Here is a 57,671-nt window from a genome sequence, read left to right as displayed (position 1 = left end):
CCGTACGCGGGGACCTCCATCTCCTGCACGCCGAGCGAGCCGAGGAGCAGCTTGAAGTTGTTGGAGATGGTGAACGTCAGGTTGGCCTCGATCGTCACCGGCAGCACCGCCGGGTCGACCGGCTGGCCGGCGTCGAGCTGCGTGACGGCGCCGATGAGCGGCACGTCGACGTCGACGGTCACGTTCTGCGGGCCGGCCGAGGTGGTGCAGGAGTAGACGTTGCTGCCGGGGGCAGCGTTCGCGGTGGTGGCGGTCGTGGTGACCAGTGCGCCGGCCGCGAGGGCCGACACGGCGCCGGCCGCGAGGACGCGGCGGGCAGGGGTGGTGAACTTCATGGGTGCTCCCTCCGAGCAGCAGGACACCAGGCCGTGCCTAGGTGTCGACGACCGTCCCTCCCTGGGCGGTCGCGGGGATGTTACCTGCTGGAAACATGCAGCGGGAGCACTTCGCGTCCTCAATTCGTCAACAACCCGGGCCGCGTCATCATGGACCCGTGACCGACCCCGCCTGGTACGCCCCCGACACCGTCCGGTTCCTGCTCGACCAGCCCGTCTGGGCCGTGGTCGGGCTGTCGGGCAACCCCGACCGGACGGCCTACCGGATCGCCGAGCTGCTGCAGCGGCGTGGCAAGCGGATCGTGCCGGTCCACCCCGCCGCGCCGACCGTCCTCGGCGAGCAGGGCTACGCCTCGCTGGCGGACATCCCGTTCCCGGTCGACGTGGTCGACGTCTTCCGCCGGTCCGAGGCGGCCGGCGAGTTCGCCGACCAGGCGGTGGCGACCGGCGCCGCCGGCGTGTGGTTCCAGCTCGGCGTCGTCGACGAGGCCGCGTTCCGGCGTACGACGCGCGCGGGTGTCGCGATGGTCATGGACACCTGCCCGGCGATCGAGTGGAGCCGGCTCGGTGCCTGACCTGCGGGTGCCGCCCGGGCCGGGCCTGCCCGAGGGCCTGCTGATCCCGGCCGCCGAGCTCCTCGAGCGGTTCAGCCGGTCCTCCGGCCCCGGCGGGCAGCACGCCAACACGACCGACACCCGGGTCGAGCTCGTCTTCGACGGGACCAGCTCCTCCGTGCTCACCGAGCGGGAGCGGGTCCGGGTCGGCCTGGTGACCGTGGTCGCCTCGGAGCACCGCTCCCAGCACCGCAACCGGGCCGCCGCCCGCGAGCGGCTCGCCGCGGCCGTCCGCGAGGCCCTGGCTCCCCCGCCGCCCCCGCGGGTGCCGACGAAGCCGTCCAAGGCCTCCCGCCGGCGCCGCATGGAGGCCAAGAAGCGGCGCGGACAGACCAAGGCGTTGCGCGGACGGGTGCGGGACTGACGCTGCGGTAGTCCGGTCGATATGTGTCGGGATCAGCCCGAGTACGAGCACACATCAACCGGACTACCGCTCCACGAGCACGAGTCCCGGCGGGTCACTCGGCGGTGTAGAGCAAGGTCGTCGGGCCGCGGCTGAGGCGGAGCTGGTCGCCGTCGACGGTCCACATCGCCGACCGGTGCATGAGCACGTCGACCTGGGGAGCCTCGAGGCGCGCGCCGTCGCCGAGGCAGCCGACGAGCGTGATCGCGACCTGGCCGAACCGCAGCCGGTCGACCCCGACCGTCACCGGGCCGCCGCCGGAGTTGCACCCGGTGTCGAACCGGACGTCGCCGTCCTCGATCCGCAGCCACGCGCGGGTCCGCCGGGGCACGGCCGTCATGCCGACCGCGTCGCCGTCGCGCTCCTCGACGCCGGTCAGCCGCCATCGGGTGCCCTCGAGCGGAGCGTCGTCGACCGCGGGCGAGGCGTCGGGCGGGAGGAACTGCACCGTCGTGTCCCCCGACCTCAGCGAGAAGCCGGCATCGAGGGTCTCCAGCACCGGTCGGGAGGTGAGGAAGTCGACCAGCCAGTCGTCCTGCTCGAACCCGTTCCCGGGGCAGCCCATCTCGGTCCCGCCGACCGAGTCGACGGTGAGCACGCCCTCGGCGTCCAGCTCGACGTCGCCGGAGAGCGTGTTGCAGGTCCCCCGGACCGTCAGCTGCGTCCCGTCGAGCGTCAGTTGGACCTCGTCTCCCAGGGCGAACGGGGTGGGGAGCACGGTCGCGACGTAGTCCCCGGAAGGGAGGCCGGCCGAGGGCGGGAAGTCGTCGGGCGGCTGCTCGCTGCCGCAGCCCGCGAGCAGCAGCACCAGTGCGGGGAGCAGCAGCCTCATGGTCGTCGGACGGGTGCCGGCTCCTGACGGTTCCGGGCCTCTCGACGGCGCAGCAGGCGCGTCGGCAGGCCGGCGACGAGCTCCAGCGGCCCGCGCCAGCGGAAGCCGGCGAAGAAGGCCCCCACCAGCGCGAGCGTGAGGACGTGGTTGCGGAAGGCGTCGGGACTGTCGGAGGGCCACACGTCGGCGCGCAGCAGCGCGTGGAGGGTGTAGAGCGTGAGCGTCATCGTGCCGGCACCGAAGACGATCGCGACCGCCCGCTCCGCGAAGGGCGGGAGCAGGCCCACCACGAGCAGGCACCCGCCGATGACGGCGAGGGCGCTGCCGATCGTGACCGCCAGGTCGAACGGCGTGGCGGAGTGGGGCGCGTCGAGCAGCAGCCGGTCCCAGCGGTCGGTGGGGGTGGTCCCGGGATAGCCGAGCGCCGCCTCGTCGAGCTCCCGCTCCGGGAAGCGCGAGGACACCAGGAGCCCCGAGAGCGCCGCCGTGCCCAGGGCCAGCGCGGCGCCTCCGACCAGCCAGGCCACCTGGAGCGACCGCCGCGTGAGGTCGGACCGGCCGATCGCCATCCCGGCGAGCAGGCAGGCCAGCCACGGCACGGCCGGGTAGTAGCCCGTGAACAGCAGCTCGGAGAGCAGCCGCACCGGCTCGGCCAGCTGGTCGAACGCGGGTGAGGAGAAGCCCCGCTCGGGCAGCTCGGGCCGCAGCAGGTGGGACAGCACCGGGACCACGAGGGCCCAGCCCGCCGCGAGCAGCGCCAGCGCCCGAGCGCGCAGCCCGACAAAGGCGAGCCCGAGCACGAACAGCACCGCGTAGTAGGTCAGGATGATCGCCAGCCCGGTCTCGTAGCCGCCGAGCCAGAGCCCCACGAGTCCGATGACCACCGCCCGCCCGACGACGCCGAGCGAGGCCAGCCAGCGGTCGCGGCCGCGCAGCGGCGTACGGCCACCGGTCAGGAAGGCGAGGGTGACCCCGGCCAGCACCGCGAAGAGGGCGGAGGCGCGGCCGCCGGCGAGGTCGTGGGGCCAGGTCTGCTCGCCGTCGGGACCGATCTCGAGGAGCAGGTGGGTGGCCACCATGCCGAGCAGGGCGAGGGCGCGCGCGACGTCGAGCCCGACGAGGCGCGCCCGGGTGGCCACGCCCTCAGAAGCCGACGCGGCGCTGCTCGCCGCGGACCACGGCCCCCTTGACCCGGGCCGACTCCCTCAGCTCGGCCTGGAAGTCGACCATGCGCTGCTGCAGCGCCGGGTCGGTCGCAGCGAGGATGCGGACGGCGAGCAGCCCGGCGTTGCGGGCGTTGCCGACCGCGACCGTGGCGACCGGGACGCCCGCCGGCATCTGCACGATCGAGAGCAGCGAGTCCATCCCGTCGAGGTGCTTGAGCGGGACCGGAACCCCGATGACGGGGAGCGGCGTGACGGCCGCCAGCATCCCGGGCAGGTGGGCCGCTCCCCCGGCGCCGGCGATGATCACCGAGATCCCCCGCCCGGCGGCCTCCCGGCCGTAGGCGAGCATCTCGTCGGGCATCCGGTGCGCCGAGACGACGTCGGCCTCGTGGGCGACGTCGAACTCCCCGAGCGCGGTCGCGGCGGCCTCCATCACGGGCCAGTCGGAGTCGGAACCCATCACGATCCCGACACGTGGGCTGTCAGTCATGACCATCACTCGCTCTCGTTGCCGAGGTCGCCCCGGAACCACGCGGCCGCGTGACGGGCGCGCTCGAGGCAGTCGTCCAGGTCGTCGCCGTAGGCGTTCACGTGACCGACCTTGCGGCCCGGCCGCAGGTCCTTGCCGTAGAGGTGGACGCGCAGCCGCGGGTCCCGCGCCAGCGCGTGGGGATAGCCGTCGTAGAGGTGGCCCACGGTGGGGTCGTCGCCACCGAGGATGTTGACCATCACGGTCCAGCGCTCACGCGGGGCCGGAGAGCCCAGCGGCAGGTCGAGGACCGCCCGCAGGTGGTTCTCGAACTGCGACGTGACCGCGCCGTCCTGGGTCCAGTGGCCGGTGTTGTGGGGCCGCATCGCGAGCTCGTTGACGAGCACCCGGCCGTCCTTCGTCTCCATCAGCTCGACGGCGAGCACGCCGGTCACGTCGAGCTCCTTGGCCACGGTCAGCGCGATGCGCTGGGCCTCGAGCGCGAGCGCCTCGTCGAGGTCGGGCGCCGGGGCGACCACCTCGTGGCAGATGCCGTCCTTCTGGGTCGAGGCCACGACGGGGTAGGCCGCGGCCTGCCCGCTCGGGGAACGGGCGACGAGCGCCGACAGCTCACGACGGAAGTCGACGAGCTCCTCCGCGAGCAGCCGTACGCCGGACGCCGCGGCCGCGGCGAAGGCCGGTTCGCACTCCTCGGCGGAGCCGACGAACCACACCCCCTTGCCGTCGTAGCCACCGCGCGTCGTCTTGAGGACGCAGGGGAAGCCGAACTCCTCGACCTCGGCGACCGAGGTGACCACGGCGTTGCGGGGGCACGGGAGGCCGAGCGCACCGAGCCGCTCCCGCATCACCGCCTTGTCCTGGGCGTGGACCAGCGCGTGGGGCCCGGGGTGGACGGCCAGCCCGTCGTCCTCGAGCGCGTGGAGGTGGTCGGTCGGGACGTGCTCGTGGTCGAAGGTGACCACCGCACAGCCGTCGGTGACCTTCCGGAGGGTGTCGAGGTCGCGGTAGTCGCCGACGAGCTGGTCGGGCACCACCTGGGCGGCGGAGACCCCCTCGGCCTCGGCAAGCAGCCGGAGCGGGAGGCCCATCGCGGCGGCGGGCTCGGCCATCATCCGGGCCAGCTGTCCACCACCGATGACGGCGAGACGGGGCGCTGCTTCGGGCACGCCCCGAACCCTATCCGCGCAGCCCTCGCTGAGGGTCGCGGGTCTCGAAGCGCAGGCCACGGCCACGCACGGTCGTGATCAGGCGCGGCCGGCGGCTGTCGTCACCGAGCTTGCGGCGTACCCACCCGAGGTGGACGTCGATCGTCTTCGAGGACGTCCAGAAGGTCGTCTCCCACACGTCGCGCATCAGGTCGTCGCGGGAGACGAGCTCGCCGGCGCGCCGCATCAGCGCGTGGAGCAGGTCGAACTCCTTGCGCGACAGCTCGACCTCGTCGTTGCTCACCCAGACCCGTCGGTCGTCGGGGTCGAGTCGCACGTCCTGCACCGTCAGCACGGATCGCAGGGTAGGGAGCCGGAGCGGTCCAGACCGGCGGAACCGGAGGAAGTTCATCCGATCGGACACCCGGGTGCCACCCGAGCGGGTCAGTGGCGGCGGACGGTGAGCGGTTCGACCAGCCCGAAGCCCCGGACGGGACGGGCCGGGAGGCGGCGGGTCTCGAACTGGTCGCCCGGGAGCCGGTCGGCCGTCTCCTGGTCGACGATGATCCGGTTGCGACGTGCCACGGCGGTCAGCCGGGACGCCATGTTGACCGGCGGCCCGAAGACGTCGCCCATCCGCATCACCACTGCGCCGCTGGCGAGGCCGACCCTCACCTCCGGCATCCGGGGGTCGCGACCGATGACGTGGATGATCCCCGCGGCGATCTCGTAGGCCGCGATCGGGTCGTCGTGGACGAACAGGACGGAGTCGCCGATGCTCTTGATCACGCGGCCCCGCTGGGCCGCCACGACGTCGGAGCACCGCGACTCGAAGACCTCCACGAGCTCGCCGATGCGCTCGCGCGACACCTCGTTGGACAACGCGGTGAAGGAGACGATGTCGGCGAAGCCCACCGTCAGCTGGGTGGTGCGGAGGTCGTCCTCGCTGGCCCCGAGCGCCTCGAGCCGGGCCACCGCCGCGGCGAGGTGGCGACGCCAGGCGTAGGCGAGCAGCTCCTCGAAGGGCGGGTTGAGGTCCTCGACGAGCCGCATCGCGGTCTCGGTGCGCGACCCGGTCGACGCCTCGCTGCGCTCGAGGTCCTGGACGCGGTGGAGCAGCGTCCCGACCTCCCAGTCGGCGAGCCGCGCCATCGTCTGGCCCATCGCGCGCGTCAGCATCACCGCGGTGTCGACGTCGATGACTCCCGAGGACACCAGCCGGTTGAGCGTCGAGACCGCGTCGACGTCGTGGGGGGTGAAGGCGACCTCGGTGCCGTGCTCGGGGAAGCCGAGGGCGCGCCAGAGGCGACGCAGCTCCTCCAGGGTCACGCCGGTCTCGTCCGCGACCTCCTGGGCGGTGTGGACCGGCGGGCCCCCGAGGATCGCCTGCTCGAGCGAGCGCTCCGTGCCTCCGGTCGCCTCGTCAGGCACCGTCGTCGGCCCGGTCGGGTGCCGGGCTGCCGTGGCCGGCGTGGCGGTCGAGCTCGGCAGCGACCATCTTCTGGACCTCCTCCACGCGCGGGATGTCGTGGAGCAGGACGTGGCCGTGCTCGCTGGCATCGGTCACGACGAGCGTGCCGCAGCCGAACACGCGGTCGATGATGCCGATCTCGAAGTCGACGCCGCTGATCCGGTTGAGCGGGATCGTCCGACCCTCCTTGGCGATGAAGCCGGAGCGCTTCATGAAGCGGCGGTTGGTGAAGGTGTAGGTCGTGGTCGCCCAGGCGACGAACGGGCGCACCGCCCACCAGAGGATGCCGACCCCGACGAGGACCCAGACGACGATGTGGAGCACCGCGCCCGCGGACCCGGACCCCACCTGCTGGAGGAACGCGCCGACGGCGAGCAGGACGACCGTCACGAGGAGGGGCAGCAGCAGCGCCTTCGGGTGCGTGCGCGAGGAGACGACGACGTGCTCGCCGTCGTTCAGCAGCTTCGGGTTGATGGCCACGGACCGATCATGACACCGATCACGGTGGAGGTCAGGCGCCGGTAGGGCGCACGTGCACCACATCGCCGGCCGCCACCGCCCGGCCGGCCACGACCAGCCTTCCCGCGCCGTCCACGTCCTCCGCCACGCCGACGAGCTCCTCGCCCCCGGGCAGGAGCACCCGCACCTGACGGCCGACCGTCACGCACGCGTCGAGGTACGCCGCGCGCAGGGCCGGGCCGCCGCCGGACTGCCAGGCGGCGTACTCCTCGTGGAGGCGGGTGACCAGCGAGGCGAGCAGCCCGGTGCGGTCGGGTGCCGTCCCCGTGGCCAGCGTGACCGACGTGGCGGTGGCCACCGGCAGCTCCTCCCGGGTCTGGTCGACGTTGAGGCCGATGCCGAGCACCGCGGCCGGCCCGGTCGGGGTCTCGACCCTCTCGGCGAGGATGCCGGCGAGCTTGTGGTCGCCGACCATCACGTCGTTCGGCCACTTCAGGCCGGCGTCGACACCGTGCTCGCGGAGGGCACGGACCGCGGCGACGCCCGCCACCAGCGGCAGCCACGGCCACTCGGCCCCGGGCCGCGTCGGCCGCCACAGCACCGAGAAGGTCAGCGCGGCCCGGTCGGGGGTCTCCCAGGTCCGGTCGAGCCGGCCGCGGCCGGCGACCTGGTGCTCGGTCGCGACGACCAGCCCGGCGTGCGCGCCCTCGCGGGCGCGGTCGGCGACCAGCGCGTTGGTGGACCCGGTCTGCGCCACGACCTCGACGCCGAGGGGTGTGAGCCGGGCAACGTCGAGGGGAGGTCGCACGGGGTCTAGCCTGTCACGGGTGAGCGCGCAGACGACGCCCGGTGAGGGCACCGACGTTCCCGACGACATCGACACGCACACCACTGCGGGCAAGCTCGCGGACCTCGAGCGGCGGCTCGACGAGGCGGTGCACGCGGGCTCGGCGAAGGCAGTCGAGAAGCAGCACGCGAAGGGCCGCAAGACCGCCCGCGAGCGGATCGAGATGCTCTTCGACGAGGGCTCCTTCGTCGAGCTCGACGAGCTGGCCCGCCACCGCTCCACGGCGTTCGGGCTGGAGAAGAACCGGCCCTACGGCGACGGCGTGGTGACCGGCTACGGCACCGTCGACGGCCGTCAGGTCTGCGTCTTCAGCCAGGACTTCACCGTCTTCGGCGGGTCCCTCGGCGAGGTCTACGGCGAGAAGATCACCAAGGTGATGGACCTCGCCATCAAGACCGGCTGCCCGATCATCGGCATCAACGAGGGCGCCGGGGCGCGGATCCAGGAGGGCGTGGTCAGCCTCGGCCTCTACGGCGAGATCTTCCGCCGCAACGTGCACGCCTCCGGCGTCATCCCCCAGATCTCGATGATCATGGGCAACTGCGCCGGCGGCCACGTCTACTCCCCCGCCGTCACCGACTTCACCGTGATGGTCGACCAGACCTCGGCGATGTTCATCACCGGCCCCGACGTCATCAAGACCGTCACCGGCGAGGACGTCTCGATGGAGGACCTCGGTGGCGCGCGTACCCACAACACCAAGTCGGGCAACGCCCACTACATGGGCTCCGACGAGGAGGACGCGATCGAGTACGTCAAGACGCTGCTCTCCTTCCTCCCCCAGAACAACCTCGACCCCGCACCGACCTTCGACGAGCCGGCCGACGCCGACGTCACCGACCTCGACCGCACGCTCGACACGCTGATCCCCGACGGCGCCAACCAGCCCTACGACATGCACGACGTCATCACCGCGGTGCTCGATGACGAGGACTTCCTCGAGGTGCAGTCGATGTTCGCGCCGAACATCCTCGTCGGCTTCGGCCGCGTCGAGGGCCAGTCGGTCGGCGTCGTCGCCAACCAGCCGCTCCAGCTCGCCGGCACCCTCGACATCGACGCCTCCGAGAAGGCGGCGCGCTTCGTGCGGTTCTGCGACGCCTTCAACATCCCGGTGCTGACGTTCGTCGACGTCCCCGGCTTCCTGCCCGGCACCGACCAGGAGTGGGACGGCATCATCCGGCGCGGCGCCAAGCTGATCTACGCCTACGCCGAGGCGACCGTCCCGCTGGTCACCGTCATCACCCGCAAGGCCTACGGCGGTGCCTACGACGTCATGGGCTCCAAGCACCTCGGCGCCGACATCAACGTCGCCTGGCCCACCGCCCAGATCGCCGTCATGGGCGCCCAGGGCGCGGTCAACATCCTCCACCGCAAGACGATCGCGGCCGCCCAGGAGGCCGGGGAGGACGTCGAGGCCAAGCGAGCCGAGCTGATCGACGACTACGAGCAGACCCTCGCCAACCCCTACATCGCGGCCGAGCGCGGCTACGTCGACGCCGTCATCAGCCCCCACGAGACCCGGCTCGAGGTCGTCAAGGCGCTGCGGCTGCTGCGCACCAAGCGCGAGACGCTCCCGCCCAAGAAGCACGGGAACATCCCGCTGTGATGGCCACCGAGAGCGACACCCCGGAGCAGCCGCTGCTGCGGATCGTCACGCCCGACACCACGCCGGAGGAGGTGGCGGCGATCGTCGCCGTCCTCGCGGCGGTCGCGTCCTCGGGCGAGGCGCCCGCGCCGCGGCGTACGCCGGAGTGGAACCGGCCCGCGCGGCTGACCCGCGAGACCCACCGCCACGGCCCCGGCGCCTGGCGCTCCTCCGGCCTTCCCCGCTGAGCCGTCGTACCCGACCTGAGCGTCGTCATCCTCGCGGATGACGACCGTGGTGCCGGGTACGACGACGTCGGTGATCAGGGCAGCTGCGGTGCGGGGACGGTGAGGCCCGTCGGGACCTGCATCGTGAACGGCGACGGCGCCTCGCGGACGACGACGTCCGGGTAGACCATCTTCTGGTAGCGCAGCGTGAGGGAGAACTTCTTCACGTCGTACCAGTTGCGGTTGGCGGTGCCGAGGCCCCAGATGATCACCGGTCGCCCGTTGTCCACCACGATGAACGGCTTGGCCGAGGTCTTGCGGCCGGCGTGCGTGCCGAGGCTGCTGCCCATCGTCTTAGCCTTGGCCCAGGAGCCGTCCTTCCAGTACTGGAGGATCGCCTTGCTGCCGCGTCGCTTCTCGGCGTTCCCACCCCAGGTCCTGATCTGCATGGAGCCGTAGAACCAGCCGCGCTGACGGTCCTTGAACGCCTCGGGCACGTAGACCCCGTGGACGGTCGAGACGACGCTCGGCACGCCGGTCCGGCCGCAGCGGGTGTTGGCGTAGTAGCCCAGCGAGCCGGCCCAGCCGCGGACCCTGCCCTTGAGGGTCGAGCAGCGGCGCACGTCCTTGCCGATCATCGACGGCTTCGCCTTGATCCAGCCGCGTGCGGTGCGGTCGACCAGGCGACCCTCGTCGAGGGAGATCGAGCGCGAGTCGGTCGCCGAGGTGTTGCCGGCCTCGTCGACGGCCGTCATCTCGAGCACGTAGTCACCGCCGGGGAGCGTGCCGCCGACGAAGTCGCCGCCGTCCCACTCCCAGCCGATGGTCGCGCCGCTCTCCACATCGGTGGAGGTCCTCTCGGCGACGGAGGTCCCCACGCCGTCGCGGATCACCACGTGGACGTCGAGCATGGTGTCGACGGCGTCGGAGGCCGTGTAGACGACGAGCGCGGTGTCCCGGTAGCCGTCGACGGCCGGGTAGAGCTTCGACGGCGCGCTGTCGATGGTGATCGCAGGGACGGTGTCGTCGGGCGGCGGCTCGGCAGAGGCCGGGCTGAGGGTGGAGGCCGCCAGGCCGAGGGCGAGGGCGGCGGGCAGGGCAAGACTGGGCAGGCGCGTCACGCGCATGGTGCTCCCCCGTGTGTCGTGAAAGCCGGTCGCCGGTCGACCGGGCCGGCGCAACCTAGCACCGCACGGACGCCCACGGATGCGGAACCATGGAGTCGTGAGCAACTCGATCACCGACGTCCCGGGCATCCGGGTGGGACAGGCCGAGCGCACCGGCGAGGGCTGGCTGACCGGGGTCACCGTCGTGCTCGCCCCGGAGGGTGGCGCGGTCGGCGGCGTCGACGTGCGCGGCGGCGGACCGGGCACCCGCGAGACCGACCTCCTCGATCCCCGCAACGCCGTCGAGCGGGTCGACGCCGTCGTGCTCACCGGCGGTTCTGCGCCCGGGCTCGCCGCGGTCGACGGCGTCGTCCAGCGACTGCTGTCGGCCGGGATCGGCTATCCGGTCGGGGGGCCGGGCGAGGTGGTGCCGATCGTCCCGGCCGCCGTCGTCTTCGACCTCGGCCGCGGTGGTGTCTTCGGCCACCACCCCGACGCGACCCTCGGCTCCGAGGCGTACGACGCCGCGCTGGCCGGTCCGCGGGTGGCCGAGGGCAGCCGCGGGGCCGGCACGGGCTGCCGCGTCGGCGGGCTCAAGGGCGGGGTGGGCACCGCCTCGACCGTGCTGCCCGACGGCACCGTCGTCGGCGCGCTGGCGGTCGTCAACGCCGTCGGATCGGCGGTCGACCCAGCGACGGGCGAGCTCTACGCCGCCCGCCACTGCGAGCCCCGGGACCTGGCCGGGCTCCGGCGACCCGACCCCGCCGACGTGGCCGCTGCGCGCGACCGGGCGGCAGCCCAGCCCCCACCGCAACCACCGCTGGCGACGACCCTCGTGGTCCTCGCCACCGACGCCACCCTCACCAAGGCCCAGTGCCAGAAGATCAGCGGCATCGGCCACGACGGGCTGGCCCGTGCGATCGACCCGGTCCACACGATGTTCGACGGCGACACCGTCTTCACCCTCGCGACCGGTCGTCGGCCTGCCCCGGACCGGGTCGGGTTCCACGCGCTGCTCGTCGCCGCGGCGACCACCGTCACCCGGGCCGTCGCGCGCGGGGTCCTCACCGCGGACTCGGCGGGAGGGATGCGCGGATATCGGGACGCCTTCCCGACCGCCTCCGCACTAGGGTCGTCCGGGTGACAGCCGTTTCGAGCGACCGCCGGGTCGACGTCATCGCTGACCGCTTCGTCGAGGACTACGCCGCCCTCGCCCCGATCACCGCCACCTTCATCGGCATCGACGGTCACGATGACCGGCTGACCGACTGGTCCCCCGACGGCTTCGGGGCCCGGGAGGAGCTGACCCGTCGCGCGCTCGCGGACATGCGCGCGACCACCCCCGTCGACGAGCGGGAGGAGGTCGCCCGCGACGCCTTCCTCGAGCGGATCGGCCTCGACGTCGAGATCACCGAGGCCGGCCTCGGCCGCTCGGAGCTCAACGTCCTCGCGAGCCCGCTCCACGGCACCCGCCAGGTCTTCGACCTGATGCCGACCGAGACCGAGGACGACTGGGCGGACGTCGCAGCGCGGCTCGCGGCCTTCCCGGGAGCCCTGGCCGGCTATCGCGCGACGCTGGCGGAGGAGACCGCCGCCGGCCGGGTCAGCGCCGCCCGGCAGTATCGCGAGGTGGCGGCCCAGATCCGCACCTGGACCGGGCGGACCGGCGAGGGCGGCGACATCTTCGGCCAGCTCGCCGCGCGCTGCGACGTACCCGCGCTCCGTGACGACCTCGCCCGCCACGCGGCGGCCGCCAACGAGTCGCTGGAGGAGATGGCCCGGTTCCTCGCGTCCGAGGTCCTCCCCCACGCCCGGGAGCGGGACGCCGTGGGGCGCGACCACTACGCGCTGCTGTCCCGCAAGTTCCTCGGGGCGACGGTCGACCTCGAGGAGACCTACGCGTGGGGCTGGGAGGAGCTCAAGCGGCTCGCCGACGACATGGCGGCGACGGCCGACCGGATCCTCCCCGGCGCCGGCGCGCGGGAGGCCATCGACCACCTCGAGGCCGACGAGTCCCGCAAGGTCCACGGCCGCGAGGCGTTCCGGGCGTGGATGCAGGACCTCGCCGACCGCACCATCGACGCGATGGCCGGGGTCCACTTCGACATCCCCGAGCCGATCCGCCGCATCGAGTGCAGGCTCGCGCCGACCAACGACGGGGGCATCTACTACACCGGCCCCTCGGAGGACTTCAGCCGACCCGGCCGCATGTGGTGGTCGGTCCCCGACGGCATCGATGACTTCTCGCCGTGGCGCGAGGTCACCACCGTCTTCCACGAGGGCGTGCCGGGCCACCACCTGCAGGTCGCCCAGACCGCCTACCGCAGCGAGCTGCTGAACCGGTGGCAGCGGCTGATGTGCTGGGTCAGCGGCCACGGCGAGGGCTGGGCGCTCTACGCGGAGCGGCTGATGGACGACCTCGGCCACCTCGACGACCCCGCCGACCGGATGGGGATGCTCGACGCCCAGAGCCTCCGCGCGGCGCGCGTGATCGTCGACATCGGGATGCACCTCGAGCTCGAGATCCCCCGCGACAACCCGTTCGGGTTCCGCCCCGGCGAGACGTGGAACGGCGCCCTCGGGCTCGAGTTCATGCTCCAGCACAGCGCGATGGAGGAGGCGTTCCTGCGGTTCGAGGTCAACCGCTACCTCGGCTGGCCTGGCCAGGCGCCGTCCTACAAGGTCGGCGAGCGGATCTGGCTCGAGGCGCGCGAGCAGGCGCGGGCCCGCGCCGGTGATGCGTTCGACCTCAAGACGTTCCACCGGCAGGCGCTCGACCTTGGCTCGATCGGCCTCGAGCCGCTGCAGCGGGCGCTGGGGCGCCTGTGAAGCTCGTCCTCGCCTCCCAGTCCCCTGCCCGGCTCTCGGTGCTGCGCTCGGCCGGGATCGAGCCGGTCGTCATCGTCTCCGGTGTCGACGAGTCCCGGCTCGACGGCCTCCCGCCCGACGAGCTCGCGCTCCAGCTCGCCGAGCTCAAGTGCGCCGCCGTGGCCGGCCGCGACGACGTCCCGGAGGGTGCGTTGGTCGTCGGCTGCGACTCGGTCCTCGACCTCGGGGGCGAGGCCCTCGGCAAGCCCGAGGACGCCGCCGACGCCGTACGCCGGTGGCAGGCGATGCGCGGCCGGTCGGGCGTCCTCCACACCGGCCACTGCCTGCGCGACACCGCCACCGGCCACGTCGCGGCCGCCGTCGGCTCGACGACGGTCCACTTCGCCGACGTCACCGACGAGGAGATCGCGGCCTACGTCGCGACCGGTGAGCCGCTCCACGTGGCCGGCGCCTTCACCGTCGACGGACTCGGGGCTGCGTTCATCACCGGCATCGAGGGCGACCACCACAACGTCGTCGGCCTCAGCCTGCCCCTCCTCCGCGACCTCGTCGCCGAGCTCGGCCACGCCTGGCCCGACCTCTGGTCAGGTCGAGTCGCGGACGTGTGACCGTCGAGTCGCGGATTCGGGACCGTCGCGATGCCCCATCCTCGCGACTCGCACGTCACCAACCCACGACTCGACCTCGGGCCGCGTCAGCGGTGGTACTTCCGGTAGCGGGTACGGCGGAAGAGCGCGCCGCCGAGGGGGCCGAGCCAGCGCAGGACCGGCCGCAGGTAGCGGATGTCGATCATCTCGATCAGGTTGCCGTCGGGGTCGGCGCAGAAGAAGAACGAGTGACCCAGCGGCGAGGTCTGCGGCGGTGAGACGATCTCGACACCCTGCTCCACCAGGTAGGCGTGCCACTTCTCCGTGTCCTTGCAGTTGAAGGAGATGTGGGTCGGCCCGGGGCGGTTCCACACGACCGGCTCGCCGGAGACCGACGGGGTGAACTCGAAGATCTCGAGCGTCGCTCCGCCGGGGACGCGCACCCACCCGATCTTCAGCTCGGGGTCGTCGGAGTCGACGCCGAAGAAGGTGCGCAGCCGGTCCTGCTCGTGGTTGCAGTTGACGCCGACCAGCGCGCAGCCGAAGACGTCGGCGTAGAACTTCACGCTGCGGTTGAAGTCGCCGACGGTGAGCGCGACGTGGCTGAACGAGCGGACCTTCACGGGGTGTGGCCTCCTGGGGCGGGGTCGTCGGGGTGCCACCCGAAGCGGGTGGCGAGGTGGTCGGCGACGCGCAGCGCCTGCGCGATGACGGTCAGCCCGGGGTTGACCGCCGCCGAGGACGGGAAGAACGACGCGTCGACGACGTAGAGGTTATCGACGTCGTGGGTGCGGCAGAGCGGGTCGAGGACCGAGCTGCGCGGGTCGTCGCCGAAGACGGCGGTCCCGCACTGGTGGGTCGTGTTCTCGTTGCGGAACTCGTGGGTGACCACGCCGGCGTAGCCGGCCCGCCGCAGCATCCGCCTCGCCTCCTTGACCAGCAGGCCGTGCACCGGCGACGAGCCGGTCGTGTAGCTCAGCTGGACGCGCCCGGACGAGGTCAGGGTGACCCGGTTCTCGGGCGACGGCAGGTCCTCCGACATCGCGAGCAGCTCCATCCCGCGCCGCGTCCACGCGCGTACGGCGGGGGTCGGGAGGAAAGGCACCACCGACTTCACCTGGGCGGGGTGGACCCGGCCCTGCGACTGGATGTTGCCCAGCGGGAAGGGGTGGCGCTCGGACGGGCGGTAGAAGTCGTTGATCGCCAGCGTCTTCTGGAAGACGGTGTCGTGGGCCCGCAGCGGGTGGACCGCCTCCATCATCGTCGCCCGGTGGGCCATGTAGCGCCGGCCCACGAGGCCCGAGGAGTTCGCGAGGCCGTCGGGGTGGCGGTCGTTGGCGCTGCCGAGCAGCAGGGCGGCCGAATTGACCGCCCCGGCCGCGAGCACGACGACGGTGCCGCGGACCTGGTGGATCCGCCCGTGTCGCTCGACGGTCACCTGCGTGACCCGGTCGCCGGACGCCGAGGTCTCGAGGCTGCGCACGCGCGCACCGGTCCACAGCGTCACGTCGCCGTCGAGGGCCGGGACGACCCCGCAGGTGTCGGCGTCGGCCTTGCGCCGGATCAGGCAGGGGAAGGAGTTGCAGGTGGCGCAGAGGATGCAGCCCCCCTGGGCACCCGGGTCGAGCAGGCCCAGCGGCAGTGGCGCGGGGTGGTGGCCGTTTGCGCGCAGCCGCTCCGCCAGCGCCTCGACCTCGGGCTCGTGGGGCACCGGCGCGTGGGGGAACGGCTTGCGCTCCGGGTCGGTCGGGTCGGCGCCGAGCTCGCCGTGGACGGCGTACATCTCCTCGGCACGGTCGTACCAGGGCGCGAGGTCGGCATAGCTGATCGGCCACGCGTCGGAGACCCCGTCGGCGTGGCGGACCTCGTCGAAGTCCTCCTCGCGGAGCCGGTAGAGGACGGAGCCCCACATCTTCGTGTTGCCGCCGACGAGGTAGTGCATGAACGGCTGGAACGGCTTGCCGCGGCGGTCGAGCCACAGCTCGCCCGAGCGGTAGCGGTCCTTGCCCCAGACCTCGACCGGGTCCCAGTTCTGCCGCTCCTGCGGCATCCAGTCGCCCCGCTCGAGCAGCAGCACCCGCGCGTTCGTGCGCGAGAGCGCCCGGGCGACGGTGCCGCCGCCGGCGCCGGAGCCGATGACCACCGCGTCGTACTCGTGGACCTCACCCACCGTGATCACCCCGCCGCACCATCTCCATCAACACGTGGTCCTCGCGGGCCCGCTCGACGCTCATCGACGGCTGCCGGCCCTCGCGGACCGCGGCCACGAAGTCGGCGTACATCGCCTTGTAGCCGCGTACGTCGCGCAGCTCGGCCGGACCGGGGACGTGGACGCGAGGTCGCCCGCGGCCGCGGGCGACGGCTCCGGCACCGTTGGACTCGAAGGTGATGACGCCCTCGCGCCCGTAGAGCTTGGAGGTGCGGATGCCGCGCAGGAGCGACGGCACCTCGCGCGAGTAGAGCAGCGCGCCGGTCGCACCCGAGTCGTAGGTGAGCCCGACGACCATGCTGCGCGAGCGCCGGTCACCGGCGGGGTCGGGCGCGGCCGTCGGGCGCAGCCCGGTGGCCGCGACGAGACGCGGACCGAGCTCGCCGGCGACGTGGAGCCAGTGGATGCCCTCCTCGAAGAAGGCGTCGCCCCCGGCCATCGTCTCGTCGTTGCGCCAGTCGCCGGCCGCCTTGGGCTTGTCGGCCACGGTCACCAGGCTGACCATCACCATGTCGCCGATGACCCCGGACCCGAGCATCGAGCGCAGCGTCACCAGCTGGGGCTTGTAGTGGTCGTTCTCGCCGACGATCACCGCGACGCCGGCGGCGTCGCGCTCCGCGATGACCGCGTCGTAGTCCTCGAGCGTGAGGAACGCCGGCTTCTCGACCAGCACGTGCTTGCCGGCCGCGATCGCTCGGGAGGTCAGCTCCCGGTGGTGGACCGGCGGCACGGAGACCACGACCGCATCGACGTCGGGGTCGGCGAGCGCCTCGTCGTAGGAGCCGTAGGCCCGCTCCCCGTCCCGGCGGGCACGCAGCGCCTCCGCCCTCGCGAGGTCACGGCTGGCGAAGCTGACCCGGACGTCGTCGGAGGGCTTGAGGTGGCGGGCGTGGACGCCTGCGATGTGGCCGGCGCCGAGGAAGGCGACGTGCAGCCTGTGACCCCCTGGCATGCGGGCGAACCTATCAACCGCGCCACGCGCCCGTCGGGCAACCCGGCCGGTGGTGCCCTGCCCGTTAGGCTCTGACCGTGATCTGGCTCGCCGTGCTGCTGGCACTCGCGAGCGCGCTCACCGTCGGCCTCTCGACCTCCCTGCAGCACCGCGCGGCCCACGAGGCGCCCGCCGAGATCGGCAGCGTCGGACTCATCGCCCACCTGCTCCAGCGGCCGTGGTGGTGGGTCGGCCAGGCTCTCGGCTTCCTGGCGCTGATCTTCCATGCCACCGCGCTGGCGTTCGGCCCGCTCGCCCTGGTCCAGCCGATCGCGATCATGGGCATGGTGTTCGCGCCGCCGATCCGCGCCGCCATGTCGCGTCGCTGGTTGCCCCGCGACGAGGCGGTCGCGGTGGTGGCGACCTTCGCCGGCCTGATCGCCTTCCTCATCGCCACCGCGCCAGAGGAGAGCGTCGTCGAGCCGGGGGCGGGCATCACGACCATCGTCGCCGCACTGGTCGTGCTCTCGGCCGTGCTCGTCGGCGTCGCCGGCCGGGTCGCCGACTCCGGCCTGCGCGGCACGCTGCTCGGCTGCGCCGCCGGCCTGCTCTTCGGGTCGGTCGCCGTGTGCCTGAAGATCGTGACCTCGGGCCTGTCCTCCGACGGGCTCGGTGCCGTGCTCGCCACCGCGACGCCGTACGCCGTCGTCGCGATGGGCCTCGCCGGGATCGGCATCAACCAGCTCGCCTACCGCTCCGCGCGGCTCTCGGCGTCGATGCCGGCGCTCAACATCGTCAACGTGCTGGTCGCGCTCGTGATCGGCTACCTCGTCTTCGAGGAGGCGCCGCGCCACACCCCCGCAGCCCTCCTGGTCGAGGTCGCGGCCGCGGTCGTGATCGGGTGGGGCCTGGTGCGGCTGGCCCGCCTCGAGGAGGCCGCCGAGTCGGAGGCCGAGGACGTCAGCGTCGGCTGAGGCCCTCCCGGCGGCTCACCCCGGCGGCTCACCCCCGGCTCACTCCACGGGGAGGCCGAGGCCGCGGGCGATGAGCATCCGCTGGACCTCGCTGGTGCCCTCACCGATCTCGAGCACCTTCGCGTCGCGGTAGAACCGGACGACGGGGTACTCCTCCATGAAGCCGTAGCCGCCGAAGACCTGGGTGGCGATCCGGGTCGCGGTGACGGCCGACTCGGTCGCGTAGAGCTTGGCGACGGCCGCCGCCTGCTTGAAGTCCTTCATGCTCACCGACGCGCCGGCGTCCATGGCGTCCTTCATCGCGGCCGCCTTGTAGGTCAACAGCCGGGAGGCGTCGAGCATCACCTGCAGGTCGGCGACCTGGAAGGCCACGCCCTGCTTGCGGCCGATCGGACCCCCGAAGGTCTGCCGCTCCCCCGCGTACTGCAGGGAGGCGTCGAGGCACGCCTGGATGCAGCCGACCGCGAGCGCGGCGATCGCGACCCGGCCGTCGTCGAGCGTGGCGAGGAACTGGGCGTAGCCGCGGCCGCGGTCGCCGAGCAGGTTGGCCTCGGGGACCCGGCAGTCGTCGAAGGAGAGCGGGTGGGTGTCGGAGGCGTGCCAGCCGAGCTTGTCGTAGGCCTTCTCGGCCGTGAAGCCGGCGGTGCCGGACGGGACGATGATCGCGGAGATCTCCGGCCGGCCGTCCTCCCGCTCACCGGTCTTCGCCGTCACCGTGACGCAGGAGGTGATGTCCGAGCCGGAGTTGGTGATGAACTGCTTGGCCCCGTTGACGACCCACTCGCCGTTCTCGAGCACGGCCTTCGTACGGGTGGCACCGGCGTCGGACCCGGCGCCCGGCTCGGTGAGACCGAAGCCGGCGAGCCGCTCACCGCTCACGAGGTCGGGGAGCCACTGCTGCTTCTGCTCGTCGCTGCCGTAGGTGAGGATCGGGTTGATGCCGAGGCCGACCGCGGCCTCGAGCGTGATGCCCATCGACTGGTCGACGCGGCCGACCTCCTCGATCGCGAGGCAGAGGCTGGTGAAGCCACCGTCCTCGCCGGAGAGCCCGGCGCCGCCGTACTCCTCCGGGGCGGTCAGGCCCATCAGCCCGAGCTGGCCCATCTTCTGCACGACGTCGACCGGGAAGTGGTGGTCGCGGTCCCACTGGGCGGCGTGGGGCGCGATCTCCTTCTCCGCGAAGTCGCGGACGGTGCGCCGGAACTGCTCGTGCTCGGGGGACAGCTCGAAGGTCATGCGGGGGATCGTAGCGCGGTTGGTTAGCGATCGTTAACCCACCGTGCGGGACCGGTCACACCGAATGGCCGCTGCGAGGGCACCCCCAGTAAGGTGAGGCTGCCCTCACCCGCTTCCCCGAAGGACTCCTGTGAAGAAGCGCGCCCTCGCCGTCGCCGTGGCGGTCGCCGCCCTGGCCCCGGTCGTCAGCTCGTGCAGCATCATCAACCCGCCCGACCTGGTGATCTACAACGCCCAGCACGAAGAGCTGATGAACGAGATCGTGCCGATCTTCGAGGAGCAGACGGGCCTCGACGTCGAGCTGCGCAACGGCAAGGACCTCGAGCTGGCCAACCAGATCGTCGCCGAGGGTGACGACTCCCCCGCCGACGTCTTCCTCACCGAGAACTCCCCGGCGATGAGCATCGTCGACAACGCCGGGCTCTTCACGCCGGTGTCGGAGGAGGCCACCGCGCCGATCCCGGACGACTACGTCCCGAGCTCCGGCAACTGGACCGGCATCCTGGCCCGCTCGACGGTGCTGATGTACAACACCTCGCTGACCGAGGCCGACATGCCCGACAGCATCCTCGACCTCGCCGAGCCCGAGTGGGCCGGCCGGATCGGCTTCTCCCCCACGGGCGCCGACTTCCAGGCGATCGTGAGCGCCGTGCTCGAGACCGAGGGCGAGGACGCGACCCGCGAGTGGCTGGCCGGCATCGCCGAGAACGGCACGGTGCTCGACAACAACCTCGTGGTCATGCAGGCCGCCAACGAGGGCGACATCGAGGTCGGCATCGCCTACCACTACTACTGGTACCGCGACCAGAAGGAGAGCGGCGAGAACTCCGACAACGTGGCCCTCCACTTCTTCGGCGACCAGGACCCGGGTGCCTTCGTCTCGATCTCCGGTGCCGGCGCCCTCGCGAGCAGCGAGCACCCCGGCAACGCCCAGCGCTTCATCGAGTTCCTCACCAGCACCGAGGGCCAGCAGGCGATGGCCGACTCCTATGCGCTGGAGTACCCCCTCAACCCGGACGCGACCCTCGACCCCGAGGTGAAGCCGTTCGACAGCCTCGAGCCGCCCGCCGTCGACCCCGCGAAGCTCAACGGGCCCCAGGTCACCGAGCTGATGACCGAGGCGGGCCTGCTCTGACCCTCCTGACCCCGACGCGCGCAGGCGCGGGCAGCGACGACCGCCGGCCCGCGCCGCGGCTGCTGCTGCTCGCAGGAGCCGCGGTCGCCCTGCTGGCCCTGGTGCCGCTGGGGTTCGTGGCGACCTACACCGTCGCCATCGGGCCGGCCGAGGCCTGGGAGCTCGTGGTGCGACCGCGGGTCGGCGAGCTGCTCTGGAACACGGTGCGGCTCACGGTCGGCGTCATGACGCTGACGACCCTGCTCGGCGTCGGCCTCGCCTTCGTCGTCGAGCGCACGGACGTGCCGTTCAAGCCACTGTGGCACGGCTTGCTGGTCGCGCCGCTCGCTGTGCCCGCGTTCGTCAACAGCTATGCGTGGGTCTCGCTCGACCGCTCCGTGACCGGATACGCCGGCGCGCTGCTCGTCGTCTCGCTCTCCTACTACCCGCTGGTCTACCTGCCCGTCGTCGCCTCGCTCCGCGGGCTCGACCCCGCGCTCGAGGAGTCGGCGTGGTCGTTGGGCCACAGCCGCTGGCGCTCCTTCGGCAGCGTGGTCCTGCCCCAGCTCCGCCCGGCGCTGCTCGGCGGCGTCCTGCTGGTCGGCCTCCACCTGCTGGCCGAGTTCGGCGCGCTCCAGCTGCTGCGCTTCCCGACCTTCACCACCGCGATCTACGACCTCTACGGCTCGACCTTCAACGGCGCCGCCGCCAACATGATCGCCGGCGTGCTGGTCCTGCTGTGCCTGCTGCTCCTGCTCGCCGAGCTGCGGCTGCGCGGCCACCGCCGCTTCGCCCGCGTCGGCCAGGGCGCCGCCCGCCAGGCCGTGCCGGTCCATCTCGCCCGCTCGCGGACGCCGGTCCTGCTCGGCCTCGCGCTCCTCGTCGGCGCCGGCGTCGGTGTCCCGATCTATGCGCTGGTCCACTGGCTCTGGGTCGGCTCGTCCACGGAGTTCCCGGTCGGCGAGCTGCTGGCCGCCACCGGGTCGACCGTCGGGCTCGCCGCCTTCGGCGCCGTGGTCACGACGCTCTGCGCCTTGCCGGTCGCCTGGCTGGCGGTGCGCCACCGCGGGCGGCTGACCACGCTGATCGAGCGCTCGACCTACCTGGCCACGGCCCTGCCCGGCATCGTGGTCGCCCTGGCGTTCGTCACGGTGAGTCTGCGGGTCGTCCCTGCCGTCTACCAGACCTCGCTGCTCCTCGTCGCGGCGTACGCCGTGTTGTTCCTGCCGCGCGCGCTGGTGTCGGTCCGGGCGGGGCTCGAGCAGGCGCCGGTCGTGCTCGACGACGTCGCCCGGAGCCTCGGCAGCGGCCCGCTGGAGGTTGCCCGCCGGGTCACCCTCCCGGTGATCGCGCCGAGCATCGGCGCCGGCGCGGCGCTGGTCTTCCTCGCCATCGCCACCGAGCTGACCGCGACGCTGATGCTCTCGCCGATCGGCACCGACACGCTCGCCACCAGCTTCTGGTCGGCCTCCTCCGACCTGCGCTACGGCGCCGCGGCCCCCTATGCCCTGCTCCTCGTCCTGATCTCGGTCCCGGCCACCGTGCTGCTGATGCGACAGGAGACACTGGAGCGGTGAGCAGGGTCGAGCTGGCGGAGGTCGTCTACGCCTTCGGTCACGGCGCGGACGCGGTCCGGGCCGTGGACGGCGTCGACCTCGTCGTCCCCGAGGGCTCCTTCACCGCCGTCCTCGGGCCGTCCGGCTGCGGCAAGACCACCCTGCTCCGGTTGGTCGCGGGCTTCCTGGCTCCCCAGGCGGGCACGATCCGCTTCGACGACGCCGTCGTCGCGGGCCCCGGACGGGTGGTCCCGCCCCAGCAGCGTCGCGTGGGTTACGTGCCCCAGGAGGGGGCGCTCTTCCCCCACCTCGACGTCGCCGCCAACATCGGCTTCGGCCTGCCCAAGCAGCAGCGCGCGTCCGCGGCCGGCCGCGATCGGGTCGCGGAGATGCTCGACCTCGTCGAGCTCCCGCGCGAGTACGCCGCCCGCTCGCCCCACGAGCTCAGCGGCGGCCAGCAGCAGCGCGTCGCCCTGGCGCGGGCGCTGGCCCCGGAACCGTCGGTGGTGCTGCTCGACGAGCCCTTCAGCTCGCTGGACGCCTCGCTGCGCACGACGACGGGAAGGGCCGTCGCCCACGCCCTCCAGGCCACCGGCACCACGGCCGTGATGGTCACCCACGACCAGGACGAGGCGCTCTCGCTGGCCGACCAGGTCGCGGTGATGCGCCTGGGCCACGTGATCCAGACCGACGCCCCCCGCGACCTCTACCGCGCACCGGTCGATCCCGAGGTCGGCGCCTTCGTCGGCGGCGCGACCGTGGTCGAGGCACGGGTCGAGGGCGACCGAGCCACGTTCGCATTCGGGTCCGCCCCGCTGGCGGCGCCGGCCCCGGACGGCGAGGCGCGGGTGCTGCTCCGGCCCGAGCAGATCCTCGTCCACCGCAGCGAGGTGGGCGCGCGCGTCGAGCAGGTCCACTTCTACGGCCACGACGCCGCGGTCCGGCTGCGGCTGCTCCCCGACGGGCCCGCGCTGGTCGCCCGGGTGCCGGGGCTCGACGCCCCCGAGCCCGGCAGCGAGGTCGGCATCGGGGTCACCGGGCCGGTCGTGGCCTATCCCACGACGTCCCCGACTGGTGTGAGGTAAGGCTTACCTCATATCCTCCTCGGGTGACGAGCCTGCTCCACCCCGTCGAGGTGCACCCACCCCGGGTGCTCGACCTGCGTGCCCACGGCGCGCGCACGGCGGTCCACACCGCCGACGGCCGGCTCACCTACGACGAGCTCGCCGACCGGGTCGACGCGCTGGCTGAACGGCTGGGCGACACCCGCCGCCTGGTGCTGGTCGAGGGCTCCAACACGGTCGAGTCGCTGGCGGCCTACCTCGCGGCGGTGACCGCGGGCCACGTCGCCCTGCTGACGCCACCGGGGCGCCCGGCCCGGGCGCTGGTCGACGCGTGGGACCCCGACGTGGTCCTCGGCCACGCGTTCGAGGAGCGGCGCGACGGCACCGCCCACGACCTCCACCCCGATCTCGCCCTGCTCCTCAGCACCTCGGGGTCGACCGGCTCGCCCAAGCTGGTCCGGCTCTCGCACGACAACCTGCGCAGCAACGCGGCCTCCATCGCGACCTACCTCGAGATCACGCCGGCCGACAACGCGATCACCTCGCTGCCGCTCCACTACTGCTACGGCCTCTCGGTCGTCCACAGCCACCTGCTCGTCGGCGCGACCCTCGTCCTCACCGACCTCTCCGTCGTCGACGAGTGCTTCTGGCGGCTGGCCGCCGAGGCGCGCGCGACGTCGTTCGCGGGGGTGCCCTACACCTTCGAGCAGCTCGAGCGGTCGGGCTTCGCCGACCGCGAGCTGCCCGCGCTGCGCTACGTCACCCAGGCCGGCGGCCGGATGGCGCCCAACCAGGTGACCCGCTGGCGCGACCACGGGCGGTCGGCCGGCTGGGACCTGGTCGTGATGTACGGCCAGACCGAGGCGACCGCACGCATGGCGTGGCTGCCCCCGGAGCTCGCGGAGGCCCGTCCCGACGCGGTGGGCGTGCCCGTTCCCGGCGGCTCGTTCCGGCTCGAGCCGGTCCCGGAGGTCGACGAGCCCGGCGTCGGGGAGCTCGTCTACGCCGGCCCCAACGTGATGATGGGCTACGCCGCCGCGCGGGCCGACCTGGCCCGCGGCCGTGACCTCGTCGAGCTCCGCACTGGCGACCTCGGCCGCTGCCGTGACGGGGTCTGGGAGGTCCTCGGCCGGCGCGGCCGCCAGGCGAAGCTGTTCGGTCTGCGGCTCGACCTCGACCACCTCGAGCGGGAGCTGCCCGTCGCGCTCGGGCCCGCCCACTGCCTCGTGCTCGACGCGGGCGACGGGCCCGCGCTCCACGCGTTCACGACCCGGCCCCGGTCGGCGGGGCCCCTGGCGACGTCGCTGTGCGAGGTCAGCGGGCTGCCCGCCAGCGCCGTGCGGGTGACGACGCTCGCCGAGCTCCCGCGCACGCCGTCGGGGAAGCCGTGCCGCGCGGCCCTCGCGGAGCACGCACGGCTCGCGCGCCAGGAGGCCGAGCCCGCGAGCGTCCGCGACGACTACGCCCTCGTCCTGGGTCGCCCCGACGCGACCGACGACGACTCCTTCGTCAGCCTGGGCGGCGACTCCCTGTCCTACGTCGAGCTCGCCACGCGCCTCTCGACCCGGCTCGGTGACCTGCCGACCGACTGGCACACCCGCCCCATCGGGACGCTGGCACCCACGCCCTCCCGCCGCGGCACCCGGGTCGACACCAGCGTCGTGCTGCGCGCCCTCGCCATCGTCGCCGTCGTCGCCACCCACGCCAACGTCTGGACCGTCGTCGGCGGGGCCCACGTCCTGCTCGTCGTCGCGGGCTGGAACCTCGCCCGGTTCCAGCTGGCCGCATCGACGCGGACCGAGCGGCTGCGCCACGGGCTGGCCTCGCTCGCCCAGCTGGTCGTCCCGGCATCGCTGTGGATCGCCGGCGTCGGCCTCGTCACCGGCACCTACACCTGGCACGCGGTGACCTACTCCAACGGCGTGCTCGGCGGAGAGCAGTGGACGCCGGACTGGGAGTTCTGGTTCCTCGAGGCGATCGTCTGGACGACGGCGGCGGCGCTCGCCCTGCTCGCCGTCCCGGCCGTCGACCGGCTCGAGCGACGCGCGCCCTACCGGTTCGCACTCGGGCTGACCCTCGGCGCGCTGGCCTGGCGCTACTGGTGGGTGGGACTCGAGGCCGGCCCGACCAACCGCTACACGATCGTGCTCGCCGCGTTCTTCCTGCTGCTCGGTTGGACCGCGAGCCGCGCCGACACCCCCGCCCGCCGCTGGACCGTGGTCGCCCTCGCCGCGGTGGCGACGTACGGCTTCTTCGGCGACCCGTGGCGCGAGGGGCTGATCGTCGCCGGGACCGCCGCCCTCGTCCTGCTCCCGACGGTGCGCCTCCCGCGGTGCCTGGTCGCACCGGTCTGCCTGGTCGCGTCGTCCTCGCTGTTCGTCTACCTCACCCACTGGCAGGTCTACCCCCACCTCGAGGACCACTACCCCGTCGTCGCCACCCTCGCCTCGTTCGCCGTCGGGATCGGCGTCTGGTGGCTCGCCAGGCCCGCACTCCGCGCGCTGGGCCGGCTCACCGCCCGAGTGTGACGAAGGCCCACCCGAACCCGGGGCGAGGGGGCGATACGCTGCCGGACGTGCCTGAGACGACTCCGCTGAAGAAGGTCCTCATCGCCAACCGCGGCGAGATCGCCGTCCGCGTCATCCGTGCCTGCAAGGACAGCGGCATCGGCTCGGTCGCGGTCTACGCCGACCCCGACCGCGACGCGATGCACGTCCGGGTCGCCGACGAGGCCCACAGCCTCGGCGGCGCGACGCCGGCCGAGTCCTACCTCGACATCGAGAAGATCATCGCGGTCGCGAAGAAGTCGGGCGCCGACTCGGTCCACCCCGGCTACGGCTTCCTCGCCGAGAACGCCGACTTCGCCCAGGCCGTCATCGACGCCGGGCTGATCTGGATCGGTCCCCCGCCGAAGGCGATCGAGGCGTTGGGCGACAAGGCCAAGGCCAAGCACATCGCCGACGCCGCGAACGCGCCGCTCGCGCCCGGCACCAAGGACCCGGTGGCTGACGCCGACGAGGTCGTCCGGTTCGCGGAGGAGAACGGGCTGCCGGTCGCGATCAAGGCCGTCTTCGGTGGTGGCGGCCGCGGCCTCAAGGTCGCGCGCACGATGGAGGAGATCCCCGACGCCTACGAGTCCGCGGTGCGGGAGGCCGTCACGGCCTTCGGCCGCGGCGAGTGCCTGGTCGAGAAGTTCCTCGACAAGCCGCGCCACGTCGAGACCCAGTGCCTCGCCGACCAGCACGGCAACGTCGTGGTCGTCTCGACCCGCGACTGCTCGCTCCAGCGCCGCAACCAGAAGCTGGTCGAGGAGGCGCCCGCCCCCTTCCTCTCCGACGAGCAGATGACCGAGCTCTACGAGTCGTCGAAGCGGATCCTCCAGGAGGCCGGCTACTACGGCGCCGGCACCTGTGAGTTCCTCGTCGCCCAGGACGGGACGATCTCCTTCCTCGAGGTCAACACCCGCCTCCAGGTCGAGCACTGCGTCTCCGAGGAGGTCACCGGCATCGACCTCGTCCGCGAGATGTTCCGGATCGCCGCCGGCGAGGAGCTCGGCTACGACGACCCCGAGATCCGCGGCCACTCGATCGAGTACCGCATCAACGCCGAGGACGGCGGCCGCAACTTCATGCCCGCCCCCGGCACCCTCTCCGCGTGGAGCCCGCCGCAGGGCCCCGGCATCCGGCTCGACGGCGGCTACGAGAACGGCGAGACCGTCCCCGGCTCGTTCGACTCCCTCATCGCGAAGCTGATCGTGACCGGTCGTGACCGCACCCAGGCCATCGAGCGCTCGCGGCGCGCCCTCGACGAGTTCGTCGTCGACGGCATGCCCACGGTCATCCCCTTCCACCAGGCGGTCGTCCACGACCCGGCGTACGTCGGGCCGTCGAACCCGTCCGGCGAGGGCGAGTTCACCGTCTACACGCAGTGGATCGAGACCGACTTCGACAACCAGATCGAGCCCTACGCCGGCGACAACGCCGAGGCACCCGAGCAGGCTGAGCGGCAGGCCGTCACGGTCGAGGTCGGCGGCAAGCGGATCGAGGTCGTCCTGCCCGGCGGCCTCGCGAGCATCGGCGGCGGAGCCGGCGGCGGATCCCAGAAGAAGGCCAAGCGCTCGGCCGGCAAGAAGGCCGGTGCGGCGGCGTCGGGCGACTCCGTGACCAGCCCGATGCAGGGCACCATCGTCAAGGTCGTCGTCGAGGAGGGCCAGGAGATCGCCGAGGGCGACACCGTGGTCGTCCTCGAGGCGATGAAGATGGAGCAGCCCCTCAAGGCCCACAAGGCGGGCACCGTCACCGGCCTCCAGGCCGAGGTCGGCGCGACCGTCACCTCCGGCGCCGTCATCTGCGAGCTCAAGGACTGACCGGACCGGACGTCCCACCCGACATGAGCGTCGTCGATCACCGGATTCGCGACGCTGATGTCGGGTACGACGGCTCCCGGGGCTTCCCTAGGGTGGGCGTGTGACGGAGCTGCGTGAGCCCTCGGAGCGGGTCAGCCCGCGGGCGCGGACGATGTGGACGCTGGGAGCGCTGGGCAACAGCGTCTTCACCCTCGGCGTGCTGGCGCTGGTCGCCTACGTGTGGTCCCCGTTCACCGTGCCGTGGTGGGCCTTCGCGCTGCTCGTGGTCGCCTGCGCGGCCTACACCGTGCTGATGCCGCGCTGGCGCTACGCCGTCCACCGGTGGGAGGCGACGGAGACGGCGGTCTACACGCAGACCGGGTGGTGGAGCATCGAGCGGCGGATCGCGCCGATGTCGCGGATCCAGACCGTCGACTACGAGGAGGGCGCGTTCGCGCGGCTCTTCGGGCTCGCCTCGGTGACGGCCACGACCGCCTCGGCCGCGGGCGCGCTGGCGATCGTCGGCCTCGACAAGCAGCTGGCCCGCGAGCTGGTCGACCAGCTGACCCGCCGGGCCGATGCCGTGCCCGGCGACGCGACATGACGGAGATCCCGGCGCCGCCTCCTCCGCTCCCGGAGACGCCCTGGCTCCGGCTCGACCCGCGGATGCTCCTGGTCCACCCCGTCCGCGAGGTGGGCCGATTCCTGCCCGTCCTCATCGGCGTAGTCGTGCTCGGCGCGGGCGGCAACCGCCTCGGCTGGCCGCAGCTGCTCGCCGTCGTCGTCCCCGTCGGGATCGGGCTGGCGCGCTACCTCACGACGCGCTACCGGATCCACGCCGACCGGGTCGAGCTGCGACGCGGGCTGGTCAGCACCCACATCCTCTCGACCTCGCTCGACCGGGTCCGGACGGTCGACATCACGGCCTCCCCCATCCAGCGGGTCCTGTCGCTGGCGACCGTGCGCATCGGCACCGGCACCGGTGGCGACGACGACCTCGACCTCGACGGCCTCCCCACCGAGCAGGCACGTGCGCTGCGGGCGCAGCTGCTCCACTCGATCCGCCCGCCCGCACCGGCCACGGACGACCCCGACGGGGAGCCTGCCGTCGTCGGCGGCGAGGAGGTCGTCGCCCGGTTCGAACCGGCGTGGGTGCGCTATGCACCCTTCACCTCCGCCGGCTTCGTCGCCATGGCCGCCGTCGTCGGCGTCGTCTTCCAGCTCGGTGACGACCTCGGCTTCCTCGACCGGTTCGAGGACGACCCCGCGGCGGTGAGCCTCCGCGCCGGAAGCGCCGTCGCGGTGGCCGTGCTCGGCGTGGCGGTGCTCGGCGTGGTCGTCGCGTTCTCGGTCATCGGCTATCTCGTCGCCAACGGCAACTTCGCCCTCAGCCACACGACGCCCGACGGCTCCTGGCACGTACGCCGCGGGCTGCTCACGACCCGCGAGACCAGCCTCGACGACGAGCGGCTGCGCGGCGTCGCCGTCGGCGAGCCGCTCGGCCTGCGCCTGGTGAGGGGTGGGCGCCTCAGCGCGATCGTGACGGGGCTGGACCGTTCGGAGTCGGGGAGCTCCGCGCTGCTTCCCCCGACACCCCGCCGGCTGGTCGACCGGGTCGCCGCCGCGGTCGTCGGCAGCGAGGAGCCCGTGCACGCGACGCTGGTCGACCACGGACCGCGCGCCCGAACCCGTCGGTGGACACGCGCGCTGGTGCCTGCCGCCCTCATGGCGGTCGCGCTCGTCGTGCTCGCGCTCCTGACCGACCTCGGCGGCCTGGCGGTGCTGGCCGTGCTCCCACTCGTCGTCGGCGCGGTGCTCGGGTGGGACCGGGCCCGCTCGCTCGGTCACGCCCTCGTCGGCGACTGGCTGGTCGCGCGGTCCGGCAGCCTGACCCGCAGGCGCGAGCTGCTCGCCACCGACGCCGTCATCGGGTGGAACCTCCACTCGACATGGTTCCAGCGGCGCGCCGGGCTCGTCACGCTGGTCGCGACCACGGCGGGCGGCAGCCAGCGGGTCGTCGTCGTGGACGTCCCTGAGGAGGTGGCCGTCCGGCTGACGACCGAGGCGGTCCCCGGCCTGGCGGAGCAGTTCCGGTCGTCGTGACCTGTCCGTGAGCAGCCCGCGACCGACGACGGCGACGGTGGTCGCAGCAGATCACGGAAGGACGCCCGATGTCGGCTCGCTGGACCTATCCTCCCGCCATGGACTTCGGGGTGCTCGGCCCCTTCACGGTGTCGACGGGGCGCGGCCCCGTCGACGTCCCCGGCGTGAAGGAACGCACCCTGCTGGCCCACCTCGTCTCCGAGGTCGGGCAGCTCGTCGCGGTCGACGACCTCATCGGGTCGCTGTGGGGTGACACCCCGCCACGCGCGCCGGTCAAGGCGCTGCAGACCTATGTGCTGCGCGTCCGCAACGCGCTCGAGCCCGGCCGCGGGAGCGACCCGGGAGTGCTGCTGACCGATGCCGGGGGCTACCGGCTGGCCGTGCCTCCGGGGAGCGTCGACGCCCACCGCTTCACGGCCCTGGCCCACGAGGGACGACGCCTGGTGGCAGCCGGTGACCATGACCTCGCTGCGCAGAGGCTGCGGGAGGCGGCGCGGCTGTGGCGCGGCCCGGCCTACGCCGGATTCGAGTCGACAGGCTTCGCGGCCGCGGAGGCCCGGCGGCTCGAGGAGGTGCGGACCGCCGCGGCGGAGGACCGGTGGACCGCGGAGCTGGCGCTCGGCAACGCCGCGGCCGCCGTCCCCGAGGTGGAGCGGCTGCTCGAGCACCACCCGTTCCGCGAACGGCTGTGGGGACTGCTGATGCGTGCCCACTACCAGCTCGACCGGCAGGGCGACGCCCTCGCCGCGTACGGTCGTGCGCGCTCCGCGCTCGCCGACGAGCTCGGCGTCGACCCCGGACCGGAGCTGCGGGACCTCCACGCCCGGGTGCTGGCCCACGACCCCACGCTGCGTCCCGCCACCCGTCGGCTGTCACCGCGGCTCGAACCTGTCGGGCCGCCACTGGTCGGCCGCTCGGTGGAGCTGGCGACCCTGCACGACGCCTGGCAGGACGCCCGGAGCGGCCAGGCCGTGGCGGTGACGCTCCGGGGGCCGGCAGGTGGCGGCCGCCGCCGCGTCGCGGCCGAGCTCGCCCGCAGCCTCGCCGACGCCGGGCACGACGTCCGGGAGGGGGGTCCTCCTGGAGCCGGCGTCCTCACTGTCGTCGACGACCTGCCCGAGGTCGGCCCACCCGGGTCGCTGGTGGTCGGCCGGTGCGCCCCCGGCGAGACCGGGGTCGGCCGCGTCGTCGACCTCGCTCCCCTCGGTCCGGAGGAGGTCGGACTCCTCGTCTCCAACCTGGTGGATCCCGACGACCTCGCCGAGGCGTCGCGCGACGTCTGGGACGGTGGCGCGCGCTGGCCCGCCGAGGTGCTGGTCGCTGCCCCGGCCTGGGCACGGCGGCGAGCCGAGCAGCGGGTCCTCGCCGGGGCCGACGCCCTCGGGAGAGCGGCCGCCGACGCGGCGACCGCGCGCGCCGAGCTGGCCGCCGGCGTGGTCGGCCTGCAGGCCGCCTCCGGGCCCACCACGGGGTCGCGGTCCTGTCCGTGGCGAGGACTGGCGGCCTACGACGTCGACGACGCGGCGACCTATGCCGGCCGGGAGCGCCTCGTCGCCCAGCTGGTCGCGGCTGTCGCCGGTGCGGGGCTGGTCGGGGTGGTGGGCGCCTCCGGTTCCGGCAAGTCGTCCCTGGTGCGCGCAGGGCTGCTCGCAGCACTCGCCGACGGCGTGCTGCCGGGCAGCGAGGAGTGGACGGTCGTCGACCTCCGACCCGGCCCCCACCCGATGGCCGAGCTCACGCGGCGGACGGTCGCCGCGCTCGGTCAGCCGGTGCCCGTCGGCGACCTGCTGGCCCACCTGGTCCACCCCGGCGGTGCGAGCCGCACGCTGGTCGTGGTCGACCAGCTCGAGGAGGCCTGGACCCAGTGCACCGACGACGGCGAGCGGCGCGCGTTCCTCGACGTCGTCGCCGACCTCGCCCGCGACGACCGCACCGGCGTGCTGCTCGTGCTGCGCGCCGACTACGTCCCCGCGCTCGCCGACCACCAGCGGCTCGCGACCGCGCTCGGTGACGGGACCGTGCTGGTCGGCGCGCCCACGGCCACGGAGGTGCGCCGCGCGGTCACGCTCCCGGCAGCCCGGGCCGGGCTCCGTTTCGAGCCCGGCCTCGACGACGCGGTCGTCGCCGACTGCGGCGAGGGGATGGGGGTGCTGCCGCTGCTGTCCGTGGCGCTGACCCGGATGTGGGAGGAGCGCACGGACGGTGTGCTCACCTGGTCGAGCTACCTGGCGATGGGCGGCGTGGAGGGCGCGATCGCCGACCGGGCCGAGGCGGTGTGGTCGGGTCTCGACGAACCCGGGAGGCGGGCGGCACGCGTGCTGCTGGAGCGGCTCTCAGGACCGGGCGCCGGCGATGCCGTGGTCCGGCGGAGCGTGGACCTGTCCGAGCTCGCCGGTCTCGGTCCCGAGGTCGTCGACGTCGTCGGCCCTCTCGCCGACGCGCGTCTGCTGACCCTCGACGACGGCCCGGAGCAGCCCACGGTCGAGGTCGCCCACGAGTCGCTGTTCAGCCACTGGCCACGGCTCGCGGGCTGGCTGGCCGAGGACTCCGCCACGCGCGACGTCCTGCGTCGTACCGCTGCAGCGACCGGCGAGTGGGTGGCGGCCGAGCGCGACGGCTCCCTGCTCTGGCGCGGCCCGAGGCTCGACGCCGCGCTCGACGTGGCGTCGCTGCGGCCCGACGAGCTCACCGACACCGAGCACGCCTTCCTCGATGCCTCCCGTGAGGCCCTCGACGTGGAGATCGCCACGGCCCGGCAGCGTGAGCAGCAGGCGGTCCGGCAGAACCGCCGGCTCCGACTGCTGGCCTCCGGGGTGGCCGGGGCCCTGGTGCTGGCGCTGGTGGCCGCCGGTCTCGCACTCGCCGCGCGTGAGGACGCCGTGACGGCCGGTCGTCGCGAGCAGGCAGCCGCCGTGGCGGCCGATGCCAAACGTCTCGCCGCCCAGGCCGTCAACGAGGAGCAGCTGGACCTCGGGCTGCTCGAGGCCGTCGAGGCGGTGCACACCGAGAACGCTCCCGAGACGTGGGGCGCCCTGCTGACCCTGCTCGCCCGGGTACCCGGGCTGGTGCGGCAGGTCCGCTCCCCGGACCTGTTCCTGGAAGGGGCCGCGACGCGTGACGGCGACACGGTCTTCCTCTCGGAGTACGAACCGGTGCTGTGGGCCCTCGACGGCAGGACCGGCGACACGCGGTGGAAGACCGACGTACCGCTCGGCGGTCACGTGATCACCCTCGACCAGGGACCTGCCGGCCTGCTCGGCGCTGCGTTCACCGACACCGCAACCGTCGTCGTGCTCTGGGACCCCGAGTCCGGTGAGGAGCGGTGGCGGCTGGAGGGTCCGGACTTCGCGGCGGCCGCGGGGAGGAGCGGCGACCCGATGCCCACCGAGGCGGTCTGGAGCGGGTCCCGGGCGATCGCCGTGTCCAGCACCCACGCCTTCGTCATCGGTGCGGACGGGACGGTGCGGCGGGCGATCCCGATCGACGTCCCTGTCCAGCCGAGCGTGCTGCGGGCCTGGCCCGACGGCCGGGTGAGCTTCGAGTCGCCCTGGGACGTCGGGCACGTCCTCGACCCGACCTCAGGCCGTGTCCGCACGCTCCCGTTCACGATCGAGTCCGTCTCGCCGGACGGCCGGCTGGTCGTGACCGCAGACCGGAGCGAGCCGGACCGGGTCGGTGTCAGGCTCCGGGACGCCTCGACGCTGGATCCGGTCGGCGAGGAGATCGTCGTGACCTCCTACGACGGCGGGCTCGCGTGGTCGCCCGACGAGCGCCACCTGGCCATCGGCGGCGGAGAGGTGCTGCAGATCCACGACCTCCGGGGTCGGCTGGTGCGCTCGTTCCCGGCCGCCCACACGGGGGCGATCATGTCCGTGCTGTACTCGGGACCCGACCGGGTGTGGACCGGCGGGCGCGACGGCGTGGCCTCGCTGTGGGCGGCCGGCGGCAGCGGCGGCTTCGTCGACGAGCAGCGGCTCGACGGCAGCCCGCACCTCGGTGACACGTCCCCGTCGGGAGGCCTCGGCGCCTACGTACGCTTCCGGCAGACGACGCTCAACGAGGCCTACCTCGTGGACCCGGCGCGGGGCGAACCGGTCGGCCGGTCCCCGCTGCCGATGCCCCCACGGTGCCGCTGCCAGCCCATCGACGTGGCGGTCGCCGGTGACGGCTCGGTCGCGGTCGGGGCGGTGGAGGCATGGCGTCCAGGGCTCATCGGTCCCTTCGACGACCGCGGCCACGTCGCCGTGTGGTCGCCCGACGGGGCGCTGGTCGCCGAGGTGGACCTCCCGTGGCGTCCGGTCGGTGTCGCCGTCAGCGGTGACGGGACGACGTCCTTGGTGCACGGTGCCGGTGGCGTCGCGCTGGTCGACCTCGGCACCGCGACGGTGCTCGACGAGCTGCCGCGTGAGGTCGGGGCGCAGCCGCCCGGCACCGACTCCGTCCGGTTCTCCCCCGACGAGCAGCGGGCGGCCGTGCTTCGCGACGACGGGGTCGTCGTCGTCGACGCCGACGACCTCTCGGTGCTGGCTGAGCAGAGCCTCGGCAGCGACCAGACCGACGCCCCCACCACCGTGGCGTGGTCGGGTGACGGGCGGACCCTGACGGTGGGCACGCTCGGAGGACAGCTCCACGTCCTGGACTCCCGCCGGTTGGCCCCCGTGGCACCCACGCGGCTCGCAGCGGCCGGCTTCGTCGTCGACCAAGCGACCAGCCCCGACGGCGCCCTGCTCGCCACCCTCGGCTCCGACGGCGACCTCAAGCTGTGGGACACGACCACGTGGCAGCCGCTCGGCCTGCCGCTCACCGAGCAGGGCAGCTGGGGTGTGCTCGCCTTCACCGCCGACGGCCGGCGGCTCCGGGTGCTCTACGAGGCCGGGACGCCCGAGGGCGACGGCACCGTTCAGAGCGTGCCGGTGGATCGCGACCTGTGGCTCGCGCGCGCCTGCGAGGTGGCGGGGCGCCAGCTCACCGAGGACGAGTGGGCGGTGGTCCGGCCGGGCTCGCCGTGGCGACGCACGTGTCCGTGACCGAACCGTGAGCCGGTCGCGACCGCGGTGCCGGACCGTTCGGAGCACCAGCTCCCCACGGAAGGAACCGCCATGGCTCTGCGCCTCGCCGTCATCCTCGCCGCCACCGTCGCCTCGGTGGCGATCGCGGCCCCGTCGCACGCCGCCGCACCCGTCCGGGTGCCGATCGACCCGTCCTCCCACCCCGCGACCGAGTGGACGTGCGACGACGACGCCGTGGTCTCCGGCAACGTCGCCGGGGGGTGGATGGTCATCGGGAGCCGGACCGCGCCGGACGGCACCCCGCTGATGACGATCTCGATGAACTACACGATGGTCTCGCTCGACACCACGACCGGTGAGTCGGTCGACGGCCGCGGCACCATGCACCTGGTCATCGACCTGGCCACGGGCACGACGACCGAGAGCGGGAACGCCCGCAGCCTCAAGCTCCCGGGCCAGGGCGTCGTCGTCCAGCAAGCCGGACGCTTCGTCTACGAGCCGGGCGTCGACGACCCGGTCGTGGCTGCCGGCCAGTACGTCGGCTCCGAGGTCGACGGTGCCGTCCTCTGCGCCTGGTTCGGGCACGACGCCTGACCAGCGGCGCGACCGCCGGTCGCCGGGGAGCCGACGGTCGCACCGCGTCAGCAGCCGCCGCGCTCCACGCTGCGGCAGGTGTCGTCCCCGCCGCCGCCGTAGCCGGTGTCGGTGCCGGAGCCGCCGTCGATCAGGTCGTCGAGCGGGGAGCCGGTGACGACGTCGTTGCCGCCGCCCATCAGCGCGCGCAGCGGTCCGCCCTCGATCGCCCAGGTCCGCTCGGGGAGGTCGGAGCCGACGTACTTCCAGCGCAGCGGCCCGACGAACCGGTGACGCTCGACGCCCTGGATCGTCCCCTCGGCACTCACCGCACCCGAGGCCGAGGTCGTCCCGCGCCCGGCATCGACGGTGAAGCGGGCCGTGGGCGTCTGGCCCGCGAGGAGCCGGCCGTAGAAGGCCACCGTGTCGTCGCCGGCGCCGCCGGCGAGGGAGGCGCCCTGGCCCGGCGCGACGTAGGTGCCGACGTAGTCGTCGCCGCTGCCCGCGTCGACGACCGTCGGGTCGGGCCCGAACGCCTCGACGAAGTCGGCGTCGGCGCCGGTCGAGATCTGGTCGCGCCCGGCGACGCTGGAGACGAAGTCGCGCCCGGGGCCTGTGGCCACCGTGTCCCGGCCACCGTCGCCCGCCCCCATCCCGTCGGGGAACACCGTGTCGGGGCCGAGCCCCGTGGCGATCGTGTCGTTGCCGCCACCGCCGTCGACGGTGTCGGCACGCCGCGAGCCCGTGACCGTGTCGGCGTACGCCGTGCCCACGACGCCGCTCGCCGGGCCGACCGCGATCGTGTCGCGGCCCTGGCCCCGGGCGGTGCCGTCACCGGAGCCGGAGAGGTCGACGGTGACCGGCTTGGCGGAGTCGGCGAAGGAGTAGGTGTCGGGGCGACGGCGCTCGTCGACCGTGCGGGTGTCACCGCCGCCGACCAGGCGGTCGGCGCCGGGCCCACCCAGGAGGGTGTCTCCGACGAGGAAGGTGCCCCCGGGGCCGATGCCCTTCCGGTCGGAGCCGCCCAGGAGCCGGTCGTCGCCGGGGCCGCCGACGAGGCGGTCGGCTCCCGGGCCGCCGCAGACGAGGTCGTCGCCCCCGAGCGTGTCGATCACGTCGTCACCGCCGAGCCCGACGCCGACGTCGCGACCCGACGTCCCCGTCAGCCGGTCGGGACCGGTGGTGCCGACGATCGTCGCGGCGACGCCGTCGCAGCGGGGCACGGCGGCACCGCCCGACGGGGCGGCAGCGGCGAGCAGGGGGCAGGTCAGGGCGACGAGCAGAGCCGGGGGGACCCAGCGGTGGGCGCGCATGAGGAAGCTCCAAGCGGGAGGGGACCGCGTCCATGATCACCCGGGGAGGCCGCGCGTCCCGGCCACTGAACGGGTACGGCGCGTCGTCGGTGTCTCGATAGCCTCGTGGCCATGTTCTCCAAGGTGCTCGTCGCCAACCGCGGCGAGATCGCGATCCGTGCCTTCCGCGCCGCCTACGAGCTCGGGGCGCGGACGGTGGCCGTCTTCCCCCACGAGGACCGGGGCTCCGAGCACCGCCTGAAGGCCGACGAGGCCTACGAGATCGGCGAGCGCGGCCACCCGGTCCGGGCCTACCTGGACCCGCAGACGATCGTCGACGTCGCCGTCCGCGCCGGCGCGGACGCGGTCTACCCCGGCTACGGCTTCCTGTCGGAGAACCCGGCCCTCGCCGAGGCGTGTGCCAACGCCGGCATCACCTTCATCGGCCCGACGGCCGAGGTCCTGACGCTGACCGGCAACAAGGCGCGTGCCATCGCGGCCGCCAAGGCGGCGGGGGTGCCGACGCTTCAGAGCGTCGACCCCAGCACCGACGTCGACGCCCTCGTCGAGGCCGCCGAGGCGATCCCCACCCCACTGTTCGTCAAGGCCGTCGCCGGCGGCGGCGGCCGCGGCATGCGTCGGGTCGACGACCGTGCGCAGCTGCGCGAGGCGGTCGAGACCTGCATGCGCGAGGCCGACGGTGCCTTCGGCGACCCGACGGTCTTCATCGAGCAGGCCGTGGTCGACCCCCGCCACATCGAGGTCCAGATCCTCTCCGACGGTGAGGAGGTCATCCACCTCTTCGAGCGCGACTGCTCGGTCCAGCGCCGCCACCAGAAGGTCATCGAGATCGCCCCGGCGCCCAACCTCGACCCCGACCTCCGCGACCGCATGTGCGCCGATGCCGTGCGGTTCGCCCGCGAGATCGGCTATCGCAACGCCGGCACCGTCGAGTTCCTGCTCGACCCCGACGGCAACTACGTCTTCATCGAGATGAATCCCCGGATCCAGGTCGAGCACACCGTGACCGAGGAGGTCACCGACGTCGACCTCGTCCAGTCCCAGATGCGCATCGCCTCCGGCGAGACCCTCGCCGACCTCGGCCTCTCCCAGGACACCGTCCAGCTGCGCGGTGCGGCCCTGCAGTGCCGGATCACCACCGAGGACCCCGCCAACGGGTTCCGCCCCGACACCGGGAAGATCACGACCTACCGCTCCCCCGGCGGGGCCGGCGTCCGCCTCGACGGCGGCACGACCTACACCGGCGCCGAGGTCTCGGCCCACTTCGACTCGATGCTGGCCAAGCTGACCTGTCGCGGCCGGACCTTCGACAAGGCCGTCGAGCGGGCCCGCCGGGCCCTGGCCGAGTTCCGGATCCGCGGCGTCTCCACGAACATCCCGTTCGTCCAGGCGGTGCTCGACGACCCCGACTTCGCCTCCGGCCGGGTCACCACCTCGTTCATCGAGACCCACCCCCAGCTGCTCACCGCCCGCGGCCAGGGCGACCGCGGCACCAAGCTCCTCACCTACCTGGCCGACGTCACGGTCAACCAGCCGCACGGTGCGGCGCCGGTCGACCTCGACCCCGTGACCAAGCTGCCGGCCGTCGACCTGAGGGTCCCGGCGCCCGACGGCTCGCGCCAGCGGCTGCTCGAGCTCGGCCCCGAGGAGTTCGCGCGCCGGCTGCGCACCCAGAACCGGGTTGCCGTCACCGAGACCACCTTCCGCGACGCCCACCAGTCGCTGCTCGCCACCCGGGTGCGGACCCGCGACCTCGCCGCGGTCGCCGGCTACACGGCCAGGACGACGCCCGAGCTGTGGTCGCTGGAGACCTGGGGCGGCGCGACGTACGACGTGGGGCTGCGCTTCCTGTCCGAGGACCCCTGGGAGCGGCTCGCCACGATGCGCCAGGCCGCCCCGAACATCTGCCTCCAGATGCTGCTGCGCGGGCGCAACACCGTCGGCTACACGCCCTACCCGACCGAGGTCACCGAGGCGTTCGTCCGGGAGGCCGCGGAGACCGGGATCGACGTCTTCCGGGTCTTCGACGCCCTCAACGACGTCGAGCAGATGCGGCCCGCGATCGAGGCCGTCCGCGCGACCGGGTCGACGGTCGCCGAGGTCTGCCTCTGCTACACCGGCGACCTCTCCGACCCGCGCGAGCAGCTCTACACCCTCGACTACTACCTGCGGCTCGCCGAGCGCATCGTCGACGCGGGCGCCCACGTCCTCGCGATCAAGGACATGGCCGGTCTGCTGCGCGCCCCCGCGGCGAGGACGCTGGTCACCGCACTGCGGGAGAACTTCGACCTGCCCGTCCACCTCCACACCCACGACACCCCCGGCGGCCAGCTCGCGACGCTGCTCGCGGCCATCGACGCCGGGGTCGACGCGGTCGACGCCGCCAGCGCCCCGATGGCCGGCACGACCTCCCAGCCCTCCCTCTCGGCGCTGGTCGCGGCGACCGACCACTCCGAGCGCGACACCGGCCTGTCCCTCGAGGCGCTCTTCGACCTCGAGCCCTACTGGGAGGCGACCCGCCGCGTCTACGCGCCGTTCGAGTCGGGACTGCCGTCGCCCACCGGCCGCGTCTACACCCACGAGATCCCGGGCGGCCAGCTCTCCAACCTGCGCCAGCAGGCGATCGCCCTGGGCCTCGGCGAGAAGTTCGAGCAGATCGAGGACATGTACGCCGCCGCGAACGACATCCTCGGCAACGTCGTCAAGGTGACTCCCTCCTCGAAGGTCGTCGGCGACCTCGCGCTCCACCTCGTCGCCGTCGGTGCCGACCCGGCCGAGTTCGCCGACCAGCCCGGGAAGTTCGACATCCCCGACTCCGTCATCGGGTTCCTCAACGGCGAGCTCGGCGACCCGCCGGGCGGCTGGCCCGAGCCGTTCCGCACCAAGGCCCTCGAGGGCCGGAGGTGGACGGCGCCCGAGAGCGACCTGGCCGAGGAGGACCGCGAGGCGCTCGGTGCCGGTCCGGCCTCGCGGCGCCGTACGCTCAACCGGCTGCTGTTCCCGGGCCCCACGAAGGACTTCGAGGAGGCCCGGGAGACCTTCGGCGACGTCTCGGTCCTCACCACCCTCGACTACCTCTACGGCCTGCGCGCCGGCGAGGAGCACTCGGTCGTGATCGAGGAGGGCAAGACCGTCATCTTCCGGCTCGAGGCGATCAGCGAGCCCGACGAGCGCGGCTACCGCACCGTCATGGCGACGATCAACGGCCACATGCGGCCGGTCTCGGTGCGTGACACCTCGGTCTCCGCCGAGGTCGCAGCCGCCGAGAAGGCCGACCCGTCCGAGCCCGGCCAGGTCGCGGCCCCCTTCCAGGGAGCGGTGACGCTGGTCGTCGAGGAGGGCGCGCAGGTCGCAGCCGGTGACACGGTCGCCACGATCGAGGCGATGAAGATGGAGGCCGCGATCACCACGCCGGTGGCCGGCAACGTCCAGCGGCTCGCCATCAGCGGGACGCAGCAGGTCGACGGCGGTGACCTGATCCTCGTCGTCGGCTGAGTCGTCGGCTGACTGGTCGCTGAGGGTGGGTCGGCCGGACCCTCATCAGTTCGGGGTAGGCGGCCTCCACCGCCGATCCACAGACTCCTCACCCGCTCCACGGTTGGGGAACGCTTCGGTGAGAGGTCTTGTCCACGCCGGGGGCGTTTCGCACGGTGGGGTCATGGCCACGCACACCCCGAGCTACCAGATGCACACGAAGGTGCCGGTCAGGCACACCCGTGGCAAGCACCTGGTCGCCCTGGTGGGGGTGCCGCTGATCGTCCTCAGCACCGTCCTGGTGGTCTGGAACGCGCTCAAGGAGCAGTGCGCCGTCCTGTCGACCGCCCAGTGCCTGCCGGTCGGCTCCACCGACTTGGGCGGCACCGAGGTCGCCGTTCTCGCGACCTTGCTGGCCGCCGGCCTGGCCACGATCGTGGAGGTCGCGGCCGACTGATCCGCGCCCGATCGCGTGCCCGACCTGCGCGATCACCGGGCACGGCGTACGATGTCCTTCGTAGTCCCGTCGCGCGACGGTGGTACCGAGGTCAGACGAGCCCCATTCAGTGATGGCTCGTCCTCGACGATCCACGTCACGCTCCCGACGGGACCGGTCGTGCGAGGAAGCGAGAAGCTGGTTGGCCAGCAGGCGTGACACCCGGTCCGGCGGAAGCCGGCGATCCCGACAGGCCCCGACCCGGAAGCGGGACGAGGAGGGCCTGATGCCCGTGCTCGCCAAGGCGGTGCGGGAGATCGAGAACGCCGTGGCGCGTGGTCAGGTGACCACCAGCCACCACTCGCGCTACCAGGCGATCGCGCTGCTCGCGCGCCAGGAGCGGGCTCGGGTGAAGGCCGACACCGAGATGAAGGACGGCCAGCGCGACAACCTGATGCGCCGGCTCGACGGCGTGGGCCAGATCCTCGCCCAGATCGCCGCGCGCCACCCCTCCTTCTTCAACCTCCTCCAGGAGGACGCCGAGGTCGGCGAGGGCACCCGCCGTTGGCAGAAGGAGATGCAGGAGGCTGCGGGCGTCGCTGCGGCCGAGGCAGAGCCCGAGCCGCAGGAGTCCGAGGCGCCCGCGAAGCCCGACCGCCGGGTGATCCCCCAGTCGGTGATCTCCGCCCAGCTCGCGAACCCGTTCCTCGTCCCCGACTACAGCGCCGCCCAGAAGCCCAAGCCGGTCGGCCGCCTCGTCGGGTGGGACCTCGTCGGCCCGGTGCTCAACGCCTTCGAGCACCCCGCCCCGGGCGCCCCGGCCTGCATGGAGCTCCCCGAGCCGCGCGACCTGATGCTCCCCCCCGACCTCGAGCTGATGGCCCACCAGTCGAAGGTGCTGGCCGCCGTCGCTGAGGGCCACCGCACCTTCCTGCTCGCCGACGAGCCGGGCCTCGGCAAGACCGCGCAGGCGCTGCTCGCCGCCCAGGTCGCCGACGCCTACCCGCTGCTGTGCGTCGTCCCGAACGTCGTGAAGACCAACTGGGCCCGCGAGGCCGCCCGCTGGACGCCGAACCGGACCGTGTCGGTGATCCACGGCGACGGCGACGGCATCGACGGCTTCGCCGACATCGTCGTCGTCAACTACGAGGTCCTGGACCGTCACGTCGGCTGGATGGGTGAGCACGGCTTCCGCGGCGTCGTCGTCGACGAGGCCCACTACATCAAGAACAAGAAGTCCCAGCGCTCCCAGCAGGTCATCGAGGTCTCCCACCGCGTCCGCAGGCGCATCGCCCGGCCGCTGCTGATGGCGCTGACCGGGACCCCGCTGATCAACGACATCGACGACTTCCGGGCGATCTGGGAGTTCCTCGGCTGGATCGACGACAAGCGCGTGGGCGACGACCTGATGGCCGCGCTCGAGGCCAGCGACCGCACGCCCGCCGACCACTCCTTCTACCCCGCGGCGCGCCAGGCCGTCGTCGACCTCGGCATCGTGCGGCGCAAGAAGGTCGACGTCGCCTCCGACATCCCGGCCCGCCGGATCGCCGACCTGCCGGTCGAGCTCGAGGGCGCCGCCGGACGCTCGATCGCCGAGGCCGAGCGCAAGCTCGCCGACCGGCTGGTCGGCCGCTACGAGGCCGCGCTCGAGCACCGTCGTACGGGGTTGGGCAACTTGGGTGCGGACGGCATCGACCACGACCTCGTGCGGCGCGTCGCCGAGCGTGAGGTCGCCGAGTCCGACGAGAACGCGACCGGCGACAACGTCTTCGCGATGGTCCGCCGGATCGGCCGGGCCAAGACCGAGCTGGCCGCCGACTACGCCGCCCAGCTGGCCCGTAGCGCCGGCAAGGTCGTCTTCTTCGCCAAGCACCTCGACGTCATGGACGCCGCCGAGGAGCTCTTCGAGGCGCGCGGCATCCGCTACACCTCGATCCGGGGCGGGCAGGCCACCAAGGCCCGCACCGAGGCGATCGACTCCTTCGTCAACGACCCCGAGGTCAAGATCATCGTGTGCTCGCTGACCGCGGCCGGTGTCGGCATCAACCTCCAGGTCGCCTCCAACGTGGTGCTCGCCGAGCTGTCGTGGACCAACGCCGAGCAGACCCAGGCGATCGACCGCGTCCACCGGATCGGCCAGGTCGAGCCGGTGACCGCCTGGCGGATCATCGCCGCCCAGACCGTCGACGCCCGGATCGCGGAGCTGATCGACGCCAAGGCCGGGCTCGCCGCCCGGGCCCTCGACGGCGCCGACGACGACGAGGCCGCCACCGTCGACGTGCAGGTCGAGACCCTCGTCTCGATCCTCACCGAGGCCCTCGAGGCCCGGGTCGCCGCCGCCGTCTGACCCGACAGCAGGGATCACCTCAGACGCTGAAGAGCAGCAGCAGGCCGCCCACGGTGTAGCAGACCATGAGGACCAGCATGGCGAGCTGGCCGCGCACGGCGTGGGCCGGCGGCAGCAGCCGCACGGCGCGGTCGTGCGCCGCGACGACGGCCAGGACGTGGCCGAGGAGCACGAAGCCGACCTTGAGGGTGGCCAGCAGGGTGGGCCGCAGCGAGAGGAAGTAGGTGATCGTCCAGTCGCGGGTGCCGAGCAGGTCGGCCTCGCCAGTCACCATCGGGTCGGACAGGAAGATCAGGTAGGCCTGTCCCGACTCGAGCAGCAGCGTGAGGTAGTGGGCGAAGACGTAGCCGACGCCGATCGGCACGAGCGAGTGGGCGAGCCGGGCCGGGAGCCGTCGCCGTTCCCCCCCGGTGGCACCGGAACCCATCACCGCGGCGACCGAGAACGAGACCCCGACCAGCAGCACGAAGCCGAGGAGCACCGCGGTCTCCCGCACGACAGGTGGCACGAACGCCGAGCCGGCGGTCGCCTGGATCCACCACACCGCACGGCTGAAGCTGTCGTAGGCCGTCGAGCCGAGCAGCACCGCCACCAGGGCCACGAGCCCGGGCTCCGGCCTGACGCGCGCGAGGTTGACCAGCGGGTTGCGCAGCGCGACCCGCGACCTGCCGTCGCCGTCAGCGACCCGCGCCCACGGGGAGAGCCGGGCGACCAACCCGAACCACGCCTCGAACGGGTCGGCGCGGGCGAGGAACCGGTCACCGTAGAGAGTCGCCCCGACCAGCATCACCGCGGTGTAGAGGGACACCCAGGTGACGACGGTCGAGACGTGCTCCGCGGCCGGGTTGACCAGCTCGGTCCAGACGAAGGCGAAGAGGGCGATTGCCGCCGGCCAGCAGCCGAGCCACGGCGGGTAGTCGGCGCTGCCCTCCGACGGCGGGGTCCGTAGCAGCCGCGAGACCGCGACGTGGATCGTGCGCACCGGCGACAGCAGCGGCCACACGTGGCCGAGCAGCAACGACACCGGGACCAGCCCCACCCAGAGGTAGATGTAGAAGACCCCGAGCGCGGGGTTCTCGGGGGCGTCGCCGCCCGCCACCGCCGCCCACCCGACGTACGCCGCCACGACCAGGCCGAGCACCCGGATCGCGCCCCGCAGCCACGCGGAGTCGACCGCGGTCGCCACCCACGCCGGCAGCAGCCGCCCGTCGCGGGGCTCGTCGAAGCGGGAGGTGCGCCACGCCAGCGCCATCACGGCGAAGGACAGGGCGAGGGCGACCCCGGCCCCGACGACCACGAACGACAGCGGGATCGGCAGGTCGGCCGCCCCGCCGATGCCGTGGGCCCGCACCACCTGGTCGTCCAGCGTCCTCGCCTCGTCTCCGGTCCGTCACGCAGCGACGCGGCCGGGCCCGAGGCCCGGCCGCGTCGCGTGGGTGTGGGTCAGTTGCCGCGTTCCTGGAGCACGAACAGCCCGCGGTCCATCGAGCTGGTGGCCACGAACCGATCCCCCTTGAAGTAGGGGTAGTTGCTCCACGTCCCGCCCTCGAACGTCGGGTCGTCGTTCTCCGGGTAGAGGTCGAAGAAGGCGTCCTCGGAGAGCTTGCCCTTGCCGAGCCGCGAGAGGTCGTAGATCCGCAGGCCCGAGGTGTAGTTGGAGTGGTAGGAGCTGTTGCCCTTGGTGTAGAGGTTGTGGTCGATCGAGGTGGTCTCGTTGGCGAACACCCCGGTCAGCTCCGGGTCGTCGAGGTCGCTGACGTCCCAGACCCGCGTGGTCGTGTTGACGCCGGTCAGCTCCTCGTCGAGCTCGTCACCGTGGATGTAGTAGCGCTGCCCCTTGGCGAGCCAGCCCTGGTGGCTGTAGCCGTCGGTGCCGTAGAAGACCCGCGCGAGCGGCTCGGGGTTCTCCTTGTCGGTGACGTCGACGATCGAGACGGTGTTCTCGATGTCCTCGATCGTGGGGCCGACGAACTCGGCGTTGGCGTTGAAGCAGATCTCGCGGCCGCGGTAGTCGCGGTCGGGACCCCGGTAGACGACGCACTGGGCGTCGTGGATGTAGCCGTGGTCCTCGAAGCAGCCGGCGAACGTCGGCTCCTCCGGGCTGCTCAGGTCGACCATGTGGAGGCCGCCCGAGCAGGTGCTGGTGCCGAGGAGGTAGGCGAAGCCGGTGTCCTCGTTGATGTTGAGGTTGTGGGTGTTGCCGGCGCCGCCCACGTCGTAGAGCGTGGTCTCCTCGAAGGTCACCGGGTCACCGGTCACTCCCCGCAGCTCGTGGAGGTCGAAGACCTGCATCTGGTGGCCGTCGTGCTCGGACACGATGTAGGCGTGGTCGTCGTAGACCTTGATGTCGCGCCAGAACCCGCCGCCCTCGAGCGAGTGGCTCGGCAGGGTCCCGACGATGTCGGGACGGCGCGGGTGGGTGACGTCGACGAACACCGTCCCCTCGGTGCCGCCGACCAGCGCGTAGTGGTGCTTGTTGCGGTCGGTCCAGCCCCAGATGTCGTTGACGAAGCTCAGCCCGAGCTCCTCGCGGTCGACGTGGGACAGCATGTCGATGCCGTCGCACGGGAACTCCCCGGCCATGCCGTCGACGCAGCGCTCGGCCGTCCGACCGACCTTCGAGGCGGCCCGGGTGTCCGCGCCCTTGATCTGGGCGAACTGCTTCGCCTGCTCCGAGCCCGTCGCGTTGTGCACGTTGCGCTTCTTCTCGTCGCCACCGTAGGACGCCCCGATGCCCACTGTCGCCACTGCGAGGGCTGCCACGACCGTGACTGCCAACCTGCCGTTCATATGCCACACCTCCCGAGAGGCGGGTGCCCACGTGACCCCCGCCGTGCCCGACAACCTAGCGTCCCGCACCGACGCCTGTGAACCCGCTCATACCTCCCCGGTGAGGCGCAGGAACTGCAGCCGGCGCCCGGCGTAGGCCGGGCCTAGGACGCGAGTCCGTGTCGCGGGCCCGGCAGCCGACGCGGCCGCCGCGGCCGAATCCTGACGGCGTAGTTGATGTGGCAACGAGCCACCCTCACCCACCCCAGCGGCACGACCCCGGCCACTCCCCGAATGCGTGAGGACGGTGTTGCTCAGCGGACGTTTGACCTGCGGAACCTGTCGTCTCGGATCAGCTCTGCCCAGCGATACCAGTCCGATCCGAGCGGCCGAGTTGAAACCGGGCTAGCATCCGTCTCTACATTCACCAGCAGGCTTGATCTGCGACGCATTGACGGGGATCGATGGAGACTTTGCGGCTGACTCAGACAGAACTAGCGGATGCTTATGGCGACGAGGAATGGCGAGAAAAGTTTGTGGAACTCTCGCATCTGGTTCAGTTTTACGCATCCTCCATTCTGTGCGATAAGTACAAGATTCCAGACGAACTCACTACAGTCGTACATCTCACGGACCTCGGGAACAGAGTCCTTCAGAAGTTAGTCACAAAACATGAGGTCAAGGCCAAAGACGCACGAATGTTGTGCCTCCTGAGACTCGTCCACAGAGAGCCCCTTGTCGATATCGCGGAAACCGATGTCGAAGGACTGCGTAGCCTGCTCGACCGTCAAATCCGCGACCGAGAGTTGCGATTTCCCTTTATATTTGGGCGTGACCTCTATGACCGCGCCGCGGACCTCTTCGAGGACGGTCGAGACACTCTCTCCCACGCGGATACCCTGGAACTACTGGACGGGCTTCCAATCGGCGTTTTTCAGACCGCGCAGTTTGTGTCCGGCCCTTTCGGACTCCTGCGTAGCCCTGAGAAGCGGTGGCTGGGACCCAGGCGAACTGTGCCGATGTACCACTGCAGCGAACTTACGTGCTCTCGAATTCATCGCACACGCCTAAGCAGTGACCAGACAGCATCAATAAATCAAAGCCAGCAAGCATTTCGGCAGGTCCTTGACTCATTTGGTGAGGATGAGTCGGAGTGGGCTATGTTCGTACGCCGTATCTCTGGGACTGAAGGGCTCCGGTACGACGACAGAACACTCGAACCCACCCTGTTGGCACTAGGTGACCTGTTCTCAGACGGAGAGCTGCGTCTGCTTCTCTCCGTTCTCATGGACACTACGGCTGGCGAGTTGCGGTCTCGCCTGGAGCCTCTCGGCGTCATCGGTAAGGCGGAAGATGCTGTCGAAACTCTTGGTCGCGCCGAAGTGCTTCAACTCCTACTCCTCGCGCGCAATGACGATATTTTAGACCGCGTCGACAGTTTGATTCACGCTAACGAAGAAGCTGCCGCCCACATTGGCGTGCAGCAGGGCGAAATTCGGCGGCTCATGACAAACCGGGGAATGGACTACGGAACTTTCGGGGTATATCCAGAAATATCTGAGAACGGCCTTCGGTTTACCTCTGACTCGTTTCCAATAGGCAATATGCGCTTGGGCCGACTTGCCGACTCTCTATTCGACCTTACAGATTCGGATGAACTGAGCGAACTAAATTGGCAGCTGCGCCACGTTGACGGCGCTGACCCTCAAGAGCGATTGGATGAATTGGTTCGATCCGCGGGCGCCGACGAGGTCGTGCGGAGGCTCATTTTATCGAGACACTCGAATCAATTGCACGCCGGAGAAACCCTCGGACTCGATTATGCCGACTTTCCATCCGATGATGCCTTCATAGAAGCGACTCTCTGGAAGCTTGGCTTCGAGGAGCGACGAGTGCAAGACCTGCGAAAGGACTTTTGGGATCACGCCGGCAGACTTCGCCGCTTTTGTCAAACTGCGGGCGTTGGCGCCAGGGTGGATAGCGTCGAGATGACTGCGCGCGCAGCCAACTTCTTCAAGCAACTCGAGGGTGTCCTGGATGACACTCTTGCCTACGCCACTTGGACACTGACGACAGATCACTTGTCACAAGATCGGCCCTTCACCTATGAACCTAGTCGCGAGCGTCTTGGCTCATTTTCTGTCCTCAACTCGTTCGCGATGAGGCAACAGCCAGAAAGCGAGTCGTTTGACTTCGGCGGCAAGAATACGTTGTATCCATTGATCCAAGGATTCGCACTGCTAGCCGATCTGCTGGAAGATGCATTGGCGCGTCCAGCCGAATACGTGCGCGAAGAATCTGACTATCCAAATTATGCGACTCATACCGAGTTGAAGAAGTTCGCTTTCGTACACGTACTCCCCTTCTTGGACTTGCTCGATAGATCCCAGTCGAGAATTATTGAGACCCTCCGTTTTGCGAGTCGGTCACTCGATGAGGCGAATGTCGCTGCCGTTCGAAACGAAATGTTGCACTACCGTGCGACGACGCCTGAGATCTCAAGACTGGACCAGGCGGTAGACGCTGCGGAGCGGGTCATCACCCGCCTACAGGTCGATGGGCTAGCGCGCACATTATTTCGTGCCGTTTCGGTTGACGGCGATGAGTGGCAGCGTCGGGTATACACGCTGCGAAGCGCAAACGGAACCGAAGTGCTGTTCGCGCGTCCGAGCGCTTTTGACTGGAATCGAATGCCGAGGCTTAGGGGCGGAGCACAGTACGTTGTTCCGGCCGCGGTGTTTGCTCGCCCGAACGAGGCGCTTCGTTTCCGACCCACCTTTGACACCGAATACGCTCGTTACTGGAGCGACTACCCGCGCCGAAGAATGTCCCGGGGCGCTATCGACGCTGCCCTGCAGTCGAGTGATGTGGACAGCAGTCAGCCCGATCTGTGATCGCGGCGACTCATACCTCCCCGGTGAGGCGCAGGGACTGCAGCCGGCGCCCGGCGTAGGCCGTGCAGCCGAGCGCCACGACGAGCAGCAGCACGACCCCGGTCGCGAGCGAGACCGCGGACTCGACGCCCAGCAGGACCGCGTCGTCGCCGAGGACCCGCTCGACCACGGCCAGCGCCCACTGCTGGACCGACAGGGTCTGGGCACCGGGGGCCAGCCCACCGAGGAGCGACTCCCAGACCAGGGCGTAGACGAGCCCGATCACCACCGCGTTGCGGGTGAGGACGGCGAGCAGCAGGAAGAGCGCGGCGTAGGCCACCCCGGCGACCAGCGCCCCCAGGGCGTAGGCGGCGGTGATGCCGCCGAGCGAGCCGGTGAGCACCAGCCCCGCGACCGCCACGGGCAGGACCCCGAACACCACCAGCACCCCGATCGCGACGACCAGCTTGGAGACGACGATCTGGTAGCGGTTGAGCGGCTTGGCCAGCAGGTAGACGATCGAGCCCTCGTCGATCTCCGGGCCGATGGAGCCGGTTCCGGCGATCAGGCCGAGCAGCGGCATCACCACGCCGATCCCGAAGCTGCCGAGGAGGTTCGTGGCGAACCCGGAGTCGATCGTCTCCGCGAGGCCGTCGTCGAAGCCCGCCAGGACCCGGGCCAGGGCGCAGAGGCCGAGCAGGACGATCGGCAGCGCGAGGAGGAGCAGGGCGCGGCGACGCCCCAGGAGGCTGCGCGCGGTCAGCTGCATGACGGTCGGGTTCATCGCGCCACCAGGTAGGAGAAGACGGACTCGAGGGACTCGTCGGCGGGCCGGACCTCGAGCAGCCGGATGCCACGATCGGCGGCCAGTCGCGGGAGGGCGTGGACGAAGGCGGCGAAGTCGGTGGCTTGGACGTGCACGCCGTCGTCGGCGAGCTCGACGCCGCTGGTGGACCCGGCGCCGATCACCGCCGCGGCGAGCGCTCGGTCGTCGGACGAGCGGATCGTGTACTGGTGGGGCCGCTGGGTCATCAGCCGCCGGATCTCGCGGAAGTCTCCGGACGCCGCGTGCCTCCCGGCCACCATGACCTCGATCCGGCCGGCGATCTGCTCGACCTCCTCGAGGATGTGGCTGCTGAAGAGGATCGTGCGGCCCTCGTCGCCGAGCCGGTGGAGCAGCTCCATCAGGTGGAGCCGCTGGCGCGGGTCCATGCCGTTGAAGGGCTCGTCGAGCAGCAGCACGGTCGGGTCGTGGACGATCGCGGTCGCCATCTTGATCCGCTGCTTCATGCCCTTGGAGTAGCCGCGGATGTCACGGTCCTGGGCGTCGGCCATCTCGACGGTGGCGATCGCGCGCCGGGCGGCGGCCTCCGGGTCCGGGAGCCGGTGGAGCCTGGCGTTGGCGAGCACGAAGGTCCAGCCGGTGACGGCGTCGTACATCTCCTCCCGCTCGGGGACGAGCCCGATCTCGCGATAGACCGAGGGGTCACCGTGGAGGGGGCGGCCGCCGAGCGTGACCGAGCCGGCCGACGGCGGCAGGAACCCCGCCATCATCGTGATGAGGGTCGACTTGCCGGCGCCGTTGGGACCGAGCAGGCCGGTCACGCCGGGCTCGAGCCGCATCGAGACGTCGTTGACCGCCACGACGTTGCCGTACCAGCGCGAGACCTGCGCGAGGTCGATGATCGCCATCAGAGGGACCTCCGGAAGCGGAGCAGGAGGATGCCGTAGCTCGCCATCACGACCGCCGCCGCCGTCATCGCGAAGACCGCACCCATGGCCGGCCCTGTGGGTGGGGTACCGAGGACCGAGTCGCCGCCGAAGGGCCCCGCGACGACCCCGTCGACGAGGGTGAATGGGTTCAGCAGGCCGGCGTAGCCGGCCAGGGTGTCGTTGCCGAACTCCTCGGCGAGCCCACGGACGATCCCCTGCACCCCGGCCGACACCAGCAGCACGCCGACGACCGCGGCCACGCCGAGCCCGCGGCGGGGGGTGAGTGCCGCGATCACCAGGCCGATGCCGGCCAGCACCAGCGCGAGCACCGCCGACCCCGCGAGCCCGCGCGCGAGCCCGCCGAGCTGGTCGTCGAGCGGCAGCTCGGCCAGGAGCGCGCCCACGAAGAGCAACAGGACCGGCAGCGCGAGCAGCAGGAAGAGCGCGGTCGCGAGCCCGGCGTACTTCGCCTGGACGTACTGCTCCCGGCTGATCGGCCGCGAGAAGTAGAGCGGCGCGACCCGGAACCGCAGATCACGGGACACCGCGACGGGCGCCTGGGAGCCGAGGAAGATCACGACCGCGACCTGGAGCGCGAAGGAGTACTCCGTGTAGCCGAGCGGGAGCGTCGGGAGGTTGAAGTAGCCGGTCACGATGCCCATCACCACCGCGGGCCCGCACATCACGGCGAGCAGCACGAACGGGACCACCTTGGAGCGGCCCGACCGGCCGAGGCCGAAGGCGCCGCGGGCGGTGTCGACGAAGAGCGAGCGCCGGACGTAGGACGCGCCGAGCCGCGGCCCGTCGTAGTGGCGGTAGCCGATGTCGTGGATCGCCCCGGCGGGCGCCTGCTCGCTCATGAGGAGAACACCTCCACCATCCGGTGCCGCTGCCGCTCCATCCGGACCAGCCCCAGGCCGAGCTCGGCGCAGGCGTCGCGCACCACGTCGTAGGCCGCCGGGTCGGCCACGTCGACGTGGAGCAGCCGGCCCCGGGCCTCCACCTCCACCCCGGCCTCGGCGAGCCGGGCGGCGAGCGGCGAGGGGTCGCCGTCGACCTCGACCGCCACGACCGGGGTCTCGGCGGTGACGTCGGCCGTCGAGGACTGCCGCAGGAGGCGGCCCCCGTCGATCACGACGACGGCGTCACAGGTCCGCTCGAGCTCCCCGAGGAGGTGGCTGGTGACGACCGCCGAGATGCCGAAGTCGGAGCCGATCCGCCGGATCAGGTCGAGCATGTCGTCGCGGCCGGCGGGGTCGAGTCCGTTGGTCGGCTCGTCGAGGAGGACCAGGTCGGGGTCGTGGACCAGCGCCTGGGCGAGCTTGACCCGCTGCTTCATGCCGGTCGAGTAGCCGCCCATCGGGCGGTAGCGCTCCTCGTAGAGGCCGACGTGGCGCAGCACGTCGGCGGTGCGCTCACGCGCCGCGGTCGTCGGCAGCCCGGACATCCGGCCGAGGTGGACGCAGAACTCGGTGGCGGACACGTCGGGCGGCAGGCAGTCGTGCTCGGGCATGTAGCCGACGCGCTCCCGGATCGCCGGCCCCTCCCCGCGGGCGTCGAGGCCGAGGACGTGCACCGAGCCCGACGTCGGCTCGAGCAGGCCGAGCAGGATCTTGAGCAGGGTCGACTTGCCCGCGCCGTTGGCACCCACCAGCCCCGTCACGCCGCTGCGGACGTCGACGGTCAGGTCGGCGAGGGCCGTGACGCCGCCGGCGTAGGTCATCGTCAGCGCCTCGGTCGCGACCAGCGACGCGCTCACTCCGGCACCCACTCCAGCAGGTCGCCCGGCTGGCACTCCAGCACCTCGCACATCGCCTCCAGGGTCGAGAACCGCACCGCCTTGGCCCGGCCGTTCTTCAGCACCGCCACGTTGGCGGGGGTGAGCCCGACCTTCTCGGCGAACTCCCCCACCCCCATCTTGCGTCGCGCGAGCTCGACATCGATGCGTACGACGATCGGCATGTCCCTAGATCACCGCGTCCATGTCGGTCTGCAGCGTCGTCGCCTGCCGGAGCAGCGCGCGCATCACGACCATCAGCAGCCCGACGACGGTGATGCCGAGGCCGACCACGGCGACGGCGATCGGGGTGCCGGGGTCGTCGGAGCCGACGAGCACCAGGACACCGAAGCCGACCCAGACCAACCAGCCGACGACGATCGCGCCGAGGATCGCGTCGACCCACCGGAAGGCGTCGTCGCTGAAGATCCGGTCGGCCGCGACCATCCCCAGCAGCCGCCACGTCGAGACCAGGACGACCTGGACGCACAGCAGCTCGGCCTCGACCACGAACAGCAGCACCCCGCGGTCCTCGGAGTCGCGCAGGGCGCCGGGGAAGCTGAGCAGCATCAGCACCAGGACCGCGAGGAAGGCGGTCCCGATGACCGCGCGGAGCACCGGGACCACCCGCGTCGAGAGCCATGTCATGTGTCGATGATCGACTGTTGCCTATCGAGAGTCAATAGATTTCTACCGTTCAGGCGGGTCGTGCCTGATCAGGAACCGATCCGTCCGGAACCCGTCGTACGGTCGCCGCATGAGACCCAAGCTCGACCTGATCATCCTCGACTGCCCCGACGCCCTCGAGCTCGCCGCCTTCTACGGCGAGGTGCTCGGCTGGACCCCCGAGGACAGCGCGACCCGTGACTTCGCGGTCCTCGCGCCGCCCGAAGGCGGGATCTCCCCCGAGAACCCCGACGGCCGGCCGGCCCTGGCCTTCCAGCGGATCGACGGCTTCGTGACGCCGACGTGGCCCGGGGGCGCTCACCCCCAGCAGTTCCACCTCGATCTCTGCACCCCCGACATGGACGCCTCCGAGGCGCACGTCCTCGGCCTGGGCGCCCGCAAGCACGCCCACCAGCCCTCGACGGACGGTGGCTTCCGCGTCTACCTCGATCCCGCCGGCCACCCCTTCTGCCTGATCAGGGGGTAGGTCGTAGCGTCGGGGGCATGGACCTCGTCGACATCCCTGTCCCCGGCGGCACCGCCCAGGCCCACGTCTCGCGACCCGCGGGAGGGTCCGGGCCGGGCGTGCTGTTCTTCATGGACGCGATCGGCGTCCGGCCGCAGATCGCCGACATGTGCGACCGGATCGCCTCGTGGGGCTACGTCGTGGTCGCACCGAACGTCTTCCACCGCGAGGGCGACGTCGACGCGATGCGTCCCCACACCGACCTGACGGAGGACGGGGCCCGGGAGGCCTTCTTCGCCGACGCGATGCCCCGTGTCGGTCGCCTCACCTCCGACCTCGCCCTCCCCGACATCGCCGCCTACACCCGCTTCCTCCGCGACCTCGACGGCGTCACCGACGGGCCGATGGGCACCACGGGCTACTGCATGGGCGCGCGCCTCGCGCTCCGGGCCGCCGGCGCCCACTCCGAGGAGTACGCCGCGTGCGGCGGCTTCCACGGCGGCGGGCTGGTCACCGACGAGCCCGACAGCCCCCACCTCGCCGCCGAGCACGTCCGGGCCGAGCTCGTCTTCGGCCACGCCGACCACGACCGGTCGATGCCGCCGGCCGCGGTCGCCACGCTCGGCGCCACGCTCGCGTCGTACGACCTCACGGTGAGGAACGAGGTCTACCCCGACGCCCCCCACGGCTACACGATGGCCGACACGGCGATGTACCAGGAGGCGGGCGCCGAGCGGCACTACGCCGAGCTCGAGGCACTTTTCGCGCGGACGCTCAGCTGACGCGGAAGGTAAGGTAGGTCGACTTCAGGCCCAGCGTCGAGCGCAGGGTGTCGCCCGAGACGGTGACGTTGTTGCGGGAGCCGACGAACCGCACGGTCTCGACGCGGCCTCCCCACTGCCCGGCACCCTCGCGCTCGACGACCACGATGCGCCGCAGGTTGCCGAGGCTCGGCCAGGCCGACTCGATGCGGTCGTCGGCGACCGTCACCTTCCAGTCGTGGTGGGGGTTGCCCTTCCAGTCGTCGTAGGGGTCCTCCTTCGCGACGAGGTAGGGCACCGAGCCGGCCGACGTCCAGCCACCGCTGGAGGAGGAGAACTGCGTGAAGGCCGGCCCGCCGCCATGCTTCAGCACCCGCCGGCGGGTCTGGGCCACCGCGTCGTTCGAGGCGCTGTGCTCGGCCGGGACGCCGCCGTAGACCTGGCACGACCAGGTGTCGCAGAGGTCGAAGACGGACGCCCGCGGGTGCGCCCGCTCGTACGCCGCGTAGGTGCGGGCCGCGACCGCCTGGGCCTGCACGGCCGCGGGGGTCCACAGCGCGGGGATCTCCAGCGGGACGACCCCGCGGAGGTAGTGCTCGAGCCGCAGCGTGTTGACGGTGACCCGGGCAGCCGGTGCGTCCGCAGGCGCGAGCGCCGCGAGCGTGCCGCGGTAGGCGACCGTGCCGGAGGGCGTCACGAGCGGGACCGGGTCCCCGCCGCGGGAGAACGCACCGAGGCCGTCCAGCATCCGCCAGCCGCGCCACGAGCCGTCGCGCAGGAAGGTGACCCGGTTGCGACCGTCGCGGAGCCGCGTCACCCGCCAGCGGGTGGCGTCGTTGTCGGGCAGCTCCCACGACTGGCCGGTCCCGAGGTCGCGCACCGTCAGCCCTGGGCGCGGCAGCACGACCAGGTCGTCGGTGGTGTCGCCGGTGATCTGGACCCGGATCCGCCCTCTGGCGCGCCCCCACGCGGTCTTCGGGTAGTAGAACTCCGCGATCTCCTCGTAGGAGAGGCCGTCGCGAGCGGCGCCCTCCGCGCCGTACTGCGACATGCCGTGGCCGTGGCCGTAGCCGTGGCCCTTGAGCACGATCGTGGCGTTGCGCGGCACGTCCCACGCGTCGGCGGCGTGCGCCGGCGCGGCGGTCAGCGCCAGCGCGCCGGCGAGCACGCAGGCAGGCAGCAGCGAGCGGAGGGAGGGCACCCGCTCGATGGTAGGTGCTAGTCGACCTTCGTGATGGTGAACAGCGTGGACGGCAGCCCCCAGTCGACCCGGAACGCGTCGCCGGTGATCGTGTCGGTGAAGCCGGAGCCGGCCGTGACCCTCACCTGCTCGACGCGGCCGCCGCGGCGCCCGTTGCCGTCGCGCTCCTCGATCCCGATCAGCTGCAGCTCGTCGTAGTCGTACTCCTCGAGCATGTCGGAGACCGGCACCTCGACCTTCCAGCCGTAGTAGTCGGAAGAGGTCCCCTCGTAGGGGTCCGCCTGGGCGGGGAGGTAGGGCTTCCCGCCGTCGACGGTCCACCCGCCGTCGGCCGCGGAGAACTCGGCGAAGATCGGCTTCCGGCGGTGGGTCAGCACCTGCTTCGCGGTCCCCTTCACCGCCTTGTTCGTGGCCGCGGTCTCGGCGGAGGCGCCGCCGTAGACCTGGCAGAGCGCGGTGTCGCAGATGTCGTAGGCGACGTCGAGCGCGTGAATACGCCGCCACGCGGCGTAGCTGCGGGAGGCCACCGCCTGCGCGCGCAGGGCCTGCTGCGGCCAGCCGGCCTGCATCTCCGACGGCACGACGCCGCGGACGTACTGCTCGAGAGGAAGCACGTTGACCGTGACCCGGTCGCCGTGGTCGTCGCGCGAGGACCGCAGGGCACTCCGGTAGGAGACGGCGCCGTCGGGCGTGGACAACCGCAGGCTGCGGGAGCCGGCCGTGAACTCCAGGTCACCCCGGACCTTCTTCCACGTGCGCCACCGCCCGGCGTAGTAGGACACCACGTTGGTGGCGCCCGAGCCCGGCTTGATCCGCCAGCGCTTGGCCCGCCCGGCGTCGGCGCGCCAGGTCCGGCGGGAGCCGACCTTGCGGACCTTCAGCCCGGCGACGTCCTGCACAACCAGGTCGCGGTCGTCGTCGTTGCTGACCAGGACCTCGATCGAGCCACCGAGATGCGTCCACCGGGTCTTCGGGTAGTAGGTCTTCAGGATCGCCCGGTGGGCGACGCCGTCGCGGGCAGCGCTGTAGGCGCCGTACTGCGACATCCCCCGGCCGTGGCCGCTGCCGTCACCGACGATCGTGACGACCGCGTCCTGCGGGAAGTCCTGATAGGGGTCGTCGGCCGCGGCCGGAGCCATCGGCAGCGCGATCGTGAGCGCAGCGGTCAGTGCAGTGAGCTTCATCCCCCGAGACATGGGGGACATCCTCACACCTCGGTCAAGGGCCGGGTCACACGTGGTGGAGACGCCGAGCGGCCTCGGCGATCGAGCCGCTCATCGACGGATAGACCGTGAAGGCGTGAGCGAGCTGGTCGGCCGTCAGCGAGCAGGCGACCGCGATCGAGACCGGGTGGATCAGCTCGCTGGCGCGCGGGCCGACGACCACGCCCCCGACGACGATGCCCGTGCCGGGCCGGCAGAAGAGCTTGACGAAACCGTCGCTCACGCCCTGCATCTTGGCCCGGGCGTTCCCCGAGAGCGGCAGCGTGACCGCCTCGGCCTGCATGTCCCCCTCGTCAACGGCCTTCTGGGAGCAGCCGACGGTCGCGATCTCCGGGACGGTGAACACGTTGGCCGAGACCTGCCGCAGGTCCAGCGGCGCGACGGCGTCGCCGAGGAAGTGCCACATCGCGATGCGGCCCTGCATGGCCGCGACCGAGGCCAGCATCAGGACGCCGGTGCAGTCGCCGGCGGCGTAGACACCGCGGGCGGTGGTGCGGGAGACCCGGTCGACGGTGATGAACCCACCGTCGTCGACCTGGACCCCGGCCTCGTCGAGCCCGAGGTCGCCCGTGTTCGGGACCGAGCCGAGGGCGAGGATGCAGTGGGAACCGGTGACCGTGCGACCGTCGGTGAGGGTGACCGTGACGGTGTCGCCGTCGCGGGTCACCGACTCCATGCGCGACTTCGACAGGACGTTCATGCCGCGACGGGTCAGGACGTCCTCCAGCACGAGCGCCGCGTCGGCGTCCTCGCCGGGCAGCACCCGGTCGCGGGAGGAGACGAGCGAGACGTCGATGCCGAGGGAAAGGTAGGCCGAGGCGAACTCGGCGCCGGTGACGCCGGATCCGACGACGATCAGGTGCTCCGGCGCCTCGGTCAGGTCGTAGACCTGCTCCCAGGTCAGGATCCGCTCGCCGTCGGGCTGGGCGCTCGGCAGCGTCCGGGGGGCAGCACCCGTCGCCAGCAGGATCGCGTCGGCCTCGAGCTCCTGCACCCCGCCGGTCCCTCCTGAGCCTGTCGAAGGGTCGGTGAGCGCGACCGAGACCCGGTCGGAGCCGGCGAGCCGGGCGCGGCCGTGGACGACCTTCACGCCGTCGCGCTCGAGCCGCCGCGCGATGTCGGAGGACTGCTCCGCCGCCAGCGCGAGCACCCGCTTGTTGACCGTGGCCAGGTCGACCGCCAGGGCCGTCGCGGCGTCGCCCTCGTGGTCGGTGAAGCGGATGCCGAGCTCGGCGGCGTCGCCCATCTCGCTCATCAGCTCGGAGGTGGCGATCAGCGTCTTGGACGGCACGCAGTCGGTCAGGACGGCCGAGCCGCCGAGCCCGTCGGAGTCGACGACGGTGACGTCGGCGCCGAGCTGGGCGGCGACGTGGGCGGCCTCGTAGCCGCCGGGTCCTCCGCCGATGATGACGACGCGGTCCGCGGTCATCTGTCCCTCCTTC

The 57,671-nt window shown here is 72.2% G+C and carries 50 protein-coding genes (1 of these 50 only partly in view); 23 read left to right on the top strand and 27 right to left on the bottom strand.

Going from position 1 to position 57,671, the window contains the following annotated elements; all coding sequences use genetic code 11:
* A protein-coding gene (locus ABD091_RS15180; RefSeq protein WP_343919917.1) for an Ig-like domain-containing protein crosses the window boundary here: on the bottom strand, positions 1-335 show its 5' end (the start). It extends 544 nt beyond the left edge of the window; 335 of the gene's 879 nt are visible here — the first part of the coding sequence; it begins with the start codon at positions 333-335; its stop codon lies off the left edge, out of view.
* A 158-nt stretch (positions 336-493) separates the two neighbouring features.
* Between ABD091_RS15180 and ABD091_RS15175 the strand changes: the two genes are divergently transcribed.
* Together ABD091_RS15175 and arfB are read left to right on the top strand one after the other, a co-directional pair.
* On the top strand, positions 494-910 hold the full coding sequence (locus ABD091_RS15175) for a CoA-binding protein (RefSeq protein WP_343919915.1): 417 nt from the start codon (positions 494-496) through the stop codon (positions 908-910).
* Entirely contained in the window at positions 903-1,313 is a 411-nt protein-coding gene (gene arfB / locus ABD091_RS15170; RefSeq protein WP_343919913.1) for an alternative ribosome rescue aminoacyl-tRNA hydrolase ArfB, read from the top strand. Before ABD091_RS15175 ends, arfB begins: the two co-directional genes overlap by 8 nt.
* Positions 1,314-1,407: 94 nt before the next feature.
* Here the strand turns inward: arfB and ABD091_RS15165 are convergent, their stop codons facing one another.
* From ABD091_RS15165 to ABD091_RS15130, 8 genes are all read right to left on the bottom strand, one after another.
* Positions 1,408-2,184: an META domain-containing protein gene (locus tag ABD091_RS15165; RefSeq protein ID WP_343919911.1), complete on the bottom strand. Its 777-nt coding sequence runs from the start codon at positions 2,182-2,184 to the stop codon at positions 1,408-1,410.
* The gene (locus ABD091_RS15160; RefSeq protein WP_343919909.1) at positions 2,181-3,323 is read right to left on the bottom strand and encodes a heparan-alpha-glucosaminide N-acetyltransferase domain-containing protein; all 1,143 of its coding nucleotides are present in this window, start codon (positions 3,321-3,323) and stop codon (positions 2,181-2,183) included. The genes ABD091_RS15165 and ABD091_RS15160 overlap by 4 nt, the downstream gene beginning before the upstream one ends.
* Positions 3,324-3,327: 4 nt before the next feature.
* Positions 3,328-3,840: a 5-(carboxyamino)imidazole ribonucleotide mutase gene (gene purE, locus ABD091_RS15155; protein ID WP_343919907.1), complete on the bottom strand. Its 513-nt coding sequence runs from the start codon at positions 3,838-3,840 to the stop codon at positions 3,328-3,330.
* Positions 3,841-3,845: 5 nt separating this feature from the next.
* Positions 3,846-5,006: a 5-(carboxyamino)imidazole ribonucleotide synthase gene (locus ABD091_RS15150; RefSeq protein ID WP_343919905.1), complete on the bottom strand. Its 1,161-nt coding sequence runs from the start codon at positions 5,004-5,006 to the stop codon at positions 3,846-3,848.
* Between the two features lie 10 nt (positions 5,007-5,016).
* Positions 5,017-5,340 carry a winged helix-turn-helix domain-containing protein gene (locus ABD091_RS15145; protein ID WP_343919903.1) on the bottom strand — a complete coding sequence of 108 codons (324 nt, stop codon included), beginning with the start codon at positions 5,338-5,340 and terminating at the stop codon, positions 5,017-5,019.
* Positions 5,341-5,429: 89 nt separating this feature from the next.
* On the bottom strand, positions 5,430-6,416 hold the full coding sequence (locus ABD091_RS15140) for an adenylate/guanylate cyclase domain-containing protein (RefSeq protein ID WP_343919901.1): 987 nt from the start codon (positions 6,414-6,416) through the stop codon (positions 5,430-5,432).
* Positions 6,409-6,936: a PH domain-containing protein gene (locus tag ABD091_RS15135; RefSeq protein ID WP_343919899.1), complete on the bottom strand. Its 528-nt coding sequence runs from the start codon at positions 6,934-6,936 to the stop codon at positions 6,409-6,411. Before ABD091_RS15135 ends, ABD091_RS15140 begins: the two co-directional genes overlap by 8 nt.
* A 31-nt stretch (positions 6,937-6,967) precedes the next feature.
* Positions 6,968-7,723 (bottom strand): biotin--[acetyl-CoA-carboxylase] ligase, encoded by a 756-nt coding sequence (locus ABD091_RS15130; protein WP_343919897.1) that lies wholly within the window; start codon positions 7,721-7,723, stop codon positions 6,968-6,970.
* Between the two features lie 19 nt (positions 7,724-7,742).
* On the opposite strand from ABD091_RS15130, the gene ABD091_RS15125 reads away from it, so the two are divergent.
* Entirely contained in the window at positions 7,743-9,368 is a 1,626-nt protein-coding gene (locus tag ABD091_RS15125) for an acyl-CoA carboxylase subunit beta (protein WP_343919895.1), read from the top strand.
* Positions 9,368-9,595 carry an acyl-CoA carboxylase epsilon subunit gene (locus ABD091_RS15120; RefSeq protein ID WP_343919893.1) on the top strand — a complete coding sequence of 76 codons (228 nt, stop codon included), beginning with the start codon at positions 9,368-9,370 and terminating at the stop codon, positions 9,593-9,595. Before ABD091_RS15125 ends, ABD091_RS15120 begins: the two co-directional genes overlap by 1 nt.
* Before the next feature lie 74 nt (positions 9,596-9,669).
* Here ABD091_RS15120 and ABD091_RS15115 read toward each other — a convergent pair whose 3' ends face one another.
* Complete coding sequence (locus tag ABD091_RS15115; RefSeq protein ID WP_343919891.1) at positions 9,670-10,695, bottom strand: hypothetical protein; 1,026 nt, start codon at positions 10,693-10,695, stop codon at positions 9,670-9,672.
* Positions 10,696-10,798: 103 nt separating this feature from the next.
* Between ABD091_RS15115 and ABD091_RS15110 the strand changes: the two genes are divergently transcribed.
* The 3 genes from ABD091_RS15110 to ABD091_RS15100 are packed head-to-tail and all read left to right on the top strand — an operon-like array spanning position 10,799 to position 14,117.
* Positions 10,799-11,824 carry a P1 family peptidase gene (locus ABD091_RS15110; protein ID WP_343919889.1) on the top strand — a complete coding sequence of 342 codons (1,026 nt, stop codon included), beginning with the start codon at positions 10,799-10,801 and terminating at the stop codon, positions 11,822-11,824.
* Positions 11,821-13,509: a DUF885 domain-containing protein gene (locus ABD091_RS15105; protein WP_343919887.1), complete on the top strand. Its 1,689-nt coding sequence runs from the start codon at positions 11,821-11,823 to the stop codon at positions 13,507-13,509. The genes ABD091_RS15110 and ABD091_RS15105 overlap by 4 nt, the downstream gene beginning before the upstream one ends.
* Positions 13,506-14,117, top strand: a complete 612-nt coding sequence (locus ABD091_RS15100) for a Maf family protein (RefSeq protein WP_343919885.1) — start codon at positions 13,506-13,508, stop codon at positions 14,115-14,117. The genes ABD091_RS15105 and ABD091_RS15100 overlap by 4 nt, the downstream gene beginning before the upstream one ends.
* Before the next feature lie 86 nt (positions 14,118-14,203).
* Here ABD091_RS15100 and ABD091_RS15095 read toward each other — a convergent pair whose 3' ends face one another.
* From ABD091_RS15095 to ABD091_RS15085, 3 genes are read right to left on the bottom strand one after another with little or no spacing between them, the layout of a single operon-like run.
* Positions 14,204-14,719, bottom strand: coding sequence for a VOC family protein (locus ABD091_RS15095; protein ID WP_343919882.1), 516 nt, complete (start codon positions 14,717-14,719; stop codon positions 14,204-14,206).
* Positions 14,716-16,266: a GMC oxidoreductase gene (locus ABD091_RS15090; RefSeq protein ID WP_343919880.1), complete on the bottom strand. Its 1,551-nt coding sequence runs from the start codon at positions 16,264-16,266 to the stop codon at positions 14,716-14,718. The genes ABD091_RS15095 and ABD091_RS15090 overlap by 4 nt, the downstream gene beginning before the upstream one ends.
* The gene (locus tag ABD091_RS15085) at positions 16,259-17,257 is read right to left on the bottom strand and encodes a Gfo/Idh/MocA family protein (protein ID WP_343919878.1); all 999 of its coding nucleotides are present in this window, start codon (positions 17,255-17,257) and stop codon (positions 16,259-16,261) included. The genes ABD091_RS15090 and ABD091_RS15085 overlap by 8 nt, the downstream gene beginning before the upstream one ends.
* A gap of 77 nt (positions 17,258-17,334) precedes the next feature.
* Between ABD091_RS15085 and ABD091_RS15080 the strand changes: the two genes are divergently transcribed.
* Positions 17,335-18,210 carry a DMT family transporter gene (locus ABD091_RS15080; protein ID WP_343919876.1) on the top strand — a complete coding sequence of 292 codons (876 nt, stop codon included), beginning with the start codon at positions 17,335-17,337 and terminating at the stop codon, positions 18,208-18,210.
* A gap of 39 nt (positions 18,211-18,249) precedes the next feature.
* On the opposite strand, the gene ABD091_RS15075 is transcribed toward ABD091_RS15080, so the two are convergent.
* Positions 18,250-19,446 carry an acyl-CoA dehydrogenase family protein gene (locus ABD091_RS15075; RefSeq protein ID WP_343919874.1) on the bottom strand — a complete coding sequence of 399 codons (1,197 nt, stop codon included), beginning with the start codon at positions 19,444-19,446 and terminating at the stop codon, positions 18,250-18,252.
* A gap of 130 nt (positions 19,447-19,576) precedes the next feature.
* Between ABD091_RS15075 and ABD091_RS15070 the strand changes: the two genes are divergently transcribed.
* The 9 genes from ABD091_RS15070 (at position 19,577) to ABD091_RS15030 (ending at position 35,231) form a co-directional block, all read left to right on the top strand.
* Complete coding sequence (locus tag ABD091_RS15070) at positions 19,577-20,581, top strand: iron ABC transporter substrate-binding protein (protein ID WP_343919872.1); 1,005 nt, start codon at positions 19,577-19,579, stop codon at positions 20,579-20,581.
* A 101-nt stretch (positions 20,582-20,682) separates the two neighbouring features.
* Positions 20,683-22,137: an ABC transporter permease gene (locus ABD091_RS15065; protein WP_343919870.1), complete on the top strand. Its 1,455-nt coding sequence runs from the start codon at positions 20,683-20,685 to the stop codon at positions 22,135-22,137.
* Entirely contained in the window at positions 22,134-23,201 is a 1,068-nt protein-coding gene (locus tag ABD091_RS15060) for an ABC transporter ATP-binding protein (protein ID WP_343919868.1), read from the top strand. Before ABD091_RS15065 ends, ABD091_RS15060 begins: the two co-directional genes overlap by 4 nt.
* A 23-nt stretch (positions 23,202-23,224) precedes the next feature.
* Complete coding sequence (locus ABD091_RS15055; RefSeq protein ID WP_343919866.1) at positions 23,225-25,708, top strand: AMP-binding protein; 2,484 nt, start codon at positions 23,225-23,227, stop codon at positions 25,706-25,708.
* A gap of 47 nt (positions 25,709-25,755) precedes the next feature.
* Entirely contained in the window at positions 25,756-27,546 is a 1,791-nt protein-coding gene (locus ABD091_RS15050; protein ID WP_343919864.1) for an acetyl/propionyl/methylcrotonyl-CoA carboxylase subunit alpha, read from the top strand.
* A gap of 100 nt (positions 27,547-27,646) precedes the next feature.
* A complete protein-coding gene (locus ABD091_RS15045; protein ID WP_343919862.1) occupies positions 27,647-28,129 on the top strand; it encodes a PH domain-containing protein in 483 nt (160 codons plus the stop codon).
* Positions 28,126-29,628, top strand: coding sequence for a PH domain-containing protein (locus tag ABD091_RS15040; RefSeq protein WP_343919860.1), 1,503 nt, complete (start codon positions 28,126-28,128; stop codon positions 29,626-29,628). The genes ABD091_RS15045 and ABD091_RS15040 overlap by 4 nt, the downstream gene beginning before the upstream one ends.
* A 98-nt stretch (positions 29,629-29,726) precedes the next feature.
* The gene (locus ABD091_RS15035) at positions 29,727-34,655 is read left to right on the top strand and encodes an nSTAND1 domain-containing NTPase (protein WP_343919858.1); all 4,929 of its coding nucleotides are present in this window, start codon (positions 29,727-29,729) and stop codon (positions 34,653-34,655) included.
* Between the two features lie 72 nt (positions 34,656-34,727).
* On the top strand, positions 34,728-35,231 hold the full coding sequence (locus ABD091_RS15030; protein ID WP_343919856.1) for a hypothetical protein: 504 nt from the start codon (positions 34,728-34,730) through the stop codon (positions 35,229-35,231).
* 47 nt (positions 35,232-35,278) lie between these two features.
* Here the strand turns inward: ABD091_RS15030 and ABD091_RS15025 are convergent, their stop codons facing one another.
* On the bottom strand, positions 35,279-36,523 hold the full coding sequence (locus ABD091_RS15025; RefSeq protein WP_343919854.1) for a calcium-binding protein: 1,245 nt from the start codon (positions 36,521-36,523) through the stop codon (positions 35,279-35,281).
* 111 nt (positions 36,524-36,634) lie between these two features.
* On the opposite strand from ABD091_RS15025, the gene ABD091_RS15020 reads away from it, so the two are divergent.
* The 3 genes from ABD091_RS15020 to ABD091_RS15010 all read left to right on the top strand — a co-directional run bounded on the left by ABD091_RS15020 (position 36,635) and on the right by ABD091_RS15010 (position 42,780).
* Positions 36,635-40,018, top strand: a complete 3,384-nt coding sequence (locus ABD091_RS15020) for a pyruvate carboxylase (protein ID WP_343919852.1) — start codon at positions 36,635-36,637, stop codon at positions 40,016-40,018.
* A gap of 163 nt (positions 40,019-40,181) precedes the next feature.
* A complete protein-coding gene (locus ABD091_RS15015; protein WP_343919850.1) occupies positions 40,182-40,454 on the top strand; it encodes a hypothetical protein in 273 nt (90 codons plus the stop codon).
* A gap of 265 nt (positions 40,455-40,719) precedes the next feature.
* Entirely contained in the window at positions 40,720-42,780 is a 2,061-nt protein-coding gene (locus ABD091_RS15010) for a DEAD/DEAH box helicase (RefSeq protein ID WP_343919848.1), read from the top strand.
* Between the two features lie 19 nt (positions 42,781-42,799).
* On the opposite strand, the gene ABD091_RS15005 is transcribed toward ABD091_RS15010, so the two are convergent.
* The 3 genes from ABD091_RS15005 to ABD091_RS14995 form a co-directional block, all read right to left on the bottom strand.
* Entirely contained in the window at positions 42,800-44,131 is a 1,332-nt protein-coding gene (locus ABD091_RS15005) for a hypothetical protein (RefSeq protein WP_343919846.1), read from the bottom strand.
* A gap of 92 nt (positions 44,132-44,223) precedes the next feature.
* Positions 44,224-45,543: a choice-of-anchor B family protein gene (locus ABD091_RS15000; protein WP_343919844.1), complete on the bottom strand. Its 1,320-nt coding sequence runs from the start codon at positions 45,541-45,543 to the stop codon at positions 44,224-44,226.
* Between the two features lie 665 nt (positions 45,544-46,208).
* Positions 46,209-46,439, bottom strand: a complete 231-nt coding sequence (locus ABD091_RS14995) for a hypothetical protein (protein WP_343919842.1) — start codon at positions 46,437-46,439, stop codon at positions 46,209-46,211.
* A gap of 270 nt (positions 46,440-46,709) precedes the next feature.
* Between ABD091_RS14995 and ABD091_RS14990 the strand changes: the two genes are divergently transcribed.
* A complete protein-coding gene (locus tag ABD091_RS14990) occupies positions 46,710-48,443 on the top strand; it encodes a hypothetical protein (protein ID WP_343919840.1) in 1,734 nt (577 codons plus the stop codon).
* Between the two features lie 10 nt (positions 48,444-48,453).
* Here the strand turns inward: ABD091_RS14990 and ABD091_RS14985 are convergent, their stop codons facing one another.
* From ABD091_RS14985 to ABD091_RS14960, 6 genes are read right to left on the bottom strand one after another with little or no spacing between them, the layout of a single operon-like run.
* Positions 48,454-49,206, bottom strand: a complete 753-nt coding sequence (locus ABD091_RS14985; RefSeq protein ID WP_343919838.1) for an ABC transporter permease — start codon at positions 49,204-49,206, stop codon at positions 48,454-48,456.
* Positions 49,203-50,114 carry an ABC transporter ATP-binding protein gene (locus tag ABD091_RS14980; protein WP_343919836.1) on the bottom strand — a complete coding sequence of 304 codons (912 nt, stop codon included), beginning with the start codon at positions 50,112-50,114 and terminating at the stop codon, positions 49,203-49,205. Before ABD091_RS14980 ends, ABD091_RS14985 begins: the two co-directional genes overlap by 4 nt.
* The gene (locus ABD091_RS14975; protein WP_343919834.1) at positions 50,114-50,995 is read right to left on the bottom strand and encodes an ABC transporter permease subunit; all 882 of its coding nucleotides are present in this window, start codon (positions 50,993-50,995) and stop codon (positions 50,114-50,116) included. Before ABD091_RS14975 ends, ABD091_RS14980 begins: the two co-directional genes overlap by 1 nt.
* A complete protein-coding gene (locus tag ABD091_RS14970; protein WP_343919832.1) occupies positions 50,992-51,894 on the bottom strand; it encodes an ABC transporter ATP-binding protein in 903 nt (300 codons plus the stop codon). The genes ABD091_RS14975 and ABD091_RS14970 overlap by 4 nt, the downstream gene beginning before the upstream one ends.
* Positions 51,891-52,097 carry a helix-turn-helix domain-containing protein gene (locus ABD091_RS14965; RefSeq protein ID WP_343919830.1) on the bottom strand — a complete coding sequence of 69 codons (207 nt, stop codon included), beginning with the start codon at positions 52,095-52,097 and terminating at the stop codon, positions 51,891-51,893. The genes ABD091_RS14970 and ABD091_RS14965 overlap by 4 nt, the downstream gene beginning before the upstream one ends.
* Positions 52,098-52,101: 4 nt before the next feature.
* Positions 52,102-52,560 carry a DUF2975 domain-containing protein gene (locus ABD091_RS14960; RefSeq protein WP_343919828.1) on the bottom strand — a complete coding sequence of 153 codons (459 nt, stop codon included), beginning with the start codon at positions 52,558-52,560 and terminating at the stop codon, positions 52,102-52,104.
* 109 nt (positions 52,561-52,669) lie between these two features.
* On the opposite strand from ABD091_RS14960, the gene ABD091_RS14955 reads away from it, so the two are divergent.
* Complete coding sequence (locus ABD091_RS14955) at positions 52,670-53,065, top strand: VOC family protein (RefSeq protein ID WP_343919826.1); 396 nt, start codon at positions 52,670-52,672, stop codon at positions 53,063-53,065.
* A 17-nt stretch (positions 53,066-53,082) separates the two neighbouring features.
* Complete coding sequence (locus tag ABD091_RS14950; protein WP_343919824.1) at positions 53,083-53,826, top strand: dienelactone hydrolase family protein; 744 nt, start codon at positions 53,083-53,085, stop codon at positions 53,824-53,826.
* Here the strand turns inward: ABD091_RS14950 and ABD091_RS14945 are convergent.
* The 3 genes from ABD091_RS14945 to ABD091_RS14935 are packed head-to-tail and all read right to left on the bottom strand — an operon-like array spanning position 53,819 to position 57,658.
* On the bottom strand, positions 53,819-55,006 hold the full coding sequence (locus ABD091_RS14945) for a SpoIID/LytB domain-containing protein (RefSeq protein WP_343919822.1): 1,188 nt from the start codon (positions 55,004-55,006) through the stop codon (positions 53,819-53,821). The genes ABD091_RS14950 and ABD091_RS14945 overlap by 8 nt on opposite strands.
* Positions 55,007-55,023: 17 nt before the next feature.
* Positions 55,024-56,202: a SpoIID/LytB domain-containing protein gene (locus ABD091_RS14940; RefSeq protein ID WP_343919820.1), complete on the bottom strand. Its 1,179-nt coding sequence runs from the start codon at positions 56,200-56,202 to the stop codon at positions 55,024-55,026.
* A gap of 34 nt (positions 56,203-56,236) precedes the next feature.
* Positions 56,237-57,658, bottom strand: a complete 1,422-nt coding sequence (locus ABD091_RS14935; protein ID WP_343920954.1) for an NAD(P)H-quinone dehydrogenase — start codon at positions 57,656-57,658, stop codon at positions 56,237-56,239.
* Positions 57,659-57,671: the final 13 nt, after the last annotated feature.

This window comes from Nocardioides aestuarii (assembly GCF_039527245.1).
Classification (GTDB): Bacteria; Actinomycetota; Actinomycetes; order Propionibacteriales; family Nocardioidaceae; genus Nocardioides; species Nocardioides aestuarii.
The sequence above is the reverse complement of the archived record's forward strand: the minus strand, read 5'-3'. Positions and strand labels throughout refer to the sequence as shown.

Coding starts and splice junctions, on each gene's coding strand:
- ABD091_RS15165 (WP_343919911.1), bottom strand. CDS start 2,184: ATGAGGCTGCTGCTCCCCGCACTGGTGCTGCTGCTCGCGGGCTGCGGC.
- purE (WP_343919907.1), bottom strand. CDS start 3,840: ATGACTGACAGCCCACGTGTCGGGATCGTGATGGGTTCCGACTCCGAC.
- ABD091_RS15120 (WP_343919893.1), top strand. CDS start 9,368: ATGGCCACCGAGAGCGACACCCCGGAGCAGCCGCTGCTGCGGATCGTC.
- ABD091_RS15085 (WP_343919878.1), bottom strand. CDS start 17,257: ATGCCAGGGGGTCACAGGCTGCACGTCGCCTTCCTCGGCGCCGGCCAC.
- ABD091_RS15075 (WP_343919874.1), bottom strand. CDS start 19,446: ATGACCTTCGAGCTGTCCCCCGAGCACGAGCAGTTCCGGCGCACCGTC.
- ABD091_RS15040 (WP_343919860.1), top strand. CDS start 28,126: ATGACGGAGATCCCGGCGCCGCCTCCTCCGCTCCCGGAGACGCCCTGG.
- ABD091_RS15035 (WP_343919858.1), top strand. CDS start 29,727: ATGGACTTCGGGGTGCTCGGCCCCTTCACGGTGTCGACGGGGCGCGGC.
- ABD091_RS15030 (WP_343919856.1), top strand. CDS start 34,728: ATGGCTCTGCGCCTCGCCGTCATCCTCGCCGCCACCGTCGCCTCGGTG.
- ABD091_RS15025 (WP_343919854.1), bottom strand. CDS start 36,523: ATGCGCGCCCACCGCTGGGTCCCCCCGGCTCTGCTCGTCGCCCTGACC.
- ABD091_RS15020 (WP_343919852.1), top strand. CDS start 36,635: ATGTTCTCCAAGGTGCTCGTCGCCAACCGCGGCGAGATCGCGATCCGT.
- ABD091_RS15015 (WP_343919850.1), top strand. CDS start 40,182: ATGGCCACGCACACCCCGAGCTACCAGATGCACACGAAGGTGCCGGTC.
- ABD091_RS15010 (WP_343919848.1), top strand. CDS start 40,720: ATGCCCGTGCTCGCCAAGGCGGTGCGGGAGATCGAGAACGCCGTGGCG.
- ABD091_RS14990 (WP_343919840.1), top strand. CDS start 46,710: ATGTTCGTACGCCGTATCTCTGGGACTGAAGGGCTCCGGTACGACGAC.
- ABD091_RS14985 (WP_343919838.1), bottom strand. CDS start 49,206: ATGAACCCGACCGTCATGCAGCTGACCGCGCGCAGCCTCCTGGGGCGT.
- ABD091_RS14980 (WP_343919836.1), bottom strand. CDS start 50,114: ATGGCGATCATCGACCTCGCGCAGGTCTCGCGCTGGTACGGCAACGTC.
- ABD091_RS14975 (WP_343919834.1), bottom strand. CDS start 50,995: ATGAGCGAGCAGGCGCCCGCCGGGGCGATCCACGACATCGGCTACCGC.
- ABD091_RS14965 (WP_343919830.1), bottom strand. CDS start 52,097: ATGCCGATCGTCGTACGCATCGATGTCGAGCTCGCGCGACGCAAGATG.
- ABD091_RS14960 (WP_343919828.1), bottom strand. CDS start 52,560: ATGACATGGCTCTCGACGCGGGTGGTCCCGGTGCTCCGCGCGGTCATC.
- ABD091_RS14955 (WP_343919826.1), top strand. CDS start 52,670: ATGAGACCCAAGCTCGACCTGATCATCCTCGACTGCCCCGACGCCCTC.
- ABD091_RS14950 (WP_343919824.1), top strand. CDS start 53,083: ATGGACCTCGTCGACATCCCTGTCCCCGGCGGCACCGCCCAGGCCCAC.
- ABD091_RS14940 (WP_343919820.1), bottom strand. CDS start 56,202: ATGTCTCGGGGGATGAAGCTCACTGCACTGACCGCTGCGCTCACGATC.
- ABD091_RS14935 (WP_343920954.1), bottom strand. CDS start 57,658: ATGACCGCGGACCGCGTCGTCATCATCGGCGGAGGACCCGGCGGCTAC.